Origin of the sequence: Actinomadura fulvescens (genome assembly GCF_039533225.1) — a bacterium.
Classification (GTDB): Bacteria; Actinomycetota; Actinomycetes; order Streptosporangiales; family Streptosporangiaceae; genus Spirillospora; species Spirillospora fulvescens.
This window is the reverse complement of the sequence record NZ_BAAATD010000016.1, coordinates 111,442-168,516: the sequence shown is the minus strand read 5'-3', so window position 1 is coordinate 168,516 and position 57,075 is coordinate 111,442. Positions and strand designations below refer to the sequence as shown.

Annotated in this window: 51 protein-coding genes and 1 pseudogene (1 of these 52 only partly in view); 28 read left to right on the top strand and 24 right to left on the bottom strand. The window is 70.2% G+C overall.

The features are described 5' to 3' along the window. Window positions 1-204: 204 nt before the first annotated feature. On the bottom strand, window positions 205-2,148 hold the full coding sequence (locus tag ABD333_RS40925) for a hypothetical protein (RefSeq protein WP_344548014.1): 1,944 nt from the start codon (window positions 2,146-2,148) through the stop codon (window positions 205-207). Between the two features lie 45 nt (window positions 2,149-2,193). After that, a complete protein-coding gene (locus ABD333_RS40920) occupies window positions 2,194-2,874 on the bottom strand; it encodes a hypothetical protein (RefSeq protein WP_344548013.1) in 681 nt (226 codons plus the stop codon). A 153-nt stretch (window positions 2,875-3,027) separates the two neighbouring features. Here ABD333_RS40920 and ABD333_RS40915 point away from each other — a divergent pair, with 153 nt between their 5' ends. From ABD333_RS40915 to ABD333_RS40895, 5 genes are all read left to right on the top strand, one after another. Beyond that, window positions 3,028-3,519 (top strand): hypothetical protein, encoded by a 492-nt coding sequence (locus tag ABD333_RS40915; RefSeq protein ID WP_344548012.1) that lies wholly within the window; start codon window positions 3,028-3,030, stop codon window positions 3,517-3,519. 145 nt (window positions 3,520-3,664) lie between these two features. Further along, entirely contained in the window at window positions 3,665-4,000 is a 336-nt protein-coding gene (locus ABD333_RS40910) for a CU044_2847 family protein (RefSeq protein WP_344548011.1), read from the top strand. A 5-nt stretch (window positions 4,001-4,005) separates the two neighbouring features. Then, the gene (locus ABD333_RS40905) at window positions 4,006-5,799 is read left to right on the top strand and encodes a VMAP-C domain-containing protein (protein WP_344548010.1); all 1,794 of its coding nucleotides are present in this window, start codon (window positions 4,006-4,008) and stop codon (window positions 5,797-5,799) included. Further along, the gene (locus ABD333_RS40900) at window positions 5,796-6,776 is read left to right on the top strand and encodes an AAA family ATPase (RefSeq protein ID WP_344548009.1); all 981 of its coding nucleotides are present in this window, start codon (window positions 5,796-5,798) and stop codon (window positions 6,774-6,776) included. The genes ABD333_RS40905 and ABD333_RS40900 overlap by 4 nt, the downstream gene beginning before the upstream one ends. A 3-nt stretch (window positions 6,777-6,779) precedes the next feature. Further along, on the top strand, window positions 6,780-10,166 hold the full coding sequence (locus ABD333_RS40895) for an SAV_2336 N-terminal domain-related protein (protein WP_344548008.1): 3,387 nt from the start codon (window positions 6,780-6,782) through the stop codon (window positions 10,164-10,166). On the opposite strand, the gene ABD333_RS40890 is transcribed toward ABD333_RS40895, so the two are convergent. Next, a complete protein-coding gene (locus ABD333_RS40890; protein ID WP_344548007.1) occupies window positions 10,163-10,855 on the bottom strand; it encodes a hypothetical protein in 693 nt (230 codons plus the stop codon). The two genes, ABD333_RS40895 and ABD333_RS40890, sit on opposite strands and share 4 nt — an antisense overlap. A gap of 128 nt (window positions 10,856-10,983) precedes the next feature. Between ABD333_RS40890 and ABD333_RS40885 the strand changes: the two genes are divergently transcribed. Together ABD333_RS40885 and ABD333_RS40880 are read left to right on the top strand one after the other, a co-directional pair. Further along, window positions 10,984-11,457, top strand: coding sequence for a hypothetical protein (locus ABD333_RS40885; RefSeq protein ID WP_344548006.1), 474 nt, complete (start codon window positions 10,984-10,986; stop codon window positions 11,455-11,457). Between the two features lie 261 nt (window positions 11,458-11,718). After that, window positions 11,719-13,311 (top strand): TROVE domain-containing protein, encoded by a 1,593-nt coding sequence (locus ABD333_RS40880; protein WP_344548005.1) that lies wholly within the window; start codon window positions 11,719-11,721, stop codon window positions 13,309-13,311. 2 nt (window positions 13,312-13,313) lie between these two features. Here the strand turns inward: ABD333_RS40880 and ABD333_RS40875 are convergent, their stop codons facing one another. Further along, on the bottom strand, window positions 13,314-14,294 hold the full coding sequence (locus ABD333_RS40875; protein ID WP_344548004.1) for a LacI family DNA-binding transcriptional regulator: 981 nt from the start codon (window positions 14,292-14,294) through the stop codon (window positions 13,314-13,316). A gap of 270 nt (window positions 14,295-14,564) precedes the next feature. Between ABD333_RS40875 and ABD333_RS40870 the strand changes: the two genes are divergently transcribed. After that, window positions 14,565-15,926 carry a glycoside hydrolase family 16 protein gene (locus ABD333_RS40870; RefSeq protein ID WP_344548003.1) on the top strand — a complete coding sequence of 454 codons (1,362 nt, stop codon included), beginning with the start codon at window positions 14,565-14,567 and terminating at the stop codon, window positions 15,924-15,926. An 84-nt stretch (window positions 15,927-16,010) separates the two neighbouring features. Here ABD333_RS40870 and ABD333_RS40865 read toward each other — a convergent pair whose 3' ends face one another. Both ABD333_RS40865 and ABD333_RS40860 read right to left on the bottom strand, forming a co-directional pair. After that, entirely contained in the window at window positions 16,011-17,522 is a 1,512-nt protein-coding gene (locus ABD333_RS40865; RefSeq protein ID WP_344548002.1) for a glycoside hydrolase family 18 protein, read from the bottom strand. A 473-nt stretch (window positions 17,523-17,995) separates the two neighbouring features. Next, window positions 17,996-18,505: a PadR family transcriptional regulator gene (locus ABD333_RS40860; RefSeq protein ID WP_344548001.1), complete on the bottom strand. Its 510-nt coding sequence runs from the start codon at window positions 18,503-18,505 to the stop codon at window positions 17,996-17,998. A gap of 95 nt (window positions 18,506-18,600) precedes the next feature. Here ABD333_RS40860 and ABD333_RS40855 point away from each other — a divergent pair, with 95 nt between their 5' ends. The 7 genes from ABD333_RS40855 (at window position 18,601) to ABD333_RS40825 (ending at window position 24,108) form a co-directional block, all read left to right on the top strand. Then, window positions 18,601-20,016: a carotenoid oxygenase family protein gene (locus tag ABD333_RS40855; protein WP_344548000.1), complete on the top strand. Its 1,416-nt coding sequence runs from the start codon at window positions 18,601-18,603 to the stop codon at window positions 20,014-20,016. Beyond that, window positions 20,013-20,888: an alpha/beta fold hydrolase gene (locus ABD333_RS40850; protein ID WP_344547999.1), complete on the top strand. Its 876-nt coding sequence runs from the start codon at window positions 20,013-20,015 to the stop codon at window positions 20,886-20,888. Before ABD333_RS40855 ends, ABD333_RS40850 begins: the two co-directional genes overlap by 4 nt. A gap of 274 nt (window positions 20,889-21,162) precedes the next feature. Further along, window positions 21,163-21,816, top strand: a complete 654-nt coding sequence (locus ABD333_RS40845; RefSeq protein WP_344547998.1) for a GlxA family transcriptional regulator — start codon at window positions 21,163-21,165, stop codon at window positions 21,814-21,816. Between the two features lie 60 nt (window positions 21,817-21,876). Beyond that, on the top strand, window positions 21,877-22,212 hold the full coding sequence (locus ABD333_RS40840; RefSeq protein ID WP_344547997.1) for a helix-turn-helix domain-containing protein: 336 nt from the start codon (window positions 21,877-21,879) through the stop codon (window positions 22,210-22,212). 76 nt (window positions 22,213-22,288) lie between these two features. After that, window positions 22,289-22,714, top strand: a complete 426-nt coding sequence (locus ABD333_RS40835) for a DUF4259 domain-containing protein (protein ID WP_344547996.1) — start codon at window positions 22,289-22,291, stop codon at window positions 22,712-22,714. A 59-nt stretch (window positions 22,715-22,773) separates the two neighbouring features. Further along, window positions 22,774-23,496, top strand: a complete 723-nt coding sequence (locus ABD333_RS40830) for a hypothetical protein (protein ID WP_344547995.1) — start codon at window positions 22,774-22,776, stop codon at window positions 23,494-23,496. A 399-nt stretch (window positions 23,497-23,895) separates the two neighbouring features. Continuing rightward, window positions 23,896-24,108 (top strand): hypothetical protein, encoded by a 213-nt coding sequence (locus ABD333_RS40825; protein ID WP_344547994.1) that lies wholly within the window; start codon window positions 23,896-23,898, stop codon window positions 24,106-24,108. A gap of 40 nt (window positions 24,109-24,148) precedes the next feature. Here the strand turns inward: ABD333_RS40825 and ABD333_RS40820 are convergent, their stop codons facing one another. Continuing rightward, a complete protein-coding gene (locus ABD333_RS40820) occupies window positions 24,149-26,275 on the bottom strand; it encodes an AAA family ATPase (RefSeq protein WP_344547993.1) in 2,127 nt (708 codons plus the stop codon). Window positions 26,276-26,597: 322 nt separating this feature from the next. Between ABD333_RS40820 and ABD333_RS40815 the strand changes: the two genes are divergently transcribed. Then, complete coding sequence (locus ABD333_RS40815; protein WP_344547992.1) at window positions 26,598-27,005, top strand: hypothetical protein; 408 nt, start codon at window positions 26,598-26,600, stop codon at window positions 27,003-27,005. Window positions 27,006-27,097: 92 nt separating this feature from the next. Here the strand turns inward: ABD333_RS40815 and ABD333_RS40810 are convergent, their stop codons facing one another. The 3 genes from ABD333_RS40810 to ABD333_RS40800 form a co-directional block, all read right to left on the bottom strand. Continuing rightward, window positions 27,098-27,895, bottom strand: coding sequence for a class I SAM-dependent methyltransferase (locus ABD333_RS40810; protein WP_344547991.1), 798 nt, complete (start codon window positions 27,893-27,895; stop codon window positions 27,098-27,100). A gap of 101 nt (window positions 27,896-27,996) precedes the next feature. Continuing rightward, on the bottom strand, window positions 27,997-29,637 hold the full coding sequence (locus ABD333_RS40805; RefSeq protein ID WP_344547990.1) for a LuxR C-terminal-related transcriptional regulator: 1,641 nt from the start codon (window positions 29,635-29,637) through the stop codon (window positions 27,997-27,999). Window positions 29,638-29,701: 64 nt separating this feature from the next. Continuing rightward, window positions 29,702-30,319, bottom strand: a complete 618-nt coding sequence (locus tag ABD333_RS40800) for a PadR family transcriptional regulator (RefSeq protein ID WP_344547989.1) — start codon at window positions 30,317-30,319, stop codon at window positions 29,702-29,704. 27 nt (window positions 30,320-30,346) lie between these two features. Between ABD333_RS40800 and ABD333_RS40795 the strand changes: the two genes are divergently transcribed. Further along, window positions 30,347-31,099, top strand: a complete 753-nt coding sequence (locus tag ABD333_RS40795) for a DUF998 domain-containing protein (protein ID WP_344547988.1) — start codon at window positions 30,347-30,349, stop codon at window positions 31,097-31,099. Between the two features lie 55 nt (window positions 31,100-31,154). Here ABD333_RS40795 and ABD333_RS40790 read toward each other — a convergent pair whose 3' ends face one another. The 5 genes from ABD333_RS40790 to ABD333_RS40770 form a co-directional block, all read right to left on the bottom strand. Then, entirely contained in the window at window positions 31,155-31,676 is a 522-nt protein-coding gene (locus ABD333_RS40790; protein WP_344547987.1) for a lytic polysaccharide monooxygenase auxiliary activity family 9 protein, read from the bottom strand. 501 nt (window positions 31,677-32,177) lie between these two features. Beyond that, complete coding sequence (locus tag ABD333_RS40785) at window positions 32,178-32,960, bottom strand: helix-hairpin-helix domain-containing protein (protein WP_344547986.1); 783 nt, start codon at window positions 32,958-32,960, stop codon at window positions 32,178-32,180. Beyond that, a complete protein-coding gene (locus ABD333_RS40780; RefSeq protein WP_344547985.1) occupies window positions 32,957-34,168 on the bottom strand; it encodes an NAD-dependent DNA ligase in 1,212 nt (403 codons plus the stop codon). The genes ABD333_RS40785 and ABD333_RS40780 overlap by 4 nt, the downstream gene beginning before the upstream one ends. A gap of 68 nt (window positions 34,169-34,236) precedes the next feature. Then, complete coding sequence (locus ABD333_RS40775) at window positions 34,237-34,818, bottom strand: lytic transglycosylase domain-containing protein (protein WP_344547984.1); 582 nt, start codon at window positions 34,816-34,818, stop codon at window positions 34,237-34,239. Window positions 34,819-34,996: 178 nt separating this feature from the next. Continuing rightward, window positions 34,997-35,422 carry a ChaB family protein gene (locus tag ABD333_RS40770; RefSeq protein WP_344547983.1) on the bottom strand — a complete coding sequence of 142 codons (426 nt, stop codon included), beginning with the start codon at window positions 35,420-35,422 and terminating at the stop codon, window positions 34,997-34,999. Between the two features lie 183 nt (window positions 35,423-35,605). On the opposite strand from ABD333_RS40770, the gene ABD333_RS40765 reads away from it, so the two are divergent. Beyond that, window positions 35,606-37,402 carry a thiamine pyrophosphate-requiring protein gene (locus ABD333_RS40765; protein ID WP_344547982.1) on the top strand — a complete coding sequence of 599 codons (1,797 nt, stop codon included), beginning with the start codon at window positions 35,606-35,608 and terminating at the stop codon, window positions 37,400-37,402. Between the two features lie 72 nt (window positions 37,403-37,474). Here the strand turns inward: ABD333_RS40765 and ABD333_RS40760 are convergent, their stop codons facing one another. Both ABD333_RS40760 and ABD333_RS40755 read right to left on the bottom strand, forming a co-directional pair. Continuing rightward, window positions 37,475-37,963: an SRPBCC family protein gene (locus tag ABD333_RS40760; protein ID WP_344547981.1), complete on the bottom strand. Its 489-nt coding sequence runs from the start codon at window positions 37,961-37,963 to the stop codon at window positions 37,475-37,477. Between the two features lie 199 nt (window positions 37,964-38,162). After that, complete coding sequence (locus tag ABD333_RS40755; RefSeq protein ID WP_344548040.1) at window positions 38,163-40,526, bottom strand: NACHT domain-containing protein; 2,364 nt, start codon at window positions 40,524-40,526, stop codon at window positions 38,163-38,165. A gap of 249 nt (window positions 40,527-40,775) precedes the next feature. Here ABD333_RS40755 and ABD333_RS40750 point away from each other — a divergent pair, with 249 nt between their 5' ends. Next, entirely contained in the window at window positions 40,776-41,171 is a 396-nt protein-coding gene (locus tag ABD333_RS40750; protein ID WP_344548039.1) for a RidA family protein, read from the top strand. Between the two features lie 96 nt (window positions 41,172-41,267). Here the strand turns inward: ABD333_RS40750 and ABD333_RS40745 are convergent, their stop codons facing one another. Both ABD333_RS40745 and ABD333_RS40740 read right to left on the bottom strand, forming a co-directional pair. Further along, window positions 41,268-42,080, bottom strand: a complete 813-nt coding sequence (locus ABD333_RS40745) for a sulfite exporter TauE/SafE family protein (RefSeq protein WP_344547980.1) — start codon at window positions 42,078-42,080, stop codon at window positions 41,268-41,270. A 112-nt stretch (window positions 42,081-42,192) separates the two neighbouring features. Beyond that, window positions 42,193-42,804 carry a class I SAM-dependent methyltransferase gene (locus tag ABD333_RS40740; protein ID WP_344547979.1) on the bottom strand — a complete coding sequence of 204 codons (612 nt, stop codon included), beginning with the start codon at window positions 42,802-42,804 and terminating at the stop codon, window positions 42,193-42,195. Window positions 42,805-42,858: 54 nt separating this feature from the next. Here ABD333_RS40740 and ABD333_RS40735 point away from each other — a divergent pair, with 54 nt between their 5' ends. Together ABD333_RS40735 and ABD333_RS40730 are read left to right on the top strand one after the other, a co-directional pair. Beyond that, window positions 42,859-43,242, top strand: coding sequence for an ArsR/SmtB family transcription factor (locus tag ABD333_RS40735; RefSeq protein ID WP_410557300.1), 384 nt, complete (start codon window positions 42,859-42,861; stop codon window positions 43,240-43,242). Beyond that, the gene (locus ABD333_RS40730) at window positions 43,242-43,883 is read left to right on the top strand and encodes a cation efflux transmembrane domain-containing protein (RefSeq protein ID WP_344547978.1); all 642 of its coding nucleotides are present in this window, start codon (window positions 43,242-43,244) and stop codon (window positions 43,881-43,883) included. The genes ABD333_RS40735 and ABD333_RS40730 overlap by 1 nt, the downstream gene beginning before the upstream one ends. Before the next feature lie 46 nt (window positions 43,884-43,929). Here ABD333_RS40730 and ABD333_RS40725 read toward each other — a convergent pair. Both ABD333_RS40725 and ABD333_RS40720 read right to left on the bottom strand, forming a co-directional pair. Then, window positions 43,930-44,067, bottom strand: a pseudogene (locus tag ABD333_RS40725) (TetR/AcrR family transcriptional regulator); the annotation flags it as partial. Window positions 44,068-44,180: 113 nt separating this feature from the next. Further along, on the bottom strand, window positions 44,181-44,555 hold the full coding sequence (locus tag ABD333_RS40720) for a DUF1801 domain-containing protein (RefSeq protein WP_344547977.1): 375 nt from the start codon (window positions 44,553-44,555) through the stop codon (window positions 44,181-44,183). Between the two features lie 474 nt (window positions 44,556-45,029). Between ABD333_RS40720 and map the strand changes: the two genes are divergently transcribed. Next, entirely contained in the window at window positions 45,030-45,785 is a 756-nt protein-coding gene (gene map, locus ABD333_RS40715; protein WP_344547976.1) for a type I methionyl aminopeptidase, read from the top strand. A 6-nt stretch (window positions 45,786-45,791) separates the two neighbouring features. Here map and ABD333_RS40710 read toward each other — a convergent pair whose 3' ends face one another. After that, window positions 45,792-46,337, bottom strand: a complete 546-nt coding sequence (locus ABD333_RS40710) for a dihydrofolate reductase family protein (RefSeq protein ID WP_344547975.1) — start codon at window positions 46,335-46,337, stop codon at window positions 45,792-45,794. 124 nt (window positions 46,338-46,461) lie between these two features. On the opposite strand from ABD333_RS40710, the gene ABD333_RS40705 reads away from it, so the two are divergent. From ABD333_RS40705 to ABD333_RS40695, 3 genes are all read left to right on the top strand, one after another. Further along, window positions 46,462-47,052 (top strand): TetR/AcrR family transcriptional regulator, encoded by a 591-nt coding sequence (locus ABD333_RS40705; protein ID WP_344547974.1) that lies wholly within the window; start codon window positions 46,462-46,464, stop codon window positions 47,050-47,052. A 149-nt stretch (window positions 47,053-47,201) separates the two neighbouring features. Further along, window positions 47,202-48,209 (top strand): LacI family DNA-binding transcriptional regulator, encoded by a 1,008-nt coding sequence (locus ABD333_RS40700; protein ID WP_344547973.1) that lies wholly within the window; start codon window positions 47,202-47,204, stop codon window positions 48,207-48,209. A gap of 116 nt (window positions 48,210-48,325) precedes the next feature. Beyond that, window positions 48,326-50,737, top strand: coding sequence for a polysaccharide lyase 8 family protein (locus ABD333_RS40695; RefSeq protein WP_344547972.1), 2,412 nt, complete (start codon window positions 48,326-48,328; stop codon window positions 50,735-50,737). Here the strand turns inward: ABD333_RS40695 and ABD333_RS40690 are convergent. Both ABD333_RS40690 and ABD333_RS40685 read right to left on the bottom strand, forming a co-directional pair. Continuing rightward, entirely contained in the window at window positions 50,666-52,381 is a 1,716-nt protein-coding gene (locus ABD333_RS40690; protein WP_344547971.1) for a DUF2264 domain-containing protein, read from the bottom strand. The genes ABD333_RS40695 and ABD333_RS40690 overlap by 72 nt on opposite strands. Window positions 52,382-52,386: 5 nt before the next feature. Then, complete coding sequence (locus tag ABD333_RS40685) at window positions 52,387-54,180, bottom strand: glycoside hydrolase family 35 protein (protein ID WP_344547970.1); 1,794 nt, start codon at window positions 54,178-54,180, stop codon at window positions 52,387-52,389. A gap of 117 nt (window positions 54,181-54,297) precedes the next feature. Here ABD333_RS40685 and ABD333_RS40680 point away from each other — a divergent pair, with 117 nt between their 5' ends. The 3 genes from ABD333_RS40680 to ABD333_RS40670 all read left to right on the top strand — a co-directional run. Next, window positions 54,298-55,398, top strand: coding sequence for a substrate-binding domain-containing protein (locus ABD333_RS40680; RefSeq protein WP_344547969.1), 1,101 nt, complete (start codon window positions 54,298-54,300; stop codon window positions 55,396-55,398). A 186-nt stretch (window positions 55,399-55,584) separates the two neighbouring features. After that, complete coding sequence (locus ABD333_RS40675; RefSeq protein ID WP_344547968.1) at window positions 55,585-56,895, top strand: ABC transporter substrate-binding protein; 1,311 nt, start codon at window positions 55,585-55,587, stop codon at window positions 56,893-56,895. A 52-nt stretch (window positions 56,896-56,947) separates the two neighbouring features. Beyond that, window positions 56,948-57,075, top strand: the 5' end (the start) of a protein-coding gene (locus tag ABD333_RS40670) for a carbohydrate ABC transporter permease (protein ID WP_344547967.1). Its footprint extends 787 nt past the window's final position; only the first 128 of its 915 coding nucleotides appear in the window; it begins with the start codon at window positions 56,948-56,950; its stop codon lies off the right edge, out of view.

Sequence of the window (57,075 nt, the reverse complement as noted above, 5' to 3'; positions counted from 1 at the left end):
ATTTGGCCGCGGTCCGCATCAGGGCCGGGTTGTCCGCGCACAGCGGGAGAACGAGGTCGATCGCTTCGCGGTGAGCGCCGGACGACCACCGCAGTTCCGCGATCGCCGCCGTCGCCTGGGCGTCGCCGCAGGGCCGCCGGTCCTGGAGCCAGTCGATCGTTGTCTCGGTGCCGCCGTTGACGCGCAGGAGTGCGACCGCCTGGGTCAAAGAGAACGTGTCGCCTGCTTCGGCGGCCGCCTGAAAATGCTGGATGGCCGAGTCGACGTCCTCCTCGTCCAGCGAGATCTCTCCCAGGCGCGCCAACGCCTCGGTGACTCCCATGCTCGCGGCGCGGCGCAGGCTCTCCATGGCCTTGTCCCGCAGCCCGTGCTCCCAGAGCATGTCGGCGGCCTGGATCGTCGCGTCGAGGGCTCCGTTGGCGGCGGCGCTCCCGAACCACGAGGACGCTTCCTCGATCCGTCCCGCCGCCCGCAGCATCTCGGCCGCTTTCGTCCAGGCGTAGAGGTCGCCTCCCTCCGCTGCATGCCGGTAGCAGTGCAACGCCAGGTCGACCCGTTCCGCGGCCTGGTGCAGCTCGCCCGCCACAACACCGCGTCGGTGGCCCCAGGGTCCGCCGCGAACGCGCCGTTGTAGAAACGCAGTGCGTATCCATACAGCCCACGTTCCTGGGCCTGCCTGCCCAAGCGGATCAGGTCGGAGCTTCGCGCGTGTACGAGGAGCGCGTCCCACAGCTCCTTAGGCACGGCGAACGTGCGGCGTAGCGCTTGTCCGGCCTGCTCCAGATAGTCGGCAAGCCTGTAACACGGCTCCGCGCCGTCCTCCTTGCCTGGAACGGAACGCACAGGGGTGAGCGGCGCGCGCGCACCACGGCAGGGACGGTGATCGGTGACGTAGGCGAATGCCTCCTCCTGCCAGCCCTCCTCCAGCATCTCCCGCTGCGGCGGCGTCATGTAGCCGGGTGCGGCGTCGAGCAGGAGCCGCCGGGGAAGCAGCTGGCCGTGCCCCAGCCGCCGGGCGTCAATGGCAGCGTCCATGAGCGCCCGCGACGCCGGTGACGCGGTGCGGTAGATGGTCTGCAGCGCCGGACCACCGGCCAGGTACTGCGTCAGGTGCCCCGACTCTGCGTGGTCGACCGCCTCCAGCAGCCTCGCGTCATCCGCGGCGACCGAACGCGCCCGGTCGAGCTCCGGCGGCGCGAAGGTCGTCGGGATCGCGATGTCGGTGCCGGTGAGCAGCACCCGTGCCTGGGCGTGCGGATCCTCGTGCGGCGAGGCGTATCCGGTGAGCGTCGCCCAGTAGCGCGGCCAGATCGTCCCGAGGACGAGCACCGGTCCGCGTTCCGGGTCGCGAAGCAGGGCGCGCAGTTCGGCGGCCACCTGTTCGCCCAGTTCCTTGCCCGGGGTCAGCAGGTAGTACTGGATGTCGTTCAGCCACACCACCGTGCGGGGTCCGACGAGCGGGATGCCGTTGAACGCCGCCAGCGGGCGGCTCGGGGCGATCGGGTGCCACAGCCGCCAGCCCGCGGGCAGCATACGCAGGGCCTCCCAGCACGCCCGGGACTTCCCGGTCGCCGCCTCCCCGACGAGGACGGCCATCGCGCTCGCGTCCGGCGCGCCGCGGACCACCCGTTCCAGCACCGCGTCGTGCCGGCGCGGAACGTAGGCGGGCAGGACGGGGAGCGCGCCGTCCGGGCTCTCGATCGCGGGATGCACTTCCAGGACCAGCGGATCCGACCACGCGCGAAGCGGAAGGCCGATCCCGCCGGCCGCGCCGTCGCCGCGCGGTGGCCGCGCCGCCTCCACCAGGTCGTTCCACTGTCGGCGTTCGCCGGGGCCGGAGGTCAGCCCCGCCCACGCGCGCCACACCTGCACCAAGGCCCACACCTGGTCCGCGTCGCGTGGCGCACGCCCGTCCTCACGCCGCAGCCAGTCGCCGATGCGGCGGTCGTCCAGCCGCACCCCCAGCCGGCACGCCTCCCGCGCGGCCTCACGGCGCGAGCAGGGCGACCCCGCGGCCTTGCGCGCGGCCACGGCCTGCGCTTCCAGGCTGCGCAAGGCCTCTTGGAAGGCCAAGAGTCCCTTCCGCGCCTCGCCCACGCCGTCCTCCGGTGCCTGCAGTCCGTCCGATCCGATGCCCGCAACCGTCATGCGGGCGCGCCGCCTACGTGCGGTGCTCTCGCACCGTCGCCGTGCTCATCTGGTGGATCCAAAGTCATGAGAGGAACCCGCTTCGGCGCCGTACGGACGGACCGGAGGTGTCTGGTCGGTAGCGTTACTGACCTGTACTCGGGTAGGCAGTTCGCTTATGCGTCCTTCAGGCGGAGCGGAGCCTGTGAAGAGATGGCCGCGGAAGGCGACGCCCTTGGCCGTGACCTTGAACGACCGAAAGTCCGCAGGTGGCAGCCCGCAGAATCCGGTCTGCACCACGTCTTCGAAGAGCGTGTCCGACACGACGTAGGCCAGGTCACGGCTCGGATCCTCCGCCAGCAACCTGCGCAGGGGCACCGCGTCCAGCAGGCGCTGAACGACGATCGGTGCGTCCCCGGCCGGTCCGAAGGGGCCCGCCGTCAACGTGCCGTGGTGCAGCGCCAACCGCACCCGGAGCGGCGGGGCCGTGTCGTCGCCGGTCGCGTTGATGGCCTTCAGCGCAGCTGCCAGCGCGATGACGAACTCTCCGGCGACCGGGGCGGAATCAGTGCCTTCTGGGAGGATGTCCAGCTCGCCGTCCCCGCCCACCTGCTTGTCCCAGCGAGTGCGGTCGAGGCCGACATGCGCGGCGGCCGTGTCGAGGACCGCGCTCAGCCACCTCTGCGCGAGCAACTGCTCGCGCGTGTTCAGCCTGCTGTACGCCTGGATGTCAACGGCGAGCAACACCCGGTGGACGAGATGACCGTGGCTGTTCACACTCTGCCTTGCCCTTCTACTCCAAGCGTTCCCACCAGGGTGCAGCAAGGCTGCGGATTTGTCGTGGGTGTCGGATAGTATCGAACATACGTTCACGTGCTCGACGACGTAAGGCGGATGCCGATGACAACCTCGCCCGAGCCGCTGTCCACCGCCGTCAAGGCCATCACCAGTGCCCAGGCACGTCAACACCCCATCGTCATGATGACCCGCCCAGAGCACGCACGGCCCGAGGTCTGCGTACCCGACTGGGGCGAGTTGCGCGTGATCGACGACCGGCGCCTGCGGGTGGCCGTCTGGCCCTCCGACCCCACCGCGGTCAACCTGGACCACGACGCCCCCACGCTGCTGATCGTCACCGCTCCCACCGGCGTCCATCTCATCCACGCCACGGCCCGCCGCCTGCCCAACGCCGCCATGGTGTGGGCTCACTACGAGCTCACCATCACCTCGGCCCACGTCGCCGACCGCGGCACCGCGCCTCAGGCGCGGGCGGGCCACGCGAAGACGGAGGTCCTGACGCAGCGGCCCCCAAAAGTCACCGAGCAGCCCTGGCGACACCGTCGTGAGCACAAGCCGCCATCGGCGTTCACGTCAGCGGTCGTCATGGACTGACCCGTGTTCTCGTCCGGCCACGGCCATCCCCGGCTACCCGTTCGCTGCTTCCCTTGTGCTCGCACGAGGGACGCACGAAGCTGTGCGGGGGACCAAACGGTGCGCCCTCCACGGGGCGGAACGGGTGAGCGCGAAAGGGGCGAACGTGGCGGAAACCGAGATCGTTGAGCTGGAGCTGCCGGACGGTGGTGTCATCGCCGTACGGGCCGAGCGGGTCGGGCCCCGGGGGACCAACATCGGCCTCAAGGAGACGCTGTCGTTCTCCGCGGTCAGCTCCGCCCTGCGCGGGATCGCCGCCGACGTTCACCAGGCGGTGCAGGCCGTCCAGCCCGATGTCGCCGAGGTCGAGTTCGGCCTGGAGCTCGCGGTCAAGAACTCCAAGCTGATGTGCATGCTCGTGGACGGCGAAGGCAAGGCCACGCTGCGGGTCCGGCTGGAGTGGAACGGCGGCGCCGGGCAGGTCCGGGCCGACGGGGCGTAGACCTCATGGCCGACCACACGGAGATGGCGCGGCTGCTCGACGACTGCGTGGTGTGGGTGTGCGAGTGTCACGCCCGTGGCGGCAGCGGCTTCCTGGTCGCGCCGGGGCTCGTCCTGACCTGCGCGCATGTGCTGCAGGACGATGCCGGCGGCGGTAAGGCCGTCGTCTCCCGCGTCGACGTCGAATGGCTGGGCGGCAGCTATCCGGGCTCTTTGGTGCGCGCCGTGCCCGACACGCACCAGGGCGGGAGCCGCTGGGGCTTTCCCGATCTCGCGCTGATCCGGGTCGACGGTCTTCCGGACGGGCATCCGTACGTCCATCTGGGCGACGACCTGCCTCCTGACCGGAGCGTGCTTTACACGGCGGCGTTCAACAAGTCCTACACCGAGGAGCCGGAGCTCGCCCGCGCCTGGATCTCCTATGACGCGCCGTTCGGTCGTCGCGGCCAATGGTCGTTGTCGCTCGCCGACCGCGAGCTGGAGCCGGGGATGTCGGGCGGGCCGATCCTCGATCCGGCGCGTGGCGCCGTGTGCGGGGTGCTCACCGCGTCACGCAATCCGGGCTCGCCGGAAGGCGGCTTCGCCACGCCGGTGACGGCCGTCCGCGACCACCTTCCCGAGATCTGGGACTCCGGTCAGGCGTCGGCCGCCGCCCGGTGGCAGGCGATCGCCGCACCCGCGTTCGAGGCACCGCAGCTCACCGCGGCCCGGGTCCGCCGGCTGCTGGAGCTCCTGCCGGGCGACCCCGCCGCCCTGCACCGCCTCCACCGCGGGCTCTTCCCCGGGCGGCTGCCTCCCGACCCGCCGCTGAGCGACCCGATGGGCCTGATCCTGGAGGCGGCGGACGCGCTGCCGCTCCCCGACGGCTCCCACCCCATCGACGTGCTGGAGGGCCTGGCCGCCGAGGGCGCGTTCGCGCAGGACGAGGAACGCCGGGCCCGGGTCGAGATCCACCTGACGGCGGCCGGCATGGACGCCCGCAAGCTGCTGCTGTCGGTCTGGTCCCATGTCGACGACGACCCCGCGCCGACCAGCGAGTTCTGCCACGAGTCGGCCATGGACGCCGAGGAGGCGCGCGAGACCCTGCGCACCGTGCTGCGCCGCTTCCTCACCCGCCTGAGCGACATCGAGGACGTGCTGGTGGAGTTCGTCCTGCCGCGGCGGATGATGGGCGACGGCGGCGACGCCGTCGACGAGTTCTACGTCGACAAGCCGGAGATCCCCCTGGGGATGCAGTTCCCCGTCGTCGTCCGTACCCGCGACCGCGTCGCCGGCGCGGCGGCCCATCAGCTGCGGCGCTGGAAGCGATCCCGCTCGTCCGACCCGGTGCCTCGCTGGGTCGACTGCCACGCCCCCCACTCCTTCGCCGACTTCTACGCCGATTTCCAGGCCGCCGACGCCGCGACGCTGGTGATGATGGGCTTCCAGCCGGTCGACGGGCCGGGCGGCCGCGCGCTGGAGGCCGTCTGCGACGCAGGGATGCCCGCGGCCGTGTGGCGCCGACGTCCCTGTCCCCGGCACATCGCGGACAACGGCGCTGGCCTGGCCGAGCCGCAGGGGCGGTGCGGGGCCGACGGCGCCTGCTCGGCCGAGCTCTTCAAGAGCCGGATCGCCGAACGGCTCGGACGGCAACCGCTGGAACGCCTGCCCTGGGTGGTCCGGGACCTGCGTTTGGAGGCCCGCAGGCCGGGCTCCGACTCCGACCATTGCGGACGCGACCTGACGCTGCTGTGGGACGACCCCACCCGCCCGGACCCCGACGCCGTCGCGCTCGTCGCCCCCACAGGAGGTAGCTGGTGACTCAATGGAGGATCTTCCGGGGCACGGCCGAGCCGCACGACGGGTTCGACCGCCTGCCCCCGCCGGTCGACTGGCGCAGCTTCGACGGAACGCCGATCGACGAGCCGGAGCTGCCGTGGCGCCGGCAGGACGAGAGGCGTGCCCGGGCGTTCGTTCCCGACGAGGAGACGCTCGACGTGGTCAACGCGGCCCTCTACCTGCGCAGGCCGCTCCTGGTAACCGGCTCGCCGGGCGTCGGCAAGTCGACGCTGGCGCTGGCGATCGCCCGCGAGCTCGGACTGGGCCCCATGCTGCGCTGGCCGATCACCAGCCGGTCCACGCTCAAGGAAGGGCTGTACACCTACGACGCCATCGGCCGTCTGCACGACGTCAACCTGCACGAACAGCAGGCCCGCTCCGACATCGGCCGCTACCTGACGCTGGGGCCGCTGGGCACGGCGCTGCTGCCGCGCCGGCGTCCCCGTGTCCTGCTCGTCGACGAGATCGACAAGAGCGACATCGACCTGCCCAACGACCTGCTGCACATCTTCGAGGAGGGCGAGTTCACGATTCCCGAACTGCGGCGCATGGCGGCCGAGCAGCCGCGCGTGGAGGTGACGACCGCCGAGGGCACGCACCGGGTCCCGGTGGAGGGAGGAGTGGTCCGCTGTCACGCGTTCCCGGTCGTCGTGCTCACCAGCAACCAGGAACGCGACTTCCCTGCCGCGTTCCTGCGCCGGTGCCTGCAGCTGACCATCGCGGCGCCCGGCCGTGACCGGTTGCGGCAGATCGTTCGCGCGCGGCTCGGCCTCGACATGGAGCGGCAGGCGGGCGACCTCATCGACACCTTCGTGGAACGGCAGCGTTCGGGTGAGCTGGCGATCGACCAGTTGCTCAACGCCATCTTCCTCAGGTTCAAGGCGACGGAGAGACCGGACGACGGTATGGACGCTCTGGCCGGGAAACTGATGGAACCTCTAGGCAGCGTCACGGACTGAGCCGTGTCCTCCCTCGACCTGTTGCTGACGGCGCTGCACGACCTGGGAATCCAGGCCGATGACGTCGAGATCGCCGAGACGTACTGGCTGGCGTCGCACATCGACGTCGCGGCGCGCGCTCCGGGTGCCGGAGAGCGGCCACGACCCGGCACGCCCGAGGGCTCTGGCTCCGGCCGGCGAGAACGCCGCGACGCGACGCCGTCACGTCCCGCCGCGACGCGTTCGGCCGGGTCGCGGTCGCAGGAGGACAGCACGTCCCGCGCCGGCCTATACCCCCTGTCGTCCGAACCGGCCTCGGACGCCGGCGAACGCGCGGTCCTCGCGCGGGCGCCCGCCGTCACACCGCTTCCCCGCACCGCCGCGCTCAACCGGGCTCTGCGTCCGCTCAAGCGCAAGGTGCCCTCTCCCCAGACGCTCGTGCTGGACGAGGAGGCGACCGCCGACCGCATCGCGAACGAGAAGCTGATCCTTCCGGTGCTGCGTCCCGAACGGCAACGCTGGCTCAGCCTCGCGCTGGTGGCCGAGGCGACTCCGTCGATGGACATCTGGCGTTCGCTCGTCAAAGAGCTGGTGCCGCTGATGGAACGACTGGGAGCCTTCCGCGACGTTCGCCTGTGGTACCTGCACGAGACCGGCGACGGCGCCCTCGGGCTGCGCGTGCGCCCCTCACCCGGCGGGCCGCTGCACCGCCCGTCGGAGCTCGTCGTGCCGCACGGCCGCCAGCTCACGCTGGTGGTGACCGACGGAGTCGACGCCAAGTGGCGAGCGGGCGGACCCGGCCTGCGGATGCTCGACCAGTGGGGTCGCCATGGCCCGACCGCGCTGCTCCAGCCGCTGCCCCAGCGGCTGTGGGCGCGGACTCATCTGGCTCCGGTCCCGGCACGCCTGCACGCCACCGAGCAGGGACTCGCAAACCGGCGGCTCCTCGTCGACAAGGCCCACGGCCGCCAGGCGTTCGGCGGTGTGCCGGTCCCGGTCCTGGAGATCGAACCCGAGTGGCTCGGCCCGTGGGCCCGGCTGGTGACCGCGACCGGGGCGGGCGGCGTGGACGCCCTGGTCACGTGGACCCGCCGCCCCGTGTCGCGGGACGAGGCCCGGCCGCGGCACCCCGATGACACGAGTTCGCCCGCCGAACGGGTCATGCGCCTGCGCGCCGCCTCACCCGAGGCCTACCGGCTCGCCGGCTACCTCTCCGTGGTGCCGCTCAATCTGCCCATCATGCGGCTGGTGCAGCGGGTCATGCTGCCCGAAAGCCGCGCCTCCCATCTGGCCGAGGTCTTCAACAGCGGGCTGCTGCGCATCATCGGCGAGCGCTCGCCCAATCCCGAAGAGACCAGATACGACTTCGAGGACGGCGTCCGTGAGGTGCTCCAAGGCGCCATACGACGTTCGGACGCCATCCGCGTCATCGAGAGCGTCGAAACGTTCGTCACCCAGTATCTGGGCCGCACCAGGACGGCGGACGCGTTGTTGTCAGTGCCTGGCCACGCCGGAGACCGCGCACTGGCGGCGGCCAGCGCTCCGTTCGCCAGCATCTCCACTGAGATGCTGTACCGCCTCGGCGGCGACTATGCCGAGCTCGCGCGGGCGCGAGCGGACTCACCCCCTTCCGAGGAGCCGCACACCTCGCGGCCGTCCGCAGTGGGAGAGGCCCGGAAGGGCACACCCGGGCCTACGACGCGCACAGGCCCGGTCAGCGATTCCTCCATCGAACATGTCGAGGCCGTCGTCGTCGGCTCCGGCTATGGAGGCGCGGTGGCCGCCTACAGGTTGGCCGAGGCGGGAAGGTCGGTGGTGTTGCTCGAACGCGGCCGCCCGTTCCCTCCCGGCACCTTCCCCCGCTCACCCGCCGAGATGGGCCGGGCGTTCTGGGACCCGATCGCCGGACTTCACGGCATGTTCGACGTGTGGCGGTTCGCCGGCTGTGACTCGATCGTCGCGGCCGGGCTCGGCGGAGGCTCGCTCGTCGACGGCAGCGTGCTGTTGCGCAAGGACGAGCGGTGGTTCGTGGAGGACGAGCCGAACGGTCGCGGCTACAAACCGTGGCCCGTGACCCGCGCCGACCTGGATCCGCACTACGACGTGGTCGAACGGATGATGGGAGCGACGCCCTACCCGCTGGACCGGCCGCCCTACGACGACACGCCCAAGGCTCACGCGATGTTCGACGCCGCAGCCGAACTCGACCTGACGGTGACGCGGCCGCCGCTGGCCGTCAGCTTCGCTCCGACACCCGAGGACGTCCCTGGGGTGTCCCTGCCCATCGAGGACGCCTCCTATGGCAACCTGCACGGTGGTCACCTTCGCCGGACGTGCAGGCTGTGCGGCGAATGCATCATCGGCTGCAACGACGGCGCCAAGAACAGCCTCGACCACACCTACCTGTCCGCGGCCAAGCATCATGGCGCCGACATCCGTACCCACCATGAGGTCAAGGCCATCCGGCCACGGCCAGACGGCGGCTACGAGGTCGACTACCTGCACCACGATGTCGTGCGTCAACGCGAACGCCGGATCAAGACCATCTCCTGCGATCGGCTTGTACTGGCGGCGGGAACGTACGGAACGACGTTCCTGCTACTGAAATCAAGCGCCGCCTTCCCGGGGCTGAGCCCCGCCCTGGGCACCCGGTTCTGCGGCAACGGCGACCTGCTGACGTTCCTGCTCAGGGCCCGAGACCGCAACCGGGTCCGGCCGTTGGACGCCTCCAGAGGCCCGGTCGTCACAACGTCGATCCGGCTCCCGGACGAGCGGGACGGCGTGACCGGCGCCGGCCGCGGCGCCTACATCCAGGACGGCGGCTACCCGGGGTTCATGGACTGGATGGTGCAGTCCGGGGATATGTCGACCCAGGTGGAACGCGCGGCGAGATTCATCTGGGGGCGGTTCGCCGAGTTCTTCCGCGACGCCCCCAACACCAACCTGTCCAGGGAACTCTCCGACCTGATCGGAGACGGTGCCCTGTCGATCAGCTCGCTGCCGTTGCTGGGAATGGGCCGTGACACTGCCGACGGGCGGCTGAGCCTCAAGAACGGACGGCTCGTGGTCGACTTCACCGGCGGCACCAGCGAGGTCCATTACGAACGACTGCGCCGAACCATGCAGGGTATCGCCGACGTTCTGGGCGCCGACTACAGCGACAACCCGATCTGGTTCCGCAAGCGTGTCATCACCATCCATCCGCTGGGCGGCGCGCCGATGGGCGACAACCCGCACGAGGCGGTCTGCGACGCCTTCGGTGAGGTCTTCGGGTTCCCAGGCCTGTACATAGCCGACGGAGCGGCCATGCCGGGCCCCGTAGGCCCGAATCCCGCCCTCACGATCGCGGCCCTGGCCGACCGCCTGACCACCAGACTCCTCGAAGCCGACACGAAGCGACCGGGCGGTTAGCTGAGGCCTGTGCCGCAGTCCGCGCGGATTCGGGAGCTCGCCGCGTAGGCGTCTCCGATCGGCGCCGAGTCGCTTTCGAGATGGACGGTCAGGCGGTAGTTGTAGCTGCCCACGCGTCCCTTGGGGCAGACCTCCGTGACCTCTGGCCCGCTCTGGTCCTGGGACGTGGTCCATGCCGTCTTGCCGACGCCGCCGTACGACCGCCAGTTGGCCCAGCTGTCGCGCTGGATCACGTGCCGCTGCCTCATCCGGCCGGGACGACCGGAGCAGCGCGTGGTGAATCCCTTGCCTTTGACCTGGGCGCGCGGTTCGGCGCCGCCCACCACGATCTCGCCGGACACCGAGAGCCCGTCGACCGTCGTCGTGCACCACCAGCCGCGCACCTTGATGATCTGTACGGTGTCGCACTCGTAGGCGCGGAACGGCGCACGATGGTCGACGACGCGCTTGGCGTCCGGATGCCTGGGTGACGCGTCCACGTCACCGACCGTCATCCGCACCGAGCCGTCGCCCATTTCCTCGGCGCGCCAGGGCACCCGCTTGGAGTTGGGGGCCGGCTTCGGCGTCGCCGTGCCGGTCCGTTCGGCGCAGGGTGTGGACGACGCGGGCAACGCCGGGGCGTTCGGGCTCGGCGCCCCGCACGCGGTGGCCGCGAGCAGGCAGGGCACCGTGAGGATCGTCCAGCGCACAGGCCGCTCCCTTCAAGCCCGATCATGGCTCAGACGATCAGGCCGCCGCAGTGGTTCCGGCGATGCGGCGCCGATCGGGTTCGGCGTTCGGAGGTTCCTCCCGCTGGGCGGAGGGTAGCGTGCGGGCTATGGGCGACCCGTTCCTGCGCTCGTCCGACGAGCCGTTCCAGCCGGCCGGGAACGCGGACGACGATCTGCGGCGGCGGTCCGGGCTGCCGCGGGAGGTCTTCGACCTCGTGCCCCGGGCGGACGTCGAACGGTTCGTCTCGCGGGTGGAGTCGTGGGCCGGTCTGGAGGGCGCCCTCGACCGTGCCCTGGTGTCCGCCGGGTTCCACCGCCATGACCCCGGCGGCGCGGGCAGCGGCGGCTTCAACATCGCGACGTGGCTGCGTGACGACGGGGTCGTCGTGTCGTGGGCGGTCGCGGGCCGGTCGAGCAACCCGTACGACACGTTCGAGGACCGCGTCGAGAGCATCATGAACCCCGCCCTGGCCGCCGTCCTCACCGAGATCGGGTTCGACGTCGAGATCGTCCCCGCCGACCAGGACGACGCGGGCTGCCTGCTGGTCTCCGGGTTCACCGGCACCGGAGCGAACTCCTAGCCCGGCGCACGGCGCGCAAATCCAGTTGAGCACGTGATGAGCGGTGTGGTGTCCTCGTGACCAGCGAAAGCACCATCCTCCCGGTGCGGAGGCGCCCGGTGCGCAGGCGAGGGTTACTTCGATTCAGGTTCTAGGGATGCGGGTTCGAGTCCCGTCACCGGCTCGCGGCCGGTGTAGCTCAATGGCAGAGCACTACGTGTCCTTCGCCGAATTTCTGATCTCGGGCGCCTTCGCGCGGGTTGCGTGGAAGGGACCTCTTTCTTGGCGAAATTCAACCGGAACGGCACCCGGGCCGCCACGTCCAGCCCGGTGGTGACCGCGCAGGCCCCGGCCGGCCGCACTCCCGAGGGCGGGCCGGGGTACGCGCGCGACGCCAAGAGCGAGCTGTTCCTGCTGGCGGTGACCAACCTGGTCCGCGAAGACACCGTCTATGAGAAGGCCCGCGACCGCGACTTCCGGTACCGCGAGCTCGTCCACCAGGTGGCCGTGGCCGACCACGACTGGATGGCCGGTTTCCTGCCGTGGCTGCGCCACCGGGCCAACCTGCGTTCGGCCGCGGTCGTCGGCGCCCTCGAAGCGGTGCGCGCTCGGCTGGACGCGGGCCTCGCGGGCGGCAACCGCGGGCTCGTGTCGAGCGTGCTGGCACGTGCCGACGAGCCCGGCGAGGCGCTCGCGTACTGGATCTCGACGTACGGCCGTGCCGTGCCCAAGCCGGTCAAGCGGGGCATCGCCGACGCCGTGCTGCGGCTGGGCACCGAGTTCAACTACGTCAAGTGGGGCAGCACGGAGTCTCGCGGCTTCACCTTCGCCCACATCCTCAACCTCACCCACCCCGGCGACCGGAAGGGCAGCTCGCAGGGAAACCGGTTCCAGGGACCGTGGCAGCACGACCTGTTCGGGTACGTGGTCAAGCGTCCCTACCAGGCCGGCACGCCGATCCCCGAGTCCCTGGAGACGCTGACCCGCCGGAGCGCGCTGCTGTCGATGCCGGTCGACGAGCGGCGCCGCGTCCTGGAGGATCCCGAGCTGCTGCGCCGCGCGGGCATCACGTGGGAGGCCCTGGCGGGCTGGCTCCAGAGTCCGATGAACGCCGCCGCCTGGGAGGCGATCATCCCCTCGATGGGCGTCTTCGCCCTCGTGCGCAACCTGCGCAACTTCGACCGCGTGAAGGTGAGCGACCAGGTCGCCGAAGTGGTCGCCGCGAGGATCTCCGACCCGGAGGTCATCGCGAGGTCGCGCATGCTCCCGTTCCGGTTCCTGGCCGCCTACCAGGCCGCGCCGTCGCTGCGCTGGTCGTACGCGCTGGAGCGGGCACTGAACCACTCGCTGGCCAACGTGCCCGCGCTGCGTGGCCGCTCGCTCATCCTGGTCGACCGGTCCGGTTCCATGTTCGGCCGGATCTCCGGCAAGTCCGGGCTCAACCGCGCCGACTCCGCGGCCATCTTCGGCACCGCCCTCGCCATGCGCGCCGAGCGGGCCGACCTGGTCGAGTTCGGAACAGGCCACCGCCCGGTGCGGGTCGACCGCGGCGAGTCCCTGCTGCCGGTCCTCAAGCGGTTCGGCGACCTCGGCGGCACGAACACCGCCGAGGCCGTCCGGGCGAACTACCGCGACCACGACCGCGTGGTGATCGTCACCGACGAGCAGGCGTGGGGCGGCCACGACGGCGGCGACCCGACGGCCCAGGTCCCGGCTGACGTCCCGGTCTACACCTGGAACCTCGCCGGCTACCGGTACGGCCACGGCCCGTCCGGCACGGGCTCCCGGCACACCTTCGGTGGTCTGAACGACGCCGCGTTCACGCTCATCCCGCTCGTGGAGGCCGGACGGTCGGCGGACTGGCCCTGGATGTGAGCTCAGGAGGACTCGCGGACGATCAGGTCGGCGGGCAGAACGGTCGGCTCGGCGAAGCGGGCCTGGCCCAGCAGGCGTTCGACGATCGCCTTGGCGACCGCGGCCACCGGCGTGCGCACCGAGGTCAGGGGCGGGTCGGTGTAGCGGGCCTCCTCGATGTCGTCGAAGCCGACGACCGCGACGTCGCCCGGGACACGGCGGCCCATGCGGCGCAGCGTGTGCAGGGCGCCGATCGCCATGAGGTCGGTCGCGGCGAAGACCGCGTCCAGATCCGGGCCGTCCAGCAGCAGCTGGCGCATCGCGGCGGCGCCCGACTCGCGGGTGAAGTCGCCCATGGCGACCAGTGAACGGCGATCGGCGGCCGACAGCACGTCACGGTAGCCCGCCAGCCGGTCGCGGCCGGCGGGCATGTCGGGCGGCCCGGCGATGGCGGCCACGCGCCGCCGGCCGCGGTCCAGCAGATGGCGGGCCGCGGCGCGGGCGCCGCCCACGTTGTCGCTGTCGCAGTACGGGAGGCTGACCGTGGCCACCGGGCGCCCGTACGAGACCACCGGCAGCTGGGTACGCGCGAGCGCGGCGGGCAGCGGGTCCGCGCCGTGCGTCGACACCAGGATCACGCCGTCGACATGACCGCCCGCGACGTAGCGTTCGATCCGGGCGTAGGCGGCGGGCGAGGACGCCAGCATGAGCACGACCTGCTTGCCCGCGTGTTCCAGTTCGCGGCTCACCGCCCGCACGAGCACCGAGAAGAGCGGGTCTTCGGCGGCGGGCGGTTCGGAGACCACCAGGCCGATCGAGTCGGTGCGCCGGGTCACCAGGCTGCGCGCCGCCGAGTTGGGCACGTAGCCGAGTTCGTCCACGGCGCGCAGCACCGCGTCGCGGATCTGGGCGTGCACCGCCTCCGAGCCGTTGACCACTCGTGACGCGGTCGCCCTGGAGACTCCGGCGCGCGCGGCCACCGCCTCCAATGTGGGTCGTCTCATCGTCGGCCTTCTGTGAGAGCGCTCTCTGAGATGGCCATTGTCTGCGTCGATACCGGGAGAACGTTTTCTTCTGTCCGGATGTGGCCGACACCGGGTACGTCGATCATGACTGGGCCGCGGGCCTTCTCACTGGACACGGCCCGGCGCCCACCGACTGGTCTAGGCGGGAGAGCGCTCTCTCTCGTCCTTGACAGAAGGTCACCGTCGCGTGACATTGACGCGCAGGCGCCTCTCGCAACCATCCCGCTCCCCCTGCGGAAGGGCCCCGTCATGCCCCATCCACCCCGTACATGGCGGAGAGCCGCACTCGCGGTGCTCGTCTCCCTCTCGATTCCGGCCGCCGGTCTGACCGCCCATGCCTCCGTTCCCCCGCCGCCCGCGGGCTGGAGCCTGGTGTGGAGCGACGACTTCGACGGGCCCGCCGGAGCCCTGCCCTCCTCGTCCGACTGGCGGTTCGACACCGGCCACGGCTATCCCGGCGGCCCCGGCAACTGGGGCACCGGAGAGATCCAGCGCTACACCGCCGACCCGGCCAACGTGAGCCTCGACGGTGGCGGCAACCTGCGCATCACCCCGATCCGGTCCGGCTCGGGAGAATGGACCTCGGCGCGGATCGAGACCCATCGCGCCGACTTCAAGCCGGCCGACGGACGGATTCTGCGGATCGAGAGCCGTCTCCAGATGCCGGACGTCACGGGCGCGCAGGCGCTCGGGTATTGGCCCGCGTTCTGGGCCCTCGGCTCTCCCTACCGCGGCAACTACTGGAACTGGCCGGCGATCGGCGAGTTCGACATCATGGAGAACGTCAACGGCATCAACTCCGTGTGGGGCGTGCTGCACTGCGGCGTCAACCCGGGCGGGCCGTGCAACGAGACGTCCGGGCTGGGCGCCAACCGCGCGTGCCCCGGCTCGTCCTGCCAATCGGCAATGCACGCCTACCGGTTCGAGTGGGATCGCAGCGTCAGTCCCAACCAGCTGCGGTGGTACGTGGACGGCCAGCAGTTCCATAGCGTCAGCCAGTCGCAGTTCGACGCCGCCACGTGGAACAACATGACCGGCCACGCCGGCTACTTCCTGCTCCTCAACGTGGCCATGGGCGGCGCGTTTCCCAACGGGGTCGCGGGCCAGGCCACTCCGACGCCCGCCACGGTCTCGGGCCGCCCCATGCTCGTCGACTATGTCGCGGTGTGGCAGAGCGGCGGAACGACGGATCCGCCGGGCGATCGGGACGCCTACACCGCCATCCAGGCCGAGTCGTTCGACGGCCAGAGCGGGCTCGGCGTCGAAACGACCTCCGACAGCGGCGGCGGGCAGAACATCGGCTGGGCCGCCAACGGCGACTGGGCGCTCTACCGCGGCGTGGACTTCGGCTCGCCACCCGCCCGGCAGTTCGTGGCGCGGGTCGCCGGCGGCGCGGGCGGCGTGAGCGGGCTGGTCGAGGTACGCCTCGGCTCACGGTCGAACGCGCCGGTCGGCGGCTTCGCGGTCGGCGACACCGGCGGCTGGCAGGCCTGGCGTACCGTACCGGCGAACATCTCCGGCGTGACCGGTGTGCACGACGTCTACCTGACGTTCACCAGCGGCCAGCCCGCCGACTTCGTGAACGTCAACTGGTTCCATTTCGGCCGCTGAGCCTTCCTGGGCTGACGCCGCCCTCGGCGTCGGCGCCGAACAGGGCGGGCACCGCCGAGGTGCCCGCCCGTTGTCCGCGGCCGGTCAGAATCCCGCGGTGATCCGGGTGAACTCCCATTCGCCCTGCGGCACTCCGCCGCCGTTGACGCGGTCACGGTTGACCGACCAGAAGGCGAACCTGGTCAGGCCCTTGGACTTGGCCCAGTCGCGAATCCGCGTCCAGGTCTCGGGCGAGGTGACCTCCCGCTGGTCGGAGTAGCCGTTCATGCCCGAGATGCCCATGTGGGCGTAGGCCTGGGCGTCACTCCACGCGAACGCGTTCTTCAGCGCGTTCTTCAGTCCCTCCGAGGAGGTGACGTTGTCCTGGTACATGTCGGTGGCGCCGAAGTTGAACGGCATGATCGTGTAGTTGTCGATCGGCACGTTCAGGGCCTTGGACTGGTTGATGAGCCGGACGCCGTGCGAGTTGGGCCCGGACTTCAGGGTGGGGATCGTCACGACGATCTTGACCGCCGGGTTGCGCTGCTTGACGATCTTGAGGCCGTTCAGGATGCGGTCCTGCACCGTGTGGTTCTCGAACTCGTCGGTGTTCTCGATGTCGAAGTCCACGACGGCCGGCCGTACCGCGTCGATCACCTTCTGCACCGCTCCGGCGTACGCCTCGGGCGTGGAACAGGCGGGGCCGAGCTTGTTGCCGCTCCAGCCGCCGAACGAGATCTGCACGTCGCCGCCCTTGGACTTGATCGTCGAGATCGCCTGGGCGTCGGGGCCGCCGGTCAGCGGGCGCTGGCCGTCCCAGGCCGGATTGCACCCGCCGGAGGACAGGATGAACGCCATGGTGAACGCCTTGACCCCGGTGGCGTCCATGACGGTCCCCGGATTGGGCGGGTTGCCCCAGCCCATGTAGAGGTAGGGCGCACCGGCCATCTTGCCGGGCTGTGGCTGGGTGCATCCGGTGGTGGTCGCGGTCACGTCCCTGCCCGCCGACTCGCCCGCGGAGTTGTACGCCTTGACGGTGTAGGTGTGGGTCTGGCAGGTGCCGAGCCCGCTGATCGTCGCGGTGGTGCCGGTGACCTGCGTCTTCTGGGTCGAGCCCTCGTAGACGCGGTAGCCGGTCACGGTCCCGGACGAGGCGTCCCAGCGCAGCGTGACGCTCGTGTCGGTGGTGGTGGCCGTCACGGCTCCCGGCTGGCCGGGGGCGCCGGGGTTGCCGCTCCCGGAGCACGACTGGCCGTTCAACGTGCAACCGGCCGGCACGGCGGTGCCGGGTGTGGCGATGAAGCCGAAGCTCACGTTCGCACCGGGAGCGACGGTGCCGTTCCAGCCGACGTTGGTGAACGTGAACCGCTGGCCGCTGCGGGCCAGGGAGGCGTCCCAGGCGGAACTGACCGTGCCTCCGGCCGGCAGCTCGATGCTCACCGACCAGCCGGTGAGCGCGGTGTCGGTCCCGTTGGTGATCGTGTACTTGCCCTCGTATCCCGAGCCCCAGTCGGCGGTCTTGGCGAACGTCGCCGTCGCCGCGGCCGCCTGAGCGGGCAGGGCCGGCACGATCGTCCCGGCGAGGACAAGGAGAAGGACCATGAGCACGCGTTTCATGCGCAACTCCTTTGAAGGGGGCCCGGACGATGCCGAGGCCCTCACGTGGGCGGCGCGGCCGTCTGGTCACGGCCGGTCGCGATCCGGCAGGACCGGACCCGATGGCCAGGACGGTCGGACCCGGCGCGGCGGTCCGGAGGCCGGCAGGCCGCGGCGGCTGGGATCACCAGCGCTGACACGACCCTGCGGGCGGGGGGCTGCGGAGTCCGCGCCCGTGTGCGCGGGACCCGTAGTTGGATGCAATGTTTAGTAAAGTTTCCTAATTAGTGGGACCGTAGGTCGGCGCCCCCCGCCGCGCAAGGCCCAATCGCACCCGCCCACCCGATCTCGTAGACCCAGGTCTTTAGGACCGCCCACGGAGACCTCCGGAGCCTGGCCGATATCGGCGGCATCACGAAAACCCCGTCCGGTCATGTAGGCATGACCGCCGCCGCAGGAGGTGCAGGCGGGCGGCTCAGGGAACGGGGCGGGAGTCAGTCCTCGGCTTTGGCCAGGTCGGACCAGTAGCGGATCGAAGTGCGTTCGTGGGCGATCGCGGCTTCGAGTGCCGTGCGGGGACCCGCCTGGGCGAGCCCGCCGATCTCGCGGAGCAGCTCGTACTCCTTCAGGCGCGCCTGGTGGCGCAGCAGCTGAACGCGCGCGATGGCCTGGGGCCGCGCGCCGAAGAAGATCTTGAGGGTCGCCAGGTCGCGGAGCTGCGGGAGCTCCTCGGCCCCGGCGGCCAGCCACGCGTCGAGCGCCTCCTCACCCTCCGGCGTGATGGTGAAGCGCGTCTTCTGCCTGCCGTCCCCGACGGTCTCGGTGGTGAGCAGTCCGGCCTCGGCGAGCCGGGCGGGCTCGCGGTAGATCTGCGAGCGCTGGATCGCCCAGATGTGCGAGACGGTGGCCCGGATCGTGCGTTCGAGGTCGTAGGCGGTCGTGCCCGGAGCCCAGCGCAGCAGGCCCAGGACGATGTACGAGGTGGTCGTCAGCCGGATGCTCACCAGAGCATCCTAACGATAGTCCACTATGGACTGTCCTATGGAGTGTTGGTTATGGTGTCGCTCCATGAGATCGAAGGGCACGGGAGGACATGGCGATGGTCAGTGAGATTCCTGCGGGCAGCGGCCTCCAGCGTCTCGTCCAGCCGCTGGGCGAGGAGGTCGCGCTCGACAGCGTGCCCGTGGAGGGGGATGTCCCGTCGTGGCTGGAGGGCACCCTCGTACGTAACGGCCCTGCTCATTTCGGGCCGGCGCGGCATCTGTTCGACGGCCTGGCGATGCTGCACAAGTTCGCGTTCACCGACGGGCGGGTCTCCTATGCCAATCGGTTCCTGCGTACCCGTGCGTACCAGTCGCTGCGCGAGGACGGCCGCATCGGTTACCGCGAGTTCGCCTCCGACCCCTGCCGCCGGCTGACGGCGCCGATCGCATCGCTGTTCCGCCAGGTCTTCACCGACAACGCCAACGTCAACGTCGTCCGCATCGGCGCGCAGTTGGCCGCCCTCACCGAGACGCCGCTCCCGATCGCCTTCGACCCGGACACGCTCGAGACGCTCGGCGTCGCCTACGACCCGCCGGGGCGATGGGTGCGATCCCCGACCGCGCACCCGCACTTCGACTCGGCGGGCGCGATGATCACCATGCAGGTTCACTTCGGTCCGCGCAGCAGCTACCGGGTGTACCGGCAGACGGCCAACGGCTTCCATCTGCTGGCGAAGGTTCCGGTCCGCGAGCCGGCCTACATGCACAGCTTCACGCTCACCGAACGGCATGTGATCCTCACCGAGATCCCGTTCACCGTCCGCCCGCTCGACCTGGCCGCCGCGCGGCGGCCGTTCATCGAGAACTACCGCTGGCGACCCGACCGCCCCACCCGGTTCATCGTGCTGGACCGCCATACGGGCCGGGAGCGCGGACGCTGGGACGCCGAGCCCGTGTTCTGCTTCCACCACGTCAACGCCTACGACGAGCCGGACGGCGCGATCACGATCGATCTGTGCGCCTATCCCGACCCGGCGCTCATCGACACCCTCTACCTCCACACGCTCGCCGCCGGCCGCACTCCAATCCCGACGGGCCGGCTCCGGCGTTACCGGCTCGAACCCGGCGGCCGCACCACCGAGCGTTCCCCGGTCGACGTCCCATTCGAATGGCCTCGAACCAACTACGCGGTGGCCAACGCGCGGCCCTACCGCTACGCCTACGGAGCAGGGGCCAAGGACGCTTCCAACGGCGAGCCCATCACAACGATTACCAAGCTCGACCTGCATGAGGGGGAGCCGACGCACTGGGCGGATGGCAGCTCGTTCACCGGCGAGCCGGTGTTCGTACCGCGCCCCGGCGCCGACGCCGAAGACGACGGAGCGGTGCTGGCGATCGTGTTCGATCCCGCGCGCGACGGCTCGTTCCTGCTGATCCTGGACGCGTGCGACCTGAGCGAACTCGCGCGCGTCCAGGCACCGCACCGCATGCCCTTCGGATTCCACGGCGACTACTTCCCCGGCACCCCATGACCACGGAACGGAGCCTTGAAGGGCAGCGGATCACCTCGTTCGAACGCGACGGCCTGATCTTCGACGTCGCCGACCAGGGACCCCTCGACCGGGACGTCGTGGTGCTCCTGCACGGATTTCCCCAGACGTCCCGTTCCTGGAGCCTGCTCGCGCCCATGCTGCACGCCTCGGGGTACCGCACGCTGGCGCCCGACCAGCGCGGATACTCGCCGCGCGCCCGTCCGCGCGGGAGGTTCGCCTACCGCCTGTCCGAACTCGCCGAGGACGTCCTCGCCCTCATCGAGGCGGCCGGGCTCGGTGGCCGCAAGGTCCATGTCGTCGGCCACGACTGGGGCGCGACGGTCGCCTGGACGCTCGCCGCCACCCGTCCGGACGTGGTCGCCACGGTGACCGCGCTGTCGGTCCCCCACCCCGCCGCGTTCATGCGGGCCCTGTTCACCAGCCGCCAGCTCCTGCTGTCGTGGTACATGTTCCTCTTCCAGCTGCCCTGGCTTCCCGAGCTGGTCATTCGCCGGATCTGCCGGAGCGCGAGGTCACGCCTCATCGCCGGACTGGTGGCCGGTGGCCAGACCGAGGCCAACGCCGTCAGGGACACCGACTTCCTGGTGAGCTCCGGTGCCCTCACTCCGGCCGTCAACTGGTACCGGGGCATGCCGTTCAACCCGCCCCGGCGGCTGGCCCGGGTCCCCGTCCCGACCCTCTTCATCAGCAGCGACCAAGACCCCGCACTGGGCCGCAAGGGAGCCGAACTCACCCGCAGGTACGTGACCGGCCCCTACACCTTCCGCACGCTGACCGGCGTCGGACACTGGATTCCCGAACAGGCCCCCGCCGACGTGGCCGAACTCCTGCGCGACCACCTCACCCGCTGAGGTCATCTGTGCTGGTCCGTCTCCCCCGCCCTCCAGCCGCCAGTGCCGGGTTCACCCCGTTACGGTCTGCACGTATCGCCCCTGAGCCACTTCGGGACGGCACTCGGCCACACCATGAGTGCCCCGGGTTTATCAGAGCGATAAAGGGCCGATAACGCATGGCGGGGCGAGCAGTGGAAGGTCACGTGAATCGGTCAGGCCGTTACCGCACGCGGGTAGGGACGGTTTTCCCGCCGCAATGGACCTGTCTGGAAGCGGTTCGGATCATATGACGATGAGACCGATCAACGACATGATGGCTGACGCGTTCGTCGCCGATCCGGGAGAGCGGGCGGCGGTGCGGCAGACCCCGTGGCGGCTGGCCGTGGTGGTGTTCGACGGCGCGCTGATGGCGACCACGACGTTCGGGTTCGGAGTGTTCGACATCGCCGCGCAATATGACGCCCTGCCCGGGCTGGACGTACGCATCGTCGCGGGTGAGCCGGATGTGACGATGAACGGGGGTGGATTGTCCTGCCCGGTTCCCTATGATCTGGACGCCGTCCGGACCGCGGACCTGGTCATCGTGCCGTACCTGTTGCAGCCGACGGCCGAGCGTCCACCGGAGCCACTGTTGGACGCCCTGCGCGCGGCACACGCACGGGGTGCCCGGTTAGCCGGTCTGTGCAACGGCGCGTTCGTGCTGGCCGCCGCCGGCCTGCTCGACGACCGCCCGGCGACCACGCACTGGGCGACGGCGGCGCGGCTGGCCGAGCTGTATCCCAAGGTGCGGGTCGACGCGACGGTCCTGTACATCGACGATGGTGATCTGCTGACCGCCGGCGGCGGCGTCGCGGGGATGGATTTGGGGATGCATCTCATCCGGTCCAGGCGGGGCGCGGCGGTCGCCAACCGGCTGGCCAGAGCTTTGGTGGTGGCACCGCACTGACCCGGCGGGCAGGCCCAGTACATCGAGTCGCCGATCCCCGACCTCGACACCCAGGACCCGGTGGCCGAGTCCATCGCGTGGGCGCTCACCCGCCTGGACACCGCGTTGCCGGTGCGAGCCCTGGCCGAACGCGCCCATATGAGCAGACGCAACTACGACCGCAGGTTCCGGGAGATCACGGGAGCCACCCCGTCGGCGTGGCTGGCCCAGCAACGGATCATCCGGGCTCAGCACCTGCTGGAGTCCAGCGACCTGCCGGTCGACGAGATCGCCCGGCAGTGCGGATTCTCCTCCGCCGCCGTCCTGCGCCCGCATTTCCGCAGAGCGGTCGGGGTGACCCCGAGCTCCTACCGCGAAACGTTCACCCACTGCGCCCACGACCGGGAGCGGAGCTGAAACCCACCACCGGCGAGGTTTGAATGTCGGTGGCGGTTCCTACTCTGCACCGAAGGTGCCGGGCGAGAGGACTGCGATGGGTGCATGGGATGTGGGGCCGTTCGAGAACGACTCCGCCGCTGATTTCTGCAATGAGCTGGACGACCTGAGCGAGCACGATCGCCCGGCGGCGATCCGGGAGGCGTTGCGGTTCGCGGTTCAGGAAGCGGGCTACCTGGACGTCGACGACGGGTCCGCCGCTGTCGCGGCCGCCGCGATCGTCGCCGCGCAGAGCCCCGGCGGTCAGCCGATCGGCTCCGCTTACGGGCCGGAACAGCCGGTTCCGGCGTTGCCTCACGACCTGCGCCCGTTGGCGGTCCAAGCCCTTGACCGCGTGACCGCTGAGAACTCCGAGCTCGCGGGCCTGTGGGGCGAAGGCGAGGGCGAGGGCAACGAGTGGGCGGGGAAGTGGAAGGAAGAGATCCGCCGCCTGCGCGAGGTCCTGGCCGCGGCTTCTGCCTGAGGGGTGGGACCCGTTGGGACACCTTCCGCCAGACCGGTACCCGGCCCGACACCGTGGGCGTGCCCGGCCCGACACCGCTGTTCGCCGCCCGCCGCGGCGACACGCTGTTCCCGGCGCCCCATCTGGTCTCGGGGGACGTCCATCACGAGTACGGCAACCCGATCCTCGAAGACAGCGTTCACTGGCCCGACGGCACGGAGGTGACCAGCGCGCTCACCCGCGACGGCACCACCGTCCCGCCTCGCACCGACAACGGGATGACCGTGTACGACCTGCCTCAGGCGCGTGCGCGCTACGAGCTGCGGCTGGTCTACAACTCCTCCCGGCCGGGCTGCGACGGCTACAAGGTCGACACCGCCTGGGGCTTCTCCTCTGAACGGCCCATCGCCCAGAACGTCCCGGCCGGCTACGTCTGCGGCAGGGACGGGACGTCTGGAACCGGCGACTGTGCGGCCACCTCCACCCTCCTGCTCGACTACGACATCCCGCTCGACCTCTTGCACAACGCCTCCCCCGGCCCGGTGACCGCCACCATCAGCGCCCACCACCAGCCGGGAGCCGCCGCCCCGGCCTTGACCGGCCTGCAGGCCTCGGTGTCCTACGACGGCGGAACGACCTGGCAGCAGGCCACCACCACCAAGAAGGACGACCACACCTACACCGCGGCGCTCGACTTCAGCGGACAGGCGGGCAAGTCCGTCACGCTGCGGGTCCAGGCCCAGGACTCGGGCGGCAACACCGTCCACCAGACCATCTACAAGGCCTTCACCGTTCAGAACTGACCACCGCCAGCCGCCCGTGACAACTGTCCGGCCCGGCCCAGCCCGGCAGCCGACGGCGGCGGTCACGAAATGTGGGCTGCTCGGTTACAAACGCCCAACCGAGCGGCCCACCGGTGTTTTTCCCTGGAACAGATCACCGGGCCAGGCGGGCCAGGCAGTTGTCGCGGCTCGGTAAGGACTCGGGTGATCTCGATCACTGAGCGGTTCGCCGCGATCGCGGCCCGCCACGATGATTCACCAGGTGACCCGCATGGTGCGCGGCTCGGGCGCCCGGCGCCCGCGTGGTGAACCGCAAAGGTGAGGTCAAGGCGCTGCGGCGGTTCTTGTGCGTGTGGCAGGCGGCGTTGGCTACATTGACGTTCGCGCAGGGGGAATGACGTACGCGCAGGGGGGTCGGAAGTGATCGCGACGACCGAGGCCGGGCTCGGCCAGCGGCCGGCATGGGCCGGCAAGACGCTGGCGGAGCTGACCGGCCGTGAGATCGGTGAAGCGCTGGTGTATCTGGCCGACCATCATCCCGATGACGAGGCGCTGCCGCGCGCGTTGGTCGGGTCGCTGAACGCGGCTGCCCTGCAGTCGCTGTACGACGGGCCTGCCCACCTCAACCGATGATCCCGTGCCGGCTGCCCGGCGGGGGTAGGCGCGCCTGCGGTCACCGGGTCTCGTTCAGGTCCCAGTGCCAGAGGAGATCGGCGACGCGCGTCAGTCCGGCGGTGAGGTGCCGCCGGTAGGTGCTGAACGGCAGGCCGAGCAGCTCCGCGGCGCGTTCCTGGGTCGGCGCCGGGTGCAGGTAGGTGCGGTCGACGGCGCGGTGGGCCTTCTCGCCACGTGGGTCGGCGCGCAGCGCGTCGGCCGCGGTGCGCAGCAGGTCCGCGATCGCGGTGGCCGGTCGCGGATCGCCGTGCTCGCGAACGACGCGGCATCCGCGGAGCGGGTTGCGGGCCAGCGCCTCGGGCCGGTGCAGGTCGCGGAACGCCTGCCGTACGGCGGTGGCGAACTCCTCCCGCGACAGGGCCACTGTCACCGCATGGGAGGCGACCGGCGCCGGGCCATCGCGCAGCGCCGTGCCGTCCTGCCGCGCGCCGACGCGCGCTGTGCCGACAGGTGCTGTGCCGACCAGCGCCTCCAGCCATGCTTCCAGCCCGCCGGGCCGGAAATCGCGCGCGTAGACCAGGCGATGACCTCCAGCATGGAAGTCGGCCGCCGGCGCGCGGCGGTATCCGGCGTGCAGGAACTGCCGCTCGTACTCGTGGCCGTCGTGGTACGCACCGAGCAGGTCCCAGGCGAGGCCGGGCCGGGCGAGCCGCTGCTGGGTGAACGCGGTGAGCACCACGTTGGTCGAACGCGACGTGGCCTGGTAGGCGTCCCGGTCCATGACGAACCGCACGGCCGCCACCTCGTCATCGGGCGCGAGGCCGCCGTGGCGCGACACGAAGTCCCACATGGCCCGCGCGCCGGGATCGACCGCCAGCTCCTGCGGCGTGGCCAGATCGAGCCGCAGCCGAGCCCCATAACCCACCGCCGCACCGTCGGCGTCCCGGACGATGGTGAACGCCTCGGGCTGCCGGGTGATCCAGTGATCGGCCAACCGCGCGGACTCGGCTCCCTCATGGCGTTCGGTCATCGCCAGGATCGCCGCCCGGTCATCGGCGCGCAGGCGGTCGGGATACTGCGCGCCCAGGTCGGCCCAGTCGAACAGGCCCCGCAGCGCGGGACTGTCACGATGGACAAAGGCCAGCTCGGTGATGCGCTTCCACTGGGCGCGACCGGACGCATGCCGCACCTGCGCGAGGAGGCGGTCGCGGATACGCCGGTGGATGCGTTGGTGAGTGCCCTGGTCGCGCCAGCGCAGGTCGGCGTCGAACACCTCACGGGCCAGGTCGTGCGGGTGCAGGCCGTCGCAGCTCTCCTCCACGAACGACAGCCTCCGCAGCCACTCGAACAGCTCGTGGGCGTCGTCGGCGGGCCCGGCGGAGGGGTCCATCGCCGTGCGCAGCAGCTCTTCGGTCGTGAGCAGCGCGTGCGAGCAGACCTCAAGCGCGCGCCGGTGGCGCGGGGTCGGGACCTCGTCGAGGAATCGGTCCAGCAGCAGGCGCACCACGTCCGGTGTGTCGGCGAGGTCGATGCCCGACAGGTCCGATAGGTCCGCGCCGTCGCGCTGGGACAGCACGTCGATCAGCAGCGCCAGGGCGAGCGGGTGCCCGTGAGTGGAGTCGAGCACGCGCCGATGGAGCGGCGCGGGGACGCCCTCGGCCGCCAGCAGGGCGGCGCCTTCCTCTGGACGCAGGTTCCGCAATGGCACCGTACGCAGCAGTTCCCGCCAGCCCTGGTCCGCCGTCCAGGCCGACGAGGGGGCCTTGCGCCCGGCGAGCACCACGAGCGTCCCGGCGGGAAGTCCCGGGAGGAAGTGGTTCCTCATCCAGCTGTCGACCGGTGCCATCCATTCGTAAGCGTCCAGCAGGAGAACGCCGGGACTGGCCGCACCATCCGCGAACGCCGGCCCGACCGCCTCACGGACGGCGGCGGGCGTCGCCTCGATCGTCCGGGAGCACAGCAGGACCGCCCCGCGCCCGGCCTCCTCCGCGAGGTCGGCCATCGCCCGCAGCAGCGTGGACTTCCCGACGCCGCCGGGGCCGTGGACGAACATCACCGCGAACGGCGGCCTGCCGGGCCCGTCCGCCAACGCACTGCGAAATGCCGCGAGTTCGGCGTCTCGCCCGACGAAGCTGCGCCGCCGAGCCGTACGGAGCCGGTCTGCGAGGGTCGCGACGTCGCTCATGAACCTCGTTCCGTGACGGCGGAAAGGGTGTGTGCAGGAGCGTACGCGGCGACACGGGCGGCCGTTCCACGGCGGAACCGAGGTTTGTCGGAAAGTGAGCGGGATCGGCCCGCCGGGCGGCGCAACGGCCGACCGAATCACGACAGGAGGTCAGACGAAACGGTCCAGGAACCGCCTCAAGACCGCCCTGACCCGGTGAGCAGAAACCGAGCAGCGAGCAGAGACCGAGCTGCGACCGGTCTGGAGAGTGGACAACGATCAGCCGGATCGTCGGTCTCGACACGGGATGGACGGCCCATCCCCCGAGCCGAAGGAGTCCGGCATGAATCTCGCGTCCAAGCTCGCCGTACTGGCACTTCCGATCGCCGCGGCGGCCAGCCTCGCCTCCCCCGCCGCGGCGGCCACCTCCACCGTGGCCGCTGCGTCCGCTGCGCCCGGTGTGGCAGCGCAGGCCTCCGCCCCCGCCGCGTCGTTCAACCTCTCCCAGTCCTGGGGGCGCGCCTGGGGTACCTCCAGTAACACGCTGGTGCACGCCTACGTGCAGGACTACGCCACCCAACCGTCCTGCACCGGGCTCCGCATCACCTGGTACTACCAGGGCCGGGTCATCGACTGGGACACCCCCACGTCGTGCAGCAACGCGACCCGGGAGTTCTGGGAGGGACCGGGTGACAACGGCACCGTCCTGACCGCCGACGACGTGGACCTCCAGCTGGTCATCACCTCCTGACCCACTCGGGCCAGGCCCGATCGCACGACCGCGCCCCCGGACAGGAGCCCTGCGGGTTCCCTGTTCGGGGGCACTCGGCAGGCGATCGGGATTCAGGGCTTGACGACGATGGTCTCCAGGTAGTCGGCGTGGGCCACGAGCGTGCCGTCGCCAGCCCGGTTGGCCGCCTCCCAGACGGCGATCATGTCGGCGTGCAGCGCCGTCTGGCTCTCTTCGTCGAGCCCTGCGAACGCGCCGCGAGCGGGGCCGTACCACAACCGGAAGTACTCCACCGCGAACCGCACCGACGGGTACCGGAAGGGCTGGCTCCTCCTGGTGACGCGGACCTGGTCGCCGAAAAGCTCCCGGACGCGCTCGGCCGTTCCCCACTCGAAGGGTGAACGGACGCCGGGCGGCGGGGTGAGGTACCCGCCGATCGTCCGGGCGTAGTCGCCGATGATCCCGTCCGGGCACCAGGCGAGCACGCCGATCCGGCCGCCGGGCCGGACCACGCGCAGCAGCTCGTCGGCGGCCCGCCGCTGGTCGGGGGCGAACATCACCCCGAACGTGGACAGCGCCACGTCGAAGGAGGCGTCCTCGAACGGCAGTTCCTGGGCATCGGCGAGCTGGGTCTCCAGGTCAAGGCCCTCGGCATCGGCCAGCCGCTTGCCGTGGTCGAGGTAGTCGGGCACGAAGTCGGTCGCCACCACGTCACAGAAGCGGCGCAGCGCCGCGATCGAAGCCGTGCCGGTTCCGGCGGCGACGTCGAGGACGCGTTCGCCCGGGTGCAGGTCCAGTTCCTCGCAGAGGGCCTCGGCGTAGATCGGCGGCGTGTGCGCCGCCAGCTTGCCGAGGTCGCCCAGCGACCATGCCTTCTGGTGGGACCGTGTGACAACTGCGTATTCGGTCATGGTCGTGACGCTAGGAGCGGCACGGGCCGGACCGCTTCGGCCGAACGGGCCAACCGGGCCGCCCCGCACGTGGCCCGAACGGGCCATCGGCGGCAGGGTCGCTAGAGGAGATCGGCGCGTGAGGCGTACGCGACCGCCGCCGCCCGTGACGGCAGGTCCAGCCGGGTCAGGATATTGGCGACATGCCGCTTGACGGTGTGCTCGCTCAACGTCACGCGTTCGGCGATCTCCTTGTTGGTCAGGCCCACCGCGAGCAGCCGCAGGATCTCGATCTGCCGGGGCGTCAGGGCACCGCCGACCCGGCCGCGCGTCAGGCCACTCGCCCGCCGGGCGTCGCCGGTGGCACCGAGGCGCTCGAAGGTGTTCCGGGCGGCCCGTGCCTCCTCGGCGGCCGGTCCGGTGCGGCCGTTCACCGCCAGTGCGCGGGCCAGATCGAGCCGGGCGCGGGCGGCGTCGTAAGGGCCGCGTGCACGTTCGAACAGCTCGACGCCCGTGGCGAGCAGCGTGATCGCCCGCCGGTCGTCGCCCAGCGCGCCGCACTGGACCCCCTGGGCCCACAGCGCCGAGGCCCGCATGGCGTCCCCGTCGACGCCACGGGCGATCTCGGTCAGCTCCGCGACCGCGTGGGCGAGCGGGTCCTTGCGGCCGGCCGCGACCGCGGCCCGGATGAGGACTTCCAACGCCGCCGCGCGTTCCATCCGGTGCTCTGCTCCGAGGCCGTCCAGGGCGCGTTCGGCGATCTCGACGGCGGCCGGCGCGTCGCCCTGGTCCAGCAGCAACTCGGCTCGTCCGATACGGGCGGCCGGCAGGTCCTGGCAGAGCCGGAACAGCTCAGCGGCCTCATCCCACCGGCCTTGCCGGCGCCTCAGCTCACCCAACCGCGCCCACGCCTCCGTGGCGAACCGGGGCCGCCGTGCCTGCAGGTCATCGGCGGCGCGCCGCAGCTGGCTCTCGGCCCCGGCCCAGTCGCCGCGCCACAGCAACACCGTGCTGTAGTGCGTGCGGCAACGAGCGAACGGAGAGCCCAGGTCGAACCGGCTGCAGAAGTCCAGCACGCGTTCGCACCACTGCTCGGCCCGCTCCCAGTCGCGCGCCTGCTCGCAGCCCTGGACGAGATAGCAGGCCGGGATCCAGACCGACCCCACCTCGCCCACCTCACCGGCGAACGCGGCGACGGCGGCCTCGTCGAGCAGCCGCATCCCGCGCCGGACCTGGCCCCGGCCCACGTAGGCCGTGCCGCTGAGCGCCATCGCCTGGATCTCCAGATCGGGCGAAGCCACCCGGCGGCCGGCCGCCATCGCCCGTTCGGCCAGTTCGAGCGCCGCCGCGCAGTCACCGAGCATCCGCGCGGCCATGCCTTCGAACAGCGCGAGCAGGCCGTGTTCCTCGCCCTCGGACAGGGGCGCGAGCAGGCGTCCCGCGCGCCGGAACCAGCCCTGGGCGACCGCCGTCTCGCCGCGGAACTGGGCCGCGTGGTTGCCCAGCCACGCCGCCACCCGAGCGGCTCCGCGATCGTCGCCGACGGCCCGGTAGCACCGGTAGGCCTGCTCGTAACGCCCCACCACCTCGGCGTCGTCGTCCAGCCACCAGCAGGCCGCGGCGACGCCCTCGGCGGCCGCCGCCTCGCAGGCCGGGTCGACCCGTCCGGCCAGCACAGCGGCGAACGCCTCCCGCGCTCCGCTCCAGTCCCCGCGCCGGAGCAGGTCCCCGCCCTTGAGCAGGAGCTCCTCAACCGCGATCACACGCCCATCATCGCCCATCGACCAGCGTCCGGAGGACGGGAAAAGGAACCCCTGGGGAACGCGATCAGCCGCGCCAGACCGGGGCACCGTCCACGAACGGCCAGGTGATTCGTTCGGCGCGCAGATCCTCGATCAGGCTCCGGACGTACGCCAGCTCGGTCGCCACGACCTGGCGCTGGTACTCGGACTCGATCGCGAACAGCCGTGGCAGGAACTCGGAGATCTGGGTGGTCTCGGCGTCGAGCGCGGCCAGGCGCTCCTCGAGTCGCGCGGCGCGGGCGGTCAGCATGACGGTGGCGTCCCGCGGGGCGAGGTTGGGCAGGAACGACAGTGCGGCGGGGAACTCCGCGTACTCCTGTGCGGGCGTCGACAGCATGGTGCGCAGCCACTCGGTCAGCGTCGTCCGCCCGGCGTCGGTGATCCGGTACGTGGTGCGTTCGGGCCGGTTCTCGGCGCGTTCGGTCGCGGCCGTCTCCACCAGGCCGTCGCGGACGAGCCGCTGGATCGTCTGGTAGACGCTGTTGCGCTGGCTCACATTGACCACGGCGTCCTTGCGGCGTTCCTTGATCAGCACCTGCATCCGGTAGGGGTGCATCGGCTCCTCGGTGAGCATCGACAGCACGGCCAGCGCGAGGACGGAGCGGCGCGGTGCGGGCATGCGCTCAGCGTAGTCGTTGAGCATGTTAGTCATAATATGTATAGTCATTTCATGACCTCGAACGCGCACCCCCTTCGCAGACCCATATCCCCGGCACAGTGGCTCGCGCTCGGCGCCGTCGCCGGGCCGGTGCTGTTCACTTCGGCCTGGCTCGTTCTCGGGTTCGTGAGCAACGGCTACACGATGTTCGACCACCGCTTCACCGACTACTCGCCGATCAGCCAGCCGATCAGCGGGCTGGGCATGGGCGACACGGCCCCGTACATGAACACGGCCTTCGTCGTCACCGGCCTGCTCCTGATCGCCGGCCTCATCGGCGTCTCCCGCGCCGTGAGCGCCGCAGGACGGCCCGTCCTGCACCGCGCCACCCTCGTGCTGCTCTGTTGCAGCGGCGTGGGTCACGCGCTGTGCGGGCTCTTCGACCTTGAGGCCGTCATGCCGCACATGCTGGGCTTCATCCTGGCGCTCGGCACTCCGATCGTCAGCTTCCCGCTCGCCGGCCGCCGGCTGCGCGATGTCCCGGGCTGGCGACGGTTCGGCAACGTGCTGATGCTCGGAGGCCCGCTCACCCTGGTGCTTCTCATCGCGTTCTTCATGACGTTCCAGCCCACCGCCGACGGCGCCGAGCACGGCATCGCCGGCCTCGTCCAGCGCGCCGGCGTGGTCGAGGTGCACGCGATGTTCGCCGCGATGGGATGGCTGGCCTACCGGCACCGGCCATCGGCAGGGCGCCACCGACCCGACACACGTTCCGCCCAGCCGGGCTCGGCCCGCGCCAGGGACATGCCGTCAATCCCGAGGTGAGCCGGGCCCCGGGCCGGCGGACGCGCTGCCGCCGGCCCGGAACGATCGTGCCTGGTCAGCTGACCTGCAGGTCGATGCAGGCGTAGAAGGCGTTGGGAGTGTCGCCGATGTTCCAGATCGCCAGCACCTTCTGGCGGCCGGTGACCGAGCCGAGGTTGACGGAGTGGGACACGCTGGACGGCGGTTGCTGGTTGCCGCCGCTGAACACCGCGACCCGCTGGCCGCCGACGTAGTACTCGTAGTCCCGGGTACGGTGCCGGGCGGTGAACGTCCAGGTGAACGTCACCGTTCTGCCGACCGCGGCGGCTCGCCAGCCCTTGCTGTCGTTGTCGAGCTCGGCGAATCGCGCGTTTCCGCCGCTGCAGCTGCGCAGGCCCTTGGGACCTTCGACGCTCTGCGGCTCCCACTGGATCTGCCCGCACTGGACGACGCGCTGGGCGCACTGAGCCTGCCGGCTGGCGGGGCTGTTGACATAGCCGTGAGCGTTGGCGGGGGTCGCGGGCAGTACCACGGTCACGAGGGGAGCGATCGCCGCGGCCGCCGCGACAATGGCGAGATCTCGCCTTGATCTTTTCATGCGGGTTTCCTTGTTCTCAAGATCGCGTTTAGGGCGCGATCACCGACTGCGGGGTGGTCGGCGCCGGCCCAGGCGAATACAGCCGCCAGGCCGGGCTGAGTTCCTGGCAGGCGCCTGCCAGGAAGACTGTGAAGGCGGGAAACTGGGAGCTCCGCGCAATAGGAAACATTCCTATTTAAAATCGACGCTAGAGGCTGGCCCGTTGACAGGCAAGATGTCCCGAGAAACGCGAATGCCGTGCGCTGCGACCAGTACAGGTAGGCGGGCGAACCACCCGTCTCCCGCCAAAAGAATTGTCAACTCTTGCTGGCAAGCCCACAGAAAAGCGGGCGATAATCCACAACCCAGCGCTCCGGAAGGACCTGCGCCTCCCAACCGATGCACCTTACGAACGTGGGATGGCGTTGTCGTAGGCGTCGCGGGCGCGCGCGACGGCGGCACGGTGGCGTTCCGCCCAGTCCGTGAGGCCGCGCAAGTGCTCCGGGGCGCGACTGTTGCGGTTCAGATGACGTTGGCTTCGGCCAGCCAGCGCCACAGTTGGTCCTGGTCGACGACCGTGACCCCGAGCTTTTCGGCCTTGGTGGTCTTGGAGGCGCCGACGTTGTCGCCGGCGAGCAGGTAGTCGGTGGCGGCCGAAACCGATGAGGCGGTCGTGGCCGCCGCCTGCTCGACCAGGCGCGTGACGTCCGGCCGGCTGATCTTCGCGCCCGAGCGGGGGTCGGTGAACGCGCCGGTGATCACGACCGACCTGCCCTTGAGCGGCGAGTCGCCGGCGGCCGTCGCGTCGACCGGCCGGTCCTCGGCCAGCACGTCGAGGTCGACGCCGCGCTCGCGCAGCGCCGCGATCTCCTCCTGGACCTCCGCGCGGGCGAAGAAGGCCACGATGCTCTCGGCGGCCTTCGGCCCGATGTCGCGGATCGCCACCAGGTCTTCGGCCGTCGCCGCCGCGACATCCTCGACGCGCTCGTAGCCGGCCAGGCACAGGCGCTTGGCCGTGCCCTCGGAGGCCATCGGGATCGCCAGCCCGATCAGCGCGCGCCGCAGCCCCATTCCCTTGGACGACGCGATCGAGTCGATCATGTTCTTGGCGCTGACCTGGCCCATCCTCTCGTAGCCGAGGAGCTGCTCGGCCGTCAGGTCGTAGAAGTCGCTGCGGCGTTTGAGCACGCCGTCCTCGGCGAGCTTCTCGATCCAGGTGTCGCCGACGCCTTCCATGTCGGCCGCGTGGCGCGAGGCCCAGTGCATCAGCCGGCGCGTCGCCTGCGCCGGGCACTGGAGGTTCACACACCAGCGCTCCTCGCCGGTGCCGCGCACCTCGAGCTCGGAACCGCACGACGGGCAGTGCGTCGGCGGACGATCTCGACCTCGCTCCCGTCGCGCCTTTCCGGCAGTGAGCGGCCCGCGAACGGGATCACATCGCCGCGCCGCACGACCGCCACCGTGTCACCGATCCGCAGGTCACGTTCGCGGATCAGGCGCGGGTTGTGCAGGGTGATGTTCTCCACCGTCACGCCGCCGACGAACACCGGCGCGACCTTCGCGCGCGGCGGGACGCGGCCGATCTTGCCGACCGGCCACTCGACCGACAGCAGGGTCGTCAGCTTCTCCTCCGGCGGATACTTGAACGCGATCGCTCCGCGCGGCTCGGCGCTGTTGAAGCCCGCCGCGTCGAACGCCGCCGGCTCGTGTAGCCGAACGACCGCGCCGTCGATGTCATAGTCCAGCCCGTCGCGGCGGCCACCGATCTCGTGGATCGCGTCCATCACCTCGGCGACACTCGCGCCCACGTACTGGGCGACCGACTCGAAACCCGCCGGGATCTCCACCGCGACGCCCTCGCGATCAGCGCCGAACGCGAAGAACCGCAGCAGCCGCTCGGCTTTCGCAGCCGCCTCGGGGTCCTTCAGCACCAGCGTCCCCGCGGCGCCCGACCGCGGGTTGGTCAGCGTCCGGTCCGGATGCGCCTCGTTGTAGGCGGCCCACACCGACCGCAGCATCACGGCCTCACCACGGACCTCGATGCGTCCAGGCGCGGCGATCTCGGTAGGCAGACCCGGAATCACGTGGCGTACCTTCTCGGTCACCAGTTCGCCGACCGTGCCGGTGCCGCGCGTGGCGACGTAGTCGAGCTTCCCGTCGATGTAGACAACGCTGAGCGAGAGCCCGTCGAGCTTCTCCGACACGCGGAAGACCTGGCCGCCGAAACGCTCACAGAACGTGCGGATCTGCTCCTCGCTCGTCGCCTTCGCCAGCGAGAGCATGGGGCGCGCGTGGCGGACGGTCGGGCCGACGAGCTCCGCCGGCGCGTTGACCTTGCCGAGCGGGCTGTCGGCCGGTTCGAGTTCCGGGTGCTCGGCGACCAGCGCCGCCAGCTCGTCCTTCAACGCGTCATAGTCGGCGTCCGGCAGCGGGCTGTCGCCGGTGCCGTAGTACAGGTCGTTCAGCCGCTTGACCTCGGCGGTCAGCTCGGCGATGCGCTTCTCAACGTCCACCCCTTGATTAAACGCGATCCCACCGACACTGTCCGCCGCCCCCGCTGCGGTAGCCGAGACGGCCGTGGTCAGTCGGACTTGCGGCAGAGTGAACGGCGGGCGCCGGCGCGGTCGTTGTCGTCGCCGTAGCGATCGGCCCACTGCAGGACGAGGTCCACATAGTCGCGGGAGTGGTTGTACATGTAGACCGCGGTGCGGGTCCGTTCGGGAGCGCCGTTGTGCTTGAGGTACTTGGCAGCTGACGGAATGGCGTCTGCGGGGTCGTAACGGCTCGTCCTACGGTCGTTGTTGCCGTCGACGCGGAAGCTTTTCCAGGTCGTCCGTAGGAACTGCATGGGCCCGCCCGCTCCGGCATGGTTCTCGCCGTGGTGAACGCCCGGAAGCGTGCTCGTTCCGTGCCCGCTCTCGACTTTGCCGATGCCGGCGAGCAGGGTCCAGGGCATGCCGTAGTCGCTTCCGGCCTTCTTGTAAAGCTTGAGGTAGTCGTCCGGGATGGTGTCCACGTGGTCGACCGAGGTGGGCTTGTCTCCGCACCGTGCCCGTTTGACGCCCGAAGCGACCACCAGAACGGCGAGGGCGCCGACGATGACGAGCGCGAACGAAGCTGATCCCTCGTCGCGGCGCACCGCAGCGGGCCGCGGCAGGTTCATCGCGCATCCTGGTCGATGAGCACGAGCTGTGTCATGGCCCGTGAGCCTACGAGCCTGACCGACCAAGATCGACGCGCCCCGCCACGAACGTCGGTGTTGCTTTAGCCGTGTCACGGGATCCGGCAAGCCAGACGCGCGGCTGGCGCATTAGCGCTGCGCACCTTGAGGCCGGGTCGGCTCAGGGCCTGGACTTGGCGGTGTCGCGGTTGTTGGCCTTCTCGATCGCCTTGACCAGCTCCTGCTTGCTCATGCTGGATCGGCCGGAGACATCCAGCCGTTTGGCCACGTCGTAAAGGTGCTGCTTGGAGGCGTTGGCGTCGACACCGCCGGCGGTCTTGCGCGAGGTGCGGCGGCCGCCCTCGGCCTGTTTGTCGGAAGGGCCTTTGCCGCCTCCGGCCTTCGGCTCCCAGTGGTCGCCGACCTTCTCGTGCGTGTGCTTGAGAGCCGCGTAGGCGACGCGGTGCGCCCGTTGCCCTTCGCCATACTCCTTCACAGCCGAATCATGCGCCTTGGCGTACGTACGCTGGGCTTTGGCGTCAGAACGCTTCAACGTGTCGGGCAGTTCCTCTTTCTTGGCCTGCCCTTTGCTGGTGGTTTTCGGCATTTGTACACTCCCAGGTGATACATCCTGCGCGTTGTCTTTTGCATACCTTTCTGCCCTTACCCGTCTCATGGACGAGTTCACATGTCGATGGCCTGATCGGGTAGGCGAAGGGTGACCGGGTAGGCGAAGGAGGTGGCCTCCTGGCCGATGATCACTCAGCCGATCGCGTGAGGAGCACGGACGATGACGACGAAGGTCGCTGATTTCCTGCTCGGCCGCCTGCGGGAGTGGGGTGTCGAGACGGTTTTCGGCTATCCGGGGGACGGGATCAACGGGCTGCTGGCCGCCTGGGGCAGGGCCGGTGACCGGCCGCGGTTCGTGCAGGCGCGGCACGAGGAGATGAGCGCCTTCGAGGCGGTCGGCTACGCCAAGTTCACCGGCCGCGTGGGAGTGTGCGCCGCCACGTCCGGTCCGGGCGGGATCCACCTGCTCAACGGCCTGTACGACGCCAAGCTCGACCATGTTCCGGTGGTCGCCATCGTCGGCCAGACCAACCGCAGCGCGATGGGCGGCTCGTACCAGCAGGAGATCGACATGCTCTCGCTGTACAAGGATGTGGCCAGCGAGTACGTGCAGATGGTGACGGTCCCCGAGCAGCTGCCCAACGTGCTGGACCGGGCGATCCGGATCGCGCTGGCCGAACGCGCCCCGACCGCCGTCATCATCCCCGGCGACGTGCAGGAGCTGGACTACAGCCCGCCCGGCCATGCGTTCAAGATGGTGCCGTCGTCGCAGCCGGGCATCGCCTGGCCGGAGGTGTCGCCCGACGATGCGGCGATTCGCCGTGCCGCCGAGGTGCTGAACGCGGGACGCAAGGTCGCGATCCTCGCCGGTACGGGCGCCCGCAACGCACGTGCCGAGCTGGAGGAAGTCGCTGATCTGCTGGGCGCGGGAGTGGCCAAGGCGCTGCTCGGCAAGGACGTGCTGAGCGACGAGCTGCCGTTCGTGACCGGGTCGATCGGGCTGCTGGGCACCCGGCCCACGTACGAGCTGATGCGCGACTGCGACACGCTGCTGACCGTCGGATCGAGCTTCCCCTACACCCAGTTCCTGCCGGAGCTGGACCAGGCGCGCGCGGTGCAGATCGACATCGATCCCAAGATGATCGGGATGCGCTATCCCTACGAGGTCAACCTGGTCGGCGACGCGGCCGCGACGTTGCGGGCCCTGATCCCGTTGCTGGAGCGCAAGGACGACCGGTCCTGGCGCCAGGACATCGAGGACAAGGTCGGGCGATGGTGGGAGACCATGCGCAAGGAGGCGATGGTCGAGGCCGACCCCACCAACCCGATGCGGATGTTCCACGAGCTGTCCGAGCGGCTGCCGCACAACGCGATCGTCACCGCCGACTCCGGGTCGGCCGCCAACTGGTACGCCCGTAACCTGCGCTTCCGCGGCGATGTGCGCGGATCGCTGTCGGGCACGCTCGCCACCATGGGCCCCGCGGTGCCGTACGCGATCGGCGCCAAGATGGGCCTGCCGGACCGGCCGGTCATCGCGTTCTCCGGAGACGGCGCGATGCAGATGAACGGCCTGGCCGAGCTGCTGACCATCAAGCACTACTGGCAGGAGTGGGCCGACCCGCGCCTGGTGGTGGCGGTGCTGCACAACAACGACCTCAACCAGGTCACCTGGGAGATGCGCGCGATGCAGGGCGCGCCGAAGTTCCCTCAGTCGCAGACGCTGCCCGACATGGACTACGCCGCGTTCGCCGCGAGCCTTGGCCTGGACGCCGTCGTCGTGGACAAGCCCGACCAGATCGGCCCTGCCTGGGAGCGGGCACTGGCCGCCGACCGGCCGACCGTGCTCGACGTCCACTGCGATCCCGACGTGCCGCCCATCCCGCCGCACGCCGACTTCGAGCAGGCCAAGGCCACGGCCAGGTCACTCGTCAAGGGCGACGAGGACCGCTGGGGCGTGATCAAGGAAGGTGTGAAGGCCAAGGCGCAGGAGTTCCTGCCGCACCGCGACGGCAGATGACCGATCCACGGGAGCGCTTGCACCCGGCGGTGGAGGGCGACCGGGTCCTCGTCGAGGGCGATCACGTCCTGGTCATCGCATATCCCCCGTGAGGCGGCCCTCGACGTGGGACTTGAGCCGGTTCAGCGTGGTCGCGATGTGCGCGGCGTTCGCCGCCGGCCGGTTGATCACACCGGTGACGGCCATGGCGAGCGGTATGAACCACAGCGGGACGCGGGCCCAGTTGCTCTCGGTCACCACGCAGGTCCCGTCGGACGCGGGCTCGACGTCGTATCGCCACCGCGAGATCGGGATCTGGGACTTGGTGCTGACGTCGTAGGCGAAGCGCCGTCCGGGTTCGAGCTCGATGACCTCGCAGACGGTGCGCCAGCGGCGTACGCCGTTACGGTTGAGCCCCTCGAACCGGGCGCCCAGAGCCGCTTCGGTGGCCCCGTGGAGCCATCGGACGGCCACGAGTTCCTCGGCGAAGGCGGCCATGGCCGCTGGGTCACTGACCACCGCGAACACCTCGTCAGCCGAGGCGTTGATCGTCACTGTGTCGCTGGCGAAGAGCCTGTCCAAGGTAACCACCAGGTGTTGTGGGCGAAGGGGGAGCCCGCCCGCGCCACTCCCCTTGTCCGCACCTAGGCGGAACAAGCGACATGGCGCATAACATCGTGATGGAAGGTATAACATTGTCATTGCCTCACGTCTAGATCCAAAGCGATCGAACACAGGCAAGATCCCGAACGGTGCCGCCGCCGTGGCGCGCATCGACGAGCTACGGTCGAGCGCGCTGCGCCAGCCGTTCTTGGATCTGAGCGTGCCTGAACTGGTACACGGGGCCGACCTGGCGAAGGATGCCGAGGCGATGCGCGTCGCTCAAGAAGGCCATCAGCCGGAACGGGCAGCCACGTCGCATCGCAAGGATGGCCGTTGTCACGAAATAGGTCATGCACGGGGCGGAGACCAACGTGGCGCTGGCCGCCATGAGCCCAAGGGCCACTCCCCCGGACACTCCGCGACCCACGTCGCCGCCGGTGAGGCTGAACGACGTTCCGAAGAAGCCGCCCACAAGGAGCCCGACGGTCACGGCGCGGAGCAGGCAGGACTTCAGATCCGCCACAAGAGTGCGTCGAGGGAGACCCTGCCTGTCGTCGTCGACCATCGGGATCATGGACCACCTGGTGAAGCCGAGACCCAGACCGAAGAAGGCCCCGATTATCGCACCTGCGAGCGGCATCCCCAGAAGGAGCGTCTGCATGGTGTCGGTGAGCGAATCCCCCTCATTGATCGGTGATCCGCTCGCGACAAAGGTCAGACACAGGATGAGCCCCAGAGGGACGCCCAGCTGGAAGCCGCGCTTCGCTCCCGCCGTAAGGCCGGCTTCGAGCTCCCGCCGCAAGAGGCCCAGGCGCCCTTTCCAGCGGAGCTCGACGCGTGCGGGTTCGGCGTCTTCGCCTGCCGGCGGCCCACCCCAGAGAAAACCGATCAGGCCATAGACAAGGCCGAGCACCGCGATGTTCGCGGTGCCTGTGACCAGCCTTCCGGTGGCGATCGTGATGACGCCGCCGTACGCCGTCCCGAAACTGAGCGCGTACATGAGGCCTGTCCGCCAGCCCGGCGGTGCGGTCCTCATCAGCCCGACCACAAGCCCTCCGCACACGCCGGCGAGCAGGCCGTACTGCGGGCCGTTGATCGGCCAGTAGCAAAGCCCGCCCCCAATGCCCAACGCGAGCCCCAGGAAGATACGGACAGCGCGTTCGGAGATGTCATTCGAGAGGGTCAGCCGCCACCATGCGAGGTCGCTGGTGCCGCGCTCCGTCATCTGGCGGGCGACGAACGCCAGGCATCGGCCGGCCTGGTCGACATTCCACGATCGGAGGGGACGGAATGGATTCCTTCCGGCATCGCCTCTCCTGGGCGGGTTGCTCTTGAGGAGGGACTCCACCAAATGGTCCATGAGATGAACGGTCGTGTCCCTGGGCGTCGGGAAGCGCCTGTCGTCCGACAATGGGGAAGGGTCCGCCTGGGTTTCGACGTAGACCTCCCTGACGAGCCAGAGCGCCAGCGGCGTGGAGAACGTTCGTGCGAGACGTCCGTTCGGCCTGTTCTTGACCTCGCGGATGAGATGCTCCCACCGGTCACGGCCGGCGGGCGGCACGCAGCGGCGCAGGAAGGCGACCACGTCTCCGGGCTCTACGGGCTGTGCTTCGATGACGGCGCCGCTGGTCAGCACGTCACCGCCCGGAGCGGTGACGGCCTGCTCGTACTCGGCGGTCCGGCAGGTGAGGATCAGGGCGTCCCTCTCACCGGTCCCGGCATTGAGCGCCTTGATGACCTCAAGGCGGAGTTTCTCGGAGATCTCGTCTAGACCATCGAGCACGGGAAGTATCTGCCGCCGGGCGACCAGAGCGTGTGGCGCGTTCAGCCCGAAGTCCCGCGCGTATAGATTCGGATACGCCTTGCCGAGCCGACGCGCGAGCCATTCCCGCAGCGCTTCCCGGCGGGGGTCCCAGTCAGAAAGCGTGAAAAGCACGGGAACCGGATCGTCCTCCTTGAGCTCCGAAAGGAGCCGCCGCATCAGCAGGACGGCGAGCGTGGTCTTGCCCATGCCCGGATCTCCGAGGATCACGAGCCGGCGAGAATTCAGTTCGCGGAACTGATCCGCGATCTCGCCGATGCGGTCCGTACGGCCGTTGAAACGCTGGCGCCCCTGCCTCAGCAGCCTTTTGAGCGGACCCGCCTCACTGAGACCACCGCCCAGATCCATCACGGGCAGTTCGGTGAGCTTCCAGCGCACCGCCAGCGGCGCGGGATCGTCGAGTCCGCGAAACTCGATCTCTCGTTGCCATTCTTCGAGAACGAGCGTCGCGAGCAGTTGTCGCGCGTTCGTCGCCTGCTCGGGGGTGGTGACGTTGGCCAAGGACTCCGGAGGCCGCCGGGTCCAGTTGACCACCGGCTTGAACAACGGCACGACCACGGCGAGCACCGGCGTCGCAAGCTTCGCCCAGTCGCCCGCCTCGGTAAGTCCGTTGGCATTGAGCGCGTAGACGATGATGAGGCCCAGCATCAGAATGCCGAGGCTCAATCCGATGACGGCCGCCGCTCCGAGAAAACGCCGCCACGCCGATTTCCGCCGCATCACCGGCATATAGTCCCAAAAGGGGCCTCATGTGGACGCCGTGTGGCCACATCCGGTGATGGTGACGCTGCACGCTCAGACCGCGCTGGCCGAGCGCAGGTGCCCCGCGACTCGCGCGAGAGGTCGCCAGGAATACACGACACAGGGTGTCGTGATTCGTTGGGAAGCTCATCAACGCGGCCAGTGATGGCGGCTACCAAGCCGATCGACGTACGTGATGTCGGCGAATCGAATGGAGTTGATGTGGCAATGGAGCGAACGGCGGTCAACCCGTGGGCATGGTCGACGGAGCTGGGATACAACCAGGGTGAGATCGTCTCCGGGCACACCCGGACCCTGTATTGCGCGGGGCAGACCGCGATGAGCGGCGAAGGCAAGCCGCAGCATGCCGATGACATGGCAGCACAGTTGGCGCTGAGCCTCGACAACCTGGAGTCCGTGCTCGGCGAGGCCGGCATGTCCTTGGCGAACCTCGTCCGGCTCAACGTCTACACCACCGACGTCGATCTGCTCTTCCAGCACTACGGTGTGCTGGCGTCGCGGTTGGGCGCCGCCGGGGTGGCACCGTCCACCACGATGCTCGGGGTGACGCGGCTGGCGATTCCCACCCTGATGGTCGAGCTTGAGGGGACCGCCGTCGCGTGATGCGACCTCGCCGCCTCCGGCAGGACTGCCGGAGGCGGCACGAGGTGTGGGTCACACCGCCGAGGTGTTCGGTGCGGGGCGGGGCGTTCATCGCCGCTAAGCGTTCAGGTGCCGGCGGGGGTGGCGGGCGAGTTTGCCTGCGGAGATGAGCAGGATGGCGGCCAGGCCGGGAATGAGGATGGCGTCGGGGATCACGCCGAGGAGCAGGCCGCCCAGAAGCGCACCGGTGATCGATCCAGCGGTCATGATGGCGGCGAAGCGCAGGTTGGAACGCAGGACGATGAAGCTGGCGTCGCGGCTGTAGCGGGCGAACGCGACCAGCATGGTGGGCAGTGACACCAGCAGGGACAGACTGCCCGCGGTTTTGATGTCCACGGCGAACAGCAGCACAATCGTGGGGATCAGCAGCTCACCACCGGCGACGCCCATGATCGCAGCGACCACGCCGATGCCGAATCCGGCCGCGACGCCTGCCACCGCGCGTGCCGGGCCGGGCAGATCCAGCGCCCCCGGTCCGGTGGTGTGGGTGATCACCAGTGCGGCGGCCATCAGCACCATGAGGGCAGCCAGCACCGTGTGGAGGGTGGCGGCGCGCATCCGGACCGCCCAGGTGGCTCCGGCCCATGCCCCGATGAGGCTCCCGGCCAGCAGGTTGGCCGCGACCGTCCAGTGCACGCCGAGGTCAGCGAGGGAGACGACGGTCAGCCGGGCGGGCAGCGCGGTGAGCACCACGATCAGGCTCATGGCCTTGTTCACGATGACCGCCGACAGAGCGGCGAACCCGAACAGGCCGATCAGCAGCGGCAGCCTGAACTCCGCGCCGCCCAAGCCGATCATCCCGCCCAGCACTCCGACGGCCGCCCCGCTGGCGAACACCACCGACGGGCGGCCCGCCGCCCCGGTCCGCACGACGCCCTCTTGACCGCTCGTCCCCGCCCGCACCAGCAAAGTATTCAATACTTACCGCTTGTATGGGAAATAGGGACAAGGCGGGCTCGCCGCCTGCTCTCCGGATTCGCCTTCAGGGGGTCCGTTCGGCGGCGCCCAGGACGAAGTCGCCGAAGACGATGGTGCGGTGCCCGCGCGCGGCCAGGCCGTGGGCGGCCAGTTCGGCGAGGAAGTCGGTGTCGGTGAACCTGTCATGGGCGGGATGGTCGAACAGCAGCCGGTAGCTGGCGCGGTCAAGGGCGTGCTTGGTCACTTCCTCGAAGTAGAAGGTGCCGCCGGGTTTGAGAACGCGAGCGACCTCATCGAGGGCGTTCCGCCAGGTGGGGATGTGGTGAATGATCCCGAAGTCGAACACCGCGTCGTATACGCCATCGTCGGGGATCAGAGGGCGCAGGTCGGTGGCGTCGGCGACGCCGACGCGGACCCGGCCGCGATAGGGGGCCAGGCGGCGGCGGGCGCGGGCGGCCATGGCCGGGTCCAGGTCGACCGCGTCGACCTGAGCCGCGCCGAAGTGCTCCAGCAGCAGGCGGGCGCCGTAGCCGGGACCGCAGCCGATCTCCAGGACCCGCGCGCCCACCGGCAGCGGCCCGCCCAGCCGCTCCAGCACCGGCGCCTCGTACCAGCGTTGCAGCGCCCGCCGCACCGGGTTGTTGATCACGACGGTCTCGATCCGGTTCATCAGCATGAGATCTGTCCCTCCAGGACCTGAATCATCGTCATCTATAGATATCATCGTGCAATGACGATGAGAAGTGAGGCGGCCGGCGCCACTGATCCGTGCGGTGCCCGGTCCGGCTCGATGGCGGCGGCGGCGTTGTTCCGCTCCCTGGGCGATCCGTCGCGGCTGGCCATCCTGCTGCGCCTGGCCGAGGGCGAGGCACGGGTGGTGGACCTGGTCGCGGCGGTGGGCCTGGCGCAGTCGACGGTGTCGGCGCACCTGGCGTGCCTGCGCGATTGCGGGCTGGTCGATTCGCGGCCCGAAGGCCGTTCCTCGCGGTACTTCCTGGCCCGAGCCGAGCTGCTGGACCTGTTCAAGAGCGCCGAGGGCCTGCTGGCGGCCACCGGTGAGGCGGTGGCGCTGTGCCCGACGTACGGGACCGCCGCCACCGACGAGGATTCGTGATGAGCGCTGGGGCTTCTGCCGTTCCACAGGTCCCCGGCCCGGCCGCACGCCGCGCGGTCCGCTACGCCCACTTCACCATCGGCTACAACGTCATCGAGGGCATCGTCGCCGTGACCGCCGGTACGGCGGCCGGGGCGGTCTCGCTGATCGGGTTCGGGGTGGACTCGGGCATCGAGGTGGCCGCCGCCACCGTGGTGCTGGTCCGGCTGCTGGCCGTCCTGCGCGGCGGTGAGCCGGACGAGGCCAGGGAACGCCGGGCGCTGAAGTTCATCGCCGTCACGTTCTTCGCCCTGGCCGCCTACGTCACCGTCGAAGGAGTCCGGGACCTGGCCATCGGCGAGAGCCCCGACACCTCCATGGTCGGCATCACGCTGACCGGTGCCTCCATCGTGATCATGCCGTGGCTGGCGCACGTCAAGCGCAAGGCCGGCCTGGCGATGAACTCGCGCCTGGTGGTCGCCGACGCCGCCGAAACGAGGCTGTGCGCGTGGTTGAGCGTGTCGACGTTCGCCGGGCTGGTCGCCTTCGCCATCTGGGGCTGGACCTGGATAGACCCGGTCGCCGGTTTCATCATCGCCGCCTTCGCCGTCATGGAGGGCAAGGAGGCCTGGGAAGGCGAACTGGCCTGCGACGACCACTGAACCCCGCACCGGCCATCGGCATCTCGATGATGCCGCCAGGACGAGTTCATAGCCGGTCAGAAGCGGACGGGCGCCCGCGGATTCCGTCCAGGAGATAGGCGGTGCGGCGGTCGTAGGCGTCCCGGGGAGGCCGTTCGCCGTGCTTGAGGGCGAGTGCGTTGTCGACGACGAGTGCGTGCAGGTCGCCGCCGTGCCGCCCTCCCGCATTCGTTCTCACCGCCGGACAGGCTGGCGAGACGCGCGCGCAGTTCCTCGACCCCCACCGCGCGGCGTCCTGCCGTGAATGTGTCCCTGGTGTCAGGCCTTCATCCAGCGGCTGACGAGAGAAGAGAACGCCTCTTCGTGAGCCTTGGCGTCGGCGAGATCCTTGAAGGTGACCATCGCGCGATCGCTGGAGCGCCACGCCATGAGGCCGCTGTCGTCCTGGAAGGTGAACGAGTCGCCGTCCTTCACTTTGGCGCCGCGATGGAAGATGAACTGGACGTCTTTGGACTTCAACTGGAAGGTCACGCGGTCGACACCGTCGTAGCAGAAGCTCGGCGCGTTCCACTTCACCTGCTCGGTGATCTGCGGGTCCACGTTCAGGATCACTGCGCGCAGATACTCGACCGCTTCCTTCTGCGGGTGGTCGAGCGTCCGCAGGAACTGATCGACCTCGGGGTTCTGGTTCATGGGTCGATCTTCCTCCACAATCCGGCTCCTTTGACCAGGTCCGTCGGCTGCTCGCGCGGGACTGCTGCCTGGAGGTATTGACGGTGTTTGTAGGGCTACCCAGAACTTGGGCCGCGGGCGGGCCGCGGCCGAGCATCCGCGGGGCCGTGCCACGGCACTGCGGTACGCCGCCGGGATCGCGGTTGGTCCAGGCCGGATGGATCGCCCGGCTGTGGGCGCCTGGAGCATGGGGGTGGATCACCTTCGTGGCGCCGGCGGCCCTCACCACCAACCCCGGCCGCGACACGTTCCTCAGCACGCATGGACTGCGGTGTGCTCCTGGCCCCGGCTAGGTCGGCGCCGCTCGCGCGACCAACGGCTCATCGATGGGGAAGCACGCAACTGCCTCCGTCGGGCGGGAACATCAGCCATGATCGCTCCGTCCAAATGATCGGCATGCTCTCGTCCCGAGATCGCATCGAGTCTGGAGACCGCATGGACGCTGAGAACGGGCTGGACGCCGTCCGCCGGGCGGGGGCACTCGTCGCCGTGGCGCTGGAGCGGTCGGTCCCCCGGCTCACCCCGTCCGGTCCGACTCTGGCGGAGATCTCCGCGACCGCACAGGAGCACCTGCTCCCGGCGCGTCCTTCCTACCTCGGCTACCAGGGGTTTCCTGCGGCCTGCGACATCGCGGTCAACGAGGTCGTCTGCAGCGGAGTGCCCGGCGACCGCACGCTTGAGCCCGGAGACGTGGTCTCTCTGGCCCTCGCCGGAAACATCGACGGCATGCACTGCGCCGCCGCCACCAGCCATGTCGTACAGGCGACCGAGGCTCATGCCGAGGCCGTCCTGCTCGTCGAGCGTGCCCGGGAGGCGCTGCGCCGCGCGGTGGCCGCCGTCCGCCCGGGCCGCCAGGTCAATGTCCCGGGCCGGGTGATCGAGTCGTACGCCCGGCGTTTCGGATACGGCGTCGTCCGTGACTTCGGAGGCCACGGCATCGGCGCGCGCCTGCACCAGGACCCCTTCGTTCCAGGATGGGACGACCCCGCCGCCACCACGGCGTTCTCCGAGGGCATGATCTTCACGGTCCAGGTCATGCTCACGCTCGGCAGCCCCGAGATCGAGACCGACGCCGAAGGCTGGAACGTCGCCACCAAGGACCGGAGCAAGGCCGCCGCGTTCTGCGACACGGTCCTGGTCACGGCGACCGGAACAGAGATCCTGAGCGACGCCGGCGTCGGTCGGTTCTGATCAGGCTCAGGCCGGCTGGTAGGTGAGGTCCAGCACGCCGGTGGTGAACGTGGTCGAACGGGTGAGCCGGAGGGGGACGCGGGGAGTGCCGCCGGGGAACAGCCGTTGCCCGGTCCCGAGTACGACCGGGTCGACCAGCAGGCGGAGTTCGTCCAGGAGCCCGGCCTCCAGCAGGGCGCGGGTCAGGGTGATGCTGCCGGGCAGCTGGACGTTCTTGCCCGGCGTCCGCTTGAGGTCCTTCAGCACGGCGATGACGTCGCCGTCGATCACGGTGGTGTTGTTCCAGCCGGGCTCGCGCATCGTGGTGGAGGCGACCAGCTTGCGGATGCCGTTGATCTGGTCGGCCACCGGGCCGCTCCGGTGCGGCCAGACCGCCGCGAACGCCTCGTAGGTGACCCGTCCCAGCAGCAGCGTGTCGGCCTCGGCGTACATCTGGCCGACCGCCGCGCAGATCTCCTCCTCCATGTACGGGAAGAGCCAGCTCTCGGGTGCTTCCACCACGCCGTCCAGGGACATGAACAGCCCGGCGACGACTTTACGGCCATTGGTCACTGTGGGTTCTCCAAGATCACCGCATCCTCATGCGAGGAAGCGACACGTGTCGTGTCGCTAGAGGATTCACGAGAGCTCGGCGAACGTCAACACGACACGTGCCGTTTCCTATAGAGTGATCGCCATGCCGAACCCACCCAACCCGGCACGGCGAAGCCAGAGCAGCCGCCGCGCGATCCTCGCCGCCGCGGCGGAGCTGTGCTCGGAGCTCGGCTACGGGCAGGTCACCATCGAGGCGATCGCCGCCCGTGCCGGCGCCAGCAAGAAGACCATCTACCGCTGGTGGCCCTCCAAGGGCGCGGTCATGCTGGAGCTGATCGACGAGACCGCGACCATCACGGCCGCCCACCCCGACACGGGCGATCTGGCCGCCGATCTGCGCACCCAGCTCAGCGCGGTCATCGACCTGCTCACGCCGGCGCACACCTCGCCCGTGGCCGGCCTCATCGCCGAAGCGCTCAACGATCCCGACCTGGCCCGTGACCTCAGGGACAGGCTGATCAAGCCGCGCATCGCCAGGTTCAAAGAACGCATGCGCCGAGCCCAGGACGCCGGGCAACTGAGTCCGGAGGTCGACCTCGACGTGGCACTGGACCTGCTGTACGGGCCGCTCTACCACCGGTTCGTCCTGCACCTCGGCATGCCCGATGCCGACCACCTCGACGTCCTGATCGCACACGCCCTGCGCGCCGTCGACCCGTCCACGAACACATGACGGCCTAGGCCGTCACCTTCGTCCCAGCGTCGCGGATCTCGGCGGCGTGCCGCACGTCGTCGACCGGTGGGATCACCTGGCCGGGCCCATGGGGGTGCGGGGGCGGTATGCTCGCGAAAGCGCTTTCCACGGTCGGGGCGGAGACCGAATTGATCACACTTGCGGACGTGGCGCGGCACGCGGGGGTCTCCCTCGCCACCGCGTCGCGCGTGCTGAACGGCAGTAGCCGCCAGGTGGGGGCCGCGCTGCGGGAACGGGTCGAGCGGGCGGCGGCCGAGCTCGGCTACGAGACCGACGTGACGGCTCAGACGCTGGCGAGGGGCTCCAGCAAGGTGATCGGTCTCGTCGTGCACGCGCTCACCGATCCCTACTTCGCGGCGCTCGCCGAGGGCGCGATGCGAGCCGCCGACCGGCACGGGCTCACCGTGATGATCGGTGCCACCCATCGCGATCCGCAGCGCGAGCTGGCGCTGGTCTCCACGTTGCGCGCCCAGCGTGTCCAGGCGATCCTGCTGGCCGGATCGCGGACCACCGACACCGAGGTCGTCGACCGGATGAGGGCCGAGCTGACCCGCTACCGCGAGGCCGGCGGGCGGGTCGCCTGCGTCGGGCAGGATCTGCTCGGCGTCGACACGGTCGCGCCCGCCAACCGTGCGGGAGCGGCGGCGCTCGCCCGTGCTCTGGCCGATCTCGGGCACCGGCGGTTCGCCGTGCTGGCGGGGCCACCCGAGCTGGTGACCGCCGCCGACCGGGTCGAGGGTTTCACCTCCGCGCTGACGGAGCTCGGCCTGCCCGCGCCGCGTGTGCTGCCCGGCGGATTCGACCGGCACGGCGGGCACGCCGCGGCGACGGCGCTGGTGGATGCCGGGCTCGACGATGTCACGTGCGTCTTCGCGGTCAACGACGTGATGGCGGTCGGGGCGCTGGCCGCGTTCCGCGAGCGGGGCGTGGACGTCCCGGGTGACCTGTCGGTCGCCGGGTTCGACGACATCGCCACGCTGCGCGATCTGGTGCCGCCGCTCACGACCGTCCGCCTGCCCCTCGCCGAGATGGGTGCGCGGGCTTTGGACCTCGCGCTCAGCGAGAAGCCCGGCGTGGTCACCGAGGTCGTGGCCGGCGAGGTCGTGCTCCGTGCGAGCACCGCCCTGAACGTTTGAACGAATTCGGCACACAGAAGTTCGAACCAACTCTTGTGTGCGGATTTAGGGCTGATTAAGGTCTCCTCTCAATCGTCGGAATGCGCTTTCCGACGTTCTCCAGCCGGAGGCCACCGATGCCGTTGTCCCGCCGTGCCTTCCTCACCTCGACCACAGCCGCAACAGGGGCGGCATTCGTGCTCGGCCACACCGTCCCCGCCCATGCCGCCGACGAGTTCGACACCCTCCGGCTTCGCTGGCGGTCCCTGGTGCTGGGCACCGGGTTCACCGCCACCGCCGAGCCGTTCAAGAGCAAGCTCGCCTCGCTCGGCCAGAGCGCGGCGCGTGTGCGGTCGACGATGGCTCCCGCCGCCGGGTCGTTGTGGCCCGACCTGGTGTACGCCGACCCCGAGCCCGACCTCGACGCCGAGTCCTATGCCTTCTCCGCCGCCGTCACGGGCAGCTTCAGCCGGTTGCTCACCATGGCGCACGCCTGGGCACAGCCTGGTACGGGCCTTACCGGGAGCGCCGGGCTCTTGGCCGACATCAGGACCGGGATCGACCACCTCCACGATGAGGTCTACAACTTCGGCAAGGCTCAGTACGGCAACTGGTGGCAGTGGCAGATCGGCACTCCCCGCGCCCTGTTCGACCTGTGCGCGATCCTGGGCGACCAGCTCTCCGCCACACAGGTCGCGGCATTGGTGGCGGCGGTGAAGCATTTCGTCCCGAACTCGGCGGTAGCGAGCTACACCGACAAGAGCACCGGGGCCAACCGGGTGGACCTGTGCCGGTCTATCGCGTTCACCGGCGTGCTCGGGCGCGACTCCGCCCGCCTGGCACTCGCCCGCGACGCGCTCTCCCCGGTCTTCCCGTACGTGACGTCCGGCGACGGGTTCTACCGGGATGGCTCGTTCATCCAGCACAGGTGGATCCCCTACACCGGTACGTACGGCAATGAGCTCCTCGGCGGCCTCGCCTGGTTGTTCACCCTGCTCGCCGGGTCGAGCTGGGCCGTCACCACACCGGACCGGCAGCTCTTCCTGAACGCGGTCGAGCGGTCCTACGCGCCGATGCTCTTCAACGGCCTGATGATGGACGGCGTCTCGGGCCGCGGGATCAGCCGGGGCGTGGCCGCCTCCGACACCGCCCGGATCAGGGACGACGACCACGTGCGGGGCCACGCCGTCATCGCCAACATCGTCCTGTTGTCGGGCGCGGCGTCCACCGCTGAAGCCGCCCGGTGGAAGGGCCTGGTCAAGGGATGGGCGGCACGCGCGAAGTACGCACCGCTGCTGTCGGATCCGCGCATGGGCGTCGCCGCGCTCGCGCGCTGCAAGGCCGTCATCGACGACGCGGCGGTCCAGGCGGCTCCCGAGCCGACCGGGCACCGGCTGTTCGCGTCCATGGACCGCGCGGTGCACCGGCGTCCCGGCTGGGCGGCCTCGGTCAGCATGTCGTCGGCCCGGATCTCCTTCTACGAGCACGGCAACGGGGAGAACCTGCGCGGCTGGCACACCGGCTCCGGGATGCTCTGCTGGTGGGGCTCCGACTTCGGCAACGGGCAGTACTCCGACTCGTTCTGGCCCACGGTCGACCCGTACCGCCTGCCGGGCACCACGGTCTCGAAGAAGCCGCTGGCGGACGCGGCCGGCGGGGCGTGGGGCGCCGACAAACCCAGCGCGGTGTGGGGCGGCGGGGCAAGCGACGGCGAGTTCGCGGCGGTCGGCCAGGACACCCGGGGCCTGCAGAGCACGCTCACCGCGCGCAAGTCCTGGTTCTTCCTCGCCGACGCGATCGTCTGCCTGGGGGCGGGCATCACGTGCACGGACGGGACGGCGGTCGAGTCCGTCTACGACAACCGCAACCTCGGGGAGGCCGGCACGCACGCCCTGACGATCGACGGGGTGACGCAGCCGGTCGCGCATCCGTGGTCGACCACCGCGGCCTCGCCGGGATGGGCGCACCTGGCGGGCTTCGGCGGCTATGTCTTCCTGGACGACCGCGCGGTGGTGTTCCGGCGTGAGGAGCGCACCGGGCGCTGGCGCGACATCAACACCGGCGGATCGGCCGACCCCGTCACCCGGCGCTACCTGACCCTCTATCGGCACCACGGCACCGACCCGACTGCAGGCGGCTACGCCTACCTGGTCATGCCGGGTGCGACGACCGCCGCCGTCTCGGCGCGCGCCGCCGCGACCTCCTGGGTGTCGGTGATCGTCAATGGTGCCGACCGGCAGGGCGTCGTGGTGCCGTCGCTCGGCGTCACCGCGGTGAACTTCTTCGCCGGCGGTTCGGCGGGCGGCGTGACGGTGAGCGCTCCGGCCGCCGTGCTCATCCGCGAACGAAGCGACGGCACGGCGGTGATCTGCGTGGCGGACCCGCGCCGCTCGGCCACCACGATCGACGTGACGTGGGCGCACGCGGTCGGCTCGGTGGTCTCCAAGGACGCGTCCGTCACCGTCACGTCAACGGGCTCATCGCTGAAGTTCCAGGTGAACGCGTCGGGCTCGGCCGGAGCGACGCACCGTCTCGTCGTCCGGCTCTGACGGCCACACCACGGTGAACCGCCGGGCGCCGAGCACGACGTCCGTTCGATCACCGTGATGGAGAACGGAGGCGCCACCCTCGTCGGCGGCTCCAAGCAACACGATGCTCGCGGCGATGCCGTCGGCGGGCGCTCCTTCGAGCGCGAGGGTGGTGGACGGGGCGCCGAACGCCGTCCCTGCCGGGTCGAGCAAGGTCTCCTGCCTGTCGAAACCCGCGAGGGGGCGCAGGTGGGCGACCGGCCCGTCAGGCGTGACCGCCCAGCCGGTCTGACGCACCGTCCCGGTGAACCCGTGTACGCGATGCAGCCGCAGCTCGACGGGCCCGGCGGCGACGCTGACGCTCTCGATCCGTGCTTCCGGGCGTTCCACCGGGTGATGCGCGGACGCGGCCCAGGCCAGATCGTCGTCCTCGGTGTCGGCGCCGAGGGATTCGAGCGGCCCGCGCGTGGTCACGGCGCCGTCGATGACGAGACCGAAATGGTTGTCGGCGCCTGTCGGTGCGGTCCGGGTCGAGTAGGCGAGCCGGTCGTAGAGCGGGTCTCCCGGGTGCCCTTCCGCACCGTGGTTGAGGAGCCGGGCGATGCCGTCGGGATTCTGGATGACGAACCCGGGACCGCGGAGCGCGCGCACGGTGGGCTGGATGAGCTCTTCGGCGTCGGTCCACACACGATGATCGGGTGGAAGCAGGAGTCCTACGAACGCCTTGGCGGCCCAATACGGCGAGGCCGACCCCGAGTAGGGCTGAAGGGTCGCTTCGTGTGGCCCGTGCCAGCCGAGGGTGAGGAGCCCGTCATCCGACAGCGCTCCGCGTTCGAGAAAGTACCGGAGCACGCCTGCGGTGACGCGCCGGGTCTGGCCGGGAGTGAGCGGCGTCGTCCCGGTGAGAGCGCCTAGGAAGAACGACGCGGCGGCCCCGAAACGGTAGGTCAGGGACCGTCCTTGGTAAAGCATGGCCCCGTTGTCGTCGAACAGGTGGGCATAGCCGTCGAGGAACTCGGCCAGTCGCCGCCCGTACACCCCGGGCTCCTCGCCGCGCAGCCATCGCAGCAGCACCGGATAGAAGTGCAGCGCCCAGCCGTTGTAGTGGTCGAACGAGCGTCCCGGACCGTCCCCGTACCAGCCGTCGCCCACGTACCACGGCTCGATGCGCGCCAGTCCGTCCACCGGCTCCACCGGCTCCACCGGGTCCGCCGGCCGGCCTGCGGCTTCGAGGAAACCGGCGACCATCACGGGAAACAGCCGCCAGTTGTTGTCGACCGGCTCGTGCCGCAGCGCGCCGCCGAGCCAGGTGGCGAGATCCTCTTGTACGGCCGGGGTCAGGCGGTCCCAGAGCTGCTCTCGGGTCAGCCACAAGCCGATGGCGAGCGACGCCGACTCGACCATGGGCTGGAAGCGGCCGGTGATCGAAGGCCAGGTGGCGGGGCCGAGCGACAGTCCTTCGGCATACGGTTCGAGCAGCTCGGCCGGCCCGCCGCCCGCGACCCGGAACGCCGCCAGGAGGAAGGTCCGGGCGAAGCCTTCGAGGCCGTCGCAGCGTGACCAGCTCGCCCGGCCAGGGAGGTTGATCTCGGCGCCTGCGGCGTAGGGCCGCACCGAAGCCAGCAGGTCGTCGGCGACGGACTCCCATTGGGCGCGCAACTCCATGTGCCCTACCCCCGGACCAGACGCGGCTCGGGTACAGCGTCGAGTTCCAGCACGACGACATCGTTCTCGCCCGGACGCAGGAGCGGCCACGGCAGATAGAGACGCTGTTGCGGACCACGCGACCAGTAGCGGCCGAGGTTGAAGCCGTTGACCCACACGTATCCCTTGCCCCAGCCGGGAAGTCCGAGGAACGTGTCGCGAGGCTCGTCCACCGTGAGCGTGCCGCGATGGAACGACGGCCCCGGCGCCCGGCCCGCCACGTCCGCCACGTCCGCCACGTCCGCCCGGCCCGCCCGATCCCACGGGATCAGGGACACGTCGTCGAGACGGACGGGATCGGCCGTCCAGCCGAAGATGTACTGCCGCTCGTGCAGCACCCCGCCGATGAGCCCTTTCCGCTCCCCCGTCAGCGGGCCGTAGTTGACCCGGCCCATGGCCTCCACGATCAGGGTCAGCTCCGCTTCACCGGCCGGAACGTCCAGCGGAAGCTCGGTGACCGCGTCACGTTCGAGCACGCCGCGCGGCGCGCCGTCGAGGAACACGTGCGCGCGGTCGCGGAGGTCCTTCAGACGCACCGGCAGCGGCTCCGGCCGCCGTCCCGGCAGCGTGGACCGGTAGACGACCAGTCCGTACGGATGGCCCAGCTCCTCGAAGGAGGGCGGGACGGCGGCGCGGACCGACCCGGTCGAGAGCACGTCGAGGCAGTCCAGCAGCGGGACGCCCGCCGACATCTCGATCTCGAAGGGCGGGAGGGTGGGCGGAGCATGGCGTGAGGGCGCGGGCGGGAGTTCGGTGTAACGGCCGAGGATCTCCCGGTAGGCCCAGTACTTCTCGGTGGGGACGCCGTTCTCCGAGAGCGGGGCGTCGTAGTCATAGGAGGTCACGGTGGGCTGGTAGGCGCCGTCGGCGTGCGGGCCGCCCGCGTTCGCCCCCGCGAAGAAGCCGAAGTTGGTGCCCCCGTGGGCCATGTAGAGGTTGACCGAGGCACCGTGTTCCAGCATCTCGGCGAGCGTCGCGGCGGCGTCGGAGGCGTCCCGGGTGTGGTGCTCCTCGCCCCAGTGGTCGAACCAGCCGTTCCAGAACTCCATGCAGAACGCGGGATCAGGCCGCTGCCGCCGCCCGTCCCGGTGCCGCGCGAACGCTTCGAACCGCCTCACCGGCTCGCTGCCGAAGTTGGCGGTGGCGTAGACGTCCGGCAGCGTGCCGCCGGTGACCATCAGGGCCTCGCTGCCGTCGGAGGTGAAGAGCGGAACGTCGATGCCCCGCCGCCGCAGCCCGTCCGCCAGGTACCGGAGGTAGTCGTGGTCGTCGCCGTACGAGCCGTACTCGTTCTCGACCTGCACCATCAGCACGTTCCCGCCGCGCGTGACCTGGTGGCGGGCGACGCGCGGCAGCAGCTCGTCGAAGAACCGGTCGACCGGGCCAAGGTAGCGGGGGTCCATGCAACGCAGCGGGATCTCCTGATCGGCCCGCAGCCAGGCGGGCAATCCGCCGTTCTCCCATTCGGCGCAGATGTACGGGCCGGGGCGGACGATGGCGTAGAGCCCGGCGTCCGCGGCCGCACGCAGGAAGCCCTCGACGTCCGCGAGGCCGGTGAAGTCGAAGGTGCCCGGGGCGGGCTCGTGCAGGTTCCAGGGAACGTAGGTCTCCACGGTGTTGAGACCCATCCCCCGCAGCTTGGCGAGCCGGTCAGGCCATTGCTCCGGCAGAGTGCGGAAGTAGTGCATGGCGCCCGACAGCACCTGGAAGGGCCGTTCGTCCAAGTAGAGGCCGTCGTCGGCGACGCGGAACCGTGACATGGCCGAGATCGTACACAGCTTTCCGCCTCTATGTTCGTTCGCACAGAAAGGTGCAGAAACGATCGCACGGGTCTAGGCTGGGCGGGGTCACCGGATCCCCCGTCGAGAGGTCACGCCGTGCATGCCGAGGAGCGCCACGAGTTCATCCTGCGGGAGTTGCGCGACAACGGCTCGATCCGGGTCGCCGAGGTGGCCGGACGGCTCAAAGTGTCCCCGATCACGATCCGCCGGGACGTGGAGACGCTGGCCGACCGGGGACTGCTCGTGCGAGTGCATGGCGGAGCCCGGCTTCCGGCCGCCCTCGAAGCTCCCGCCGTCGCCCCCTCCGGCGCCTCCGCTTCCGCCTCCGCCAACGCCCGCCCCGTCCGGGCGGACGGGCAGACGCTGGGCATGCTGGTGCCCTCGGCCGGCTACTACTACCCCGAGGTGATCAGGGGAGCCCGGGAGACGGCCGCGGCGCGGGGTGCCCGGCTCGTGCTGGGGATCTCTCGGTACCACGACGCAGACGAGGACGAGGTGCAGGCCCGGCGGCTGGTCTCCACGGGCGTGGACGGGCTGCTGCTGACCCCCAGCGGCCGGGATCCGGACGCCCAGCAGGCCGGGCTCGCCGACCTGGGCGTTCCGGTGGTCCTGGTGGAACGTCCCGCGCGCGCCGGAACCGGCCTTGAACACGTCATCTCCGCGCACTCCCAGGGAGCCGAGACGGCGGCGGGGCATCTGGCGCGGCTCGGCTACCGGCAGATCGGCCTGGTGACGCGCGTCGACAGCCCCACCACGCCCTGGTTGCGTGAGGGTTTCCAGGCGGGACTGGCGGCGGCCGACCTCAAGCCCGGCCCGTTCCTGGAGGCCCCGGCGCCCGATCAGGCCCCCCAGGAGTACGAGGAGCACGCCGTCCGGCTGGCCGAGGAGGTACGGGCGGGACGCCTGGAGGCTCTGCTCGTCCACAACGACCACGACGCGATCCAGCTGACCCAGCGGCTGCGCGCGCTCGGGCTCCAGATCCCGTCGGACGTGGCGATCGTGGCGTACGACGACGAGGTGGCGGCACTGGCCGACATCCCGCTCACCGCCGTCGCACCGCCCAAGTACGCCGTCGGCGCGGCGGCCATGGAGTTCCTGCTGGCCCGGCTCGCCGATCCCGGGCGCCCGCGCCACAGGCTGGCGCTGCTGCCCGAGCTGCGCGTGCGTGCCTCCTGCGGCCAACGGGACGCCAGATAACAATCCGTCCCAAAAGGGACAAACAACCAGGTCCGCATGCCATCCTGGCGTGATGCGGACCACTCATGCACGAAGATGATCGTAATCTGATCGTTTTGTTCATTTGTTCATTCACTCTTGACCTGTGATTGTTCTTGAGCGAATGATGGGCGCCACCCCCGCCCCACCCCCAACGGAGTGAACATCATGAAGCACAGGACCCTGCGCTCCGCGGCGGCCGTCGCCGGTGCGGTCACCTCCCTCGCCCTCCTGGCCGCCGGCTGCGGCTCCAGCGGCTCCGACGGCTCCGGTGGCGCGGACTCGGGCGGCGTCACGGAGATCACCTACTGGTCGTGGCTGACCGGTGCCCAGGAGCTCACCGACGCGTTCAACAAGTCCCAGTCGAAGATCAAGGTGCGGTTCGAGAAGATCCCGTCCGGCACCAACGGCGGCTACGACAAGGTCGTCAACGCGGTCAAGGCGGGCAACGCCCCCGACGTGGTCAACCTTGAGTACAACGCGCTCCCCGAGTTCGCCAGCCAGGGCCTGATCCAGGACATCGGCGACAAGGCGGGCTCGACCGTCACCTCCAACTTCCCGGCCCAGATCCAGAACCTCGTCACGCTGGGCGGCAAGACCTGGGCACTGCCCCGTGACGCCGCGCCGCAGGTCTTCTACTACCGCAAGGACCTGTTCGCCAAGCACAACCTGAAGGCCCCGAAGACCTGGGACGACTTCAAGGCCGCCGCCGAGAAGGTCAAGAAGGCCGACAAGGCGTCCCGGATCGCCGCCTTCTGGGCCGACGAGCCCGGCCTGCTCGCCGCCCTGGCCTGGCAGGCGGGCGCCAAGTGGTACGCGACCGAAGGCGACGCCTGGAAGGTCAGCTACACCGACCCGGCCAGCAAGAAGGTCGCCGGGTACTGGAACGACCTGGTCAAGCAGGACCTGGTGTGGAACCAGGTGTCCTACAGCCCCGAGTGGACCAAGGGCATGGTGGACGGCAAGACCCTCGCCGTGATCGGTGCCTCCTGGAGCGGCGGCGCCCTCAAGGCCACCGTCCCCGCCCAGTCCGGCAAGTGGGCCGCGGCCCCGATGCCCACGTGGGACGGCACGCCCGCCAGCGGCATGCTCGGCGGCTCCGCCTACGCGCTGCCCAAGGGCGGCAAGAAGGCCGAGGCGGCGCTGCGGTTCACCACGTTCGCCACCACCACGGCCGACAGCTTCAAGGCCCAGCTGTCCAGCGGCGCCAGCAGCGCGCTGCCGGCCAAGCAGGATCTCGTCGCCGCCGCCAAGCAGTTCTTCGACACCGAGTTCTACGGCGGCCAGGACATCTACACGCTGTCCAGCGCCCAGATCGCCACCATCAAGCCCGGCTGGGTCTGGGGACCGCTCCAGATCAGCGCCAACGGAACGCTGAAGGACGCGATGGGCACGCAGGACTACCCCGCCGCTCTCGACACCACCCAGCAGAAGGCCGTCGAGGCCATCAAGGGCCGCGGCCTCAAGCTCGCCGGCTGATCCACGTGTCCCCCGCCCCCGGCAAGAGCCCAGTCCCGAAGGGAGACGGCGCATGGTGAAAGCCGCGACCGCCGCGCGACGGCGACGCCTCACGGCCGCCGCGTTCCTCGCCCCGTTCCTGGTGTTGTTCGTCGTCGCCATGGTGGCGCCGGTCGGATACACGATCTGGATGAGCCTGTT

Excerpts from the sequence above, each read along its gene's own strand:
- ABD333_RS40925 (WP_344548014.1), bottom strand. The coding sequence starts at position 2,148 with ATGACGGTTGCGGGCATCGGATCGGACGGACTGCAGGCACCGGAGGAC.
- ABD333_RS40915 (WP_344548012.1), top strand. The coding sequence starts at position 3,028 with ATGACAACCTCGCCCGAGCCGCTGTCCACCGCCGTCAAGGCCATCACC.
- ABD333_RS40905 (WP_344548010.1), top strand. The coding sequence starts at position 4,006 with ATGGCCGACCACACGGAGATGGCGCGGCTGCTCGACGACTGCGTGGTG.
- ABD333_RS40885 (WP_344548006.1), top strand. The coding sequence starts at position 10,984 with ATGGGCGACCCGTTCCTGCGCTCGTCCGACGAGCCGTTCCAGCCGGCC.
- ABD333_RS40875 (WP_344548004.1), bottom strand. The coding sequence starts at position 14,294 with ATGAGACGACCCACATTGGAGGCGGTGGCCGCGCGCGCCGGAGTCTCC.
- ABD333_RS40870 (WP_344548003.1), top strand. The coding sequence starts at position 14,565 with ATGCCCCATCCACCCCGTACATGGCGGAGAGCCGCACTCGCGGTGCTC.
- ABD333_RS40865 (WP_344548002.1), bottom strand. The coding sequence starts at position 17,522 with ATGAAACGCGTGCTCATGGTCCTTCTCCTTGTCCTCGCCGGGACGATC.
- ABD333_RS40855 (WP_344548000.1), top strand. The coding sequence starts at position 18,601 with ATGGTCAGTGAGATTCCTGCGGGCAGCGGCCTCCAGCGTCTCGTCCAG.
- ABD333_RS40850 (WP_344547999.1), top strand. The coding sequence starts at position 20,013 with ATGACCACGGAACGGAGCCTTGAAGGGCAGCGGATCACCTCGTTCGAA.
- ABD333_RS40845 (WP_344547998.1), top strand. The coding sequence starts at position 21,163 with ATGAGACCGATCAACGACATGATGGCTGACGCGTTCGTCGCCGATCCG.
- ABD333_RS40835 (WP_344547996.1), top strand. The coding sequence starts at position 22,289 with ATGGGTGCATGGGATGTGGGGCCGTTCGAGAACGACTCCGCCGCTGAT.
- ABD333_RS40820 (WP_344547993.1), bottom strand. The coding sequence starts at position 26,275 with ATGAGCGACGTCGCGACCCTCGCAGACCGGCTCCGTACGGCTCGGCGG.
- ABD333_RS40815 (WP_344547992.1), top strand. The coding sequence starts at position 26,598 with ATGAATCTCGCGTCCAAGCTCGCCGTACTGGCACTTCCGATCGCCGCG.
- ABD333_RS40810 (WP_344547991.1), bottom strand. The coding sequence starts at position 27,895 with ATGACCGAATACGCAGTTGTCACACGGTCCCACCAGAAGGCATGGTCG.
- ABD333_RS40800 (WP_344547989.1), bottom strand. The coding sequence starts at position 30,319 with ATGCTCAACGACTACGCTGAGCGCATGCCCGCACCGCGCCGCTCCGTC.
- ABD333_RS40795 (WP_344547988.1), top strand. The coding sequence starts at position 30,347 with ATGACCTCGAACGCGCACCCCCTTCGCAGACCCATATCCCCGGCACAG.
- ABD333_RS40790 (WP_344547987.1), bottom strand. The coding sequence starts at position 31,676 with ATGAAAAGATCAAGGCGAGATCTCGCCATTGTCGCGGCGGCCGCGGCG.
- ABD333_RS40775 (WP_344547984.1), bottom strand. The coding sequence starts at position 34,818 with ATGAACCTGCCGCGGCCCGCTGCGGTGCGCCGCGACGAGGGATCAGCT.
- ABD333_RS40770 (WP_344547983.1), bottom strand. The coding sequence starts at position 35,422 with ATGCCGAAAACCACCAGCAAAGGGCAGGCCAAGAAAGAGGAACTGCCC.
- ABD333_RS40765 (WP_344547982.1), top strand. The coding sequence starts at position 35,606 with ATGACGACGAAGGTCGCTGATTTCCTGCTCGGCCGCCTGCGGGAGTGG.
- ABD333_RS40755 (WP_344548040.1), bottom strand. The coding sequence starts at position 40,526 with ATGCGGCGGAAATCGGCGTGGCGGCGTTTTCTCGGAGCGGCGGCCGTC.
- ABD333_RS40750 (WP_344548039.1), top strand. The coding sequence starts at position 40,776 with ATGGAGCGAACGGCGGTCAACCCGTGGGCATGGTCGACGGAGCTGGGA.
- ABD333_RS40740 (WP_344547979.1), bottom strand. The coding sequence starts at position 42,804 with ATGCTGATGAACCGGATCGAGACCGTCGTGATCAACAACCCGGTGCGG.
- ABD333_RS40735 (WP_410557300.1), top strand. The coding sequence starts at position 42,859 with ATGACGATGAGAAGTGAGGCGGCCGGCGCCACTGATCCGTGCGGTGCC.
- ABD333_RS40730 (WP_344547978.1), top strand. The coding sequence starts at position 43,242 with ATGAGCGCTGGGGCTTCTGCCGTTCCACAGGTCCCCGGCCCGGCCGCA.
- ABD333_RS40720 (WP_344547977.1), bottom strand. The coding sequence starts at position 44,555 with ATGAACCAGAACCCCGAGGTCGATCAGTTCCTGCGGACGCTCGACCAC.
- map (WP_344547976.1), top strand. The coding sequence starts at position 45,030 with ATGGACGCTGAGAACGGGCTGGACGCCGTCCGCCGGGCGGGGGCACTC.
- ABD333_RS40705 (WP_344547974.1), top strand. The coding sequence starts at position 46,462 with ATGCCGAACCCACCCAACCCGGCACGGCGAAGCCAGAGCAGCCGCCGC.
- ABD333_RS40695 (WP_344547972.1), top strand. The coding sequence starts at position 48,326 with ATGCCGTTGTCCCGCCGTGCCTTCCTCACCTCGACCACAGCCGCAACA.
- ABD333_RS40690 (WP_344547971.1), bottom strand. The coding sequence starts at position 52,381 with ATGGAGTTGCGCGCCCAATGGGAGTCCGTCGCCGACGACCTGCTGGCT.
- ABD333_RS40685 (WP_344547970.1), bottom strand. The coding sequence starts at position 54,180 with ATGTCACGGTTCCGCGTCGCCGACGACGGCCTCTACTTGGACGAACGG.
- ABD333_RS40675 (WP_344547968.1), top strand. The coding sequence starts at position 55,585 with ATGAAGCACAGGACCCTGCGCTCCGCGGCGGCCGTCGCCGGTGCGGTC.